General features: G+C 66.0%; 56 protein-coding genes (1 of these 56 cut by a window edge). 27 read left to right on the forward strand and 29 right to left on the reverse strand.

Translation table 11 applies throughout. The features are described from left to right. The 17 genes from H3H37_RS22770 to H3H37_RS22850 form a co-directional block, all read left to right on the forward strand. The coding region (locus tag H3H37_RS22770) for a chemotaxis protein CheA (protein WP_182166814.1) at positions 1-1,392 on the forward strand (1,392 nt) is incomplete at its 5' end. A gap of 238 nt (positions 1,393-1,630) precedes the next feature. Beyond that, positions 1,631-3,034, forward strand: a complete 1,404-nt coding sequence (gene leuC, locus H3H37_RS22775; protein ID WP_182166816.1) for a 3-isopropylmalate dehydratase large subunit — start codon at positions 1,631-1,633, stop codon at positions 3,032-3,034. Between the two features lie 104 nt (positions 3,035-3,138). Further along, a complete protein-coding gene (locus H3H37_RS22780) occupies positions 3,139-3,261 on the forward strand; it encodes an entericidin A/B family lipoprotein (RefSeq protein ID WP_182166818.1) in 123 nt (40 codons plus the stop codon). Positions 3,262-3,314: 53 nt separating this feature from the next. Further along, the gene (gene leuD / locus H3H37_RS22785) at positions 3,315-3,962 is read left to right on the forward strand and encodes a 3-isopropylmalate dehydratase small subunit (protein ID WP_182166820.1); all 648 of its coding nucleotides are present in this window, start codon (positions 3,315-3,317) and stop codon (positions 3,960-3,962) included. A 13-nt stretch (positions 3,963-3,975) separates the two neighbouring features. Continuing rightward, positions 3,976-5,049, forward strand: coding sequence for a 3-isopropylmalate dehydrogenase (gene leuB / locus H3H37_RS22790; RefSeq protein WP_182166822.1), 1,074 nt, complete (start codon positions 3,976-3,978; stop codon positions 5,047-5,049). 44 nt (positions 5,050-5,093) lie between these two features. After that, on the forward strand, positions 5,094-6,221 hold the full coding sequence (asd, locus tag H3H37_RS22795) for an aspartate-semialdehyde dehydrogenase (protein ID WP_182166824.1): 1,128 nt from the start codon (positions 5,094-5,096) through the stop codon (positions 6,219-6,221). A gap of 253 nt (positions 6,222-6,474) precedes the next feature. Next, entirely contained in the window at positions 6,475-9,294 is a 2,820-nt protein-coding gene (locus H3H37_RS22800) for a motility hub landmark protein FimV (RefSeq protein WP_182166826.1), read from the forward strand. A 96-nt stretch (positions 9,295-9,390) separates the two neighbouring features. Next, the gene (gene truA / locus H3H37_RS22805) at positions 9,391-10,191 is read left to right on the forward strand and encodes a tRNA pseudouridine(38-40) synthase TruA (RefSeq protein WP_182166828.1); all 801 of its coding nucleotides are present in this window, start codon (positions 9,391-9,393) and stop codon (positions 10,189-10,191) included. Positions 10,192-10,201: 10 nt separating this feature from the next. Beyond that, positions 10,202-10,894: a phosphoribosylanthranilate isomerase gene (locus H3H37_RS22810; protein ID WP_182166830.1), complete on the forward strand. Its 693-nt coding sequence runs from the start codon at positions 10,202-10,204 to the stop codon at positions 10,892-10,894. Beyond that, complete coding sequence (gene trpB, locus H3H37_RS22815; RefSeq protein ID WP_182166832.1) at positions 10,878-12,125, forward strand: tryptophan synthase subunit beta; 1,248 nt, start codon at positions 10,878-10,880, stop codon at positions 12,123-12,125. The genes H3H37_RS22810 and trpB overlap by 17 nt, the downstream gene beginning before the upstream one ends. A gap of 58 nt (positions 12,126-12,183) precedes the next feature. Further along, positions 12,184-12,981 carry a tryptophan synthase subunit alpha gene (gene trpA / locus H3H37_RS22820; RefSeq protein WP_182166834.1) on the forward strand — a complete coding sequence of 266 codons (798 nt, stop codon included), beginning with the start codon at positions 12,184-12,186 and terminating at the stop codon, positions 12,979-12,981. 225 nt (positions 12,982-13,206) lie between these two features. Continuing rightward, positions 13,207-14,079 carry an acetyl-CoA carboxylase, carboxyltransferase subunit beta gene (gene accD, locus H3H37_RS22825; RefSeq protein WP_182166931.1) on the forward strand — a complete coding sequence of 291 codons (873 nt, stop codon included), beginning with the start codon at positions 13,207-13,209 and terminating at the stop codon, positions 14,077-14,079. A gap of 78 nt (positions 14,080-14,157) precedes the next feature. Continuing rightward, positions 14,158-15,447, forward strand: coding sequence for a bifunctional tetrahydrofolate synthase/dihydrofolate synthase (gene folC / locus H3H37_RS22830; protein WP_182166836.1), 1,290 nt, complete (start codon positions 14,158-14,160; stop codon positions 15,445-15,447). A 31-nt stretch (positions 15,448-15,478) separates the two neighbouring features. Continuing rightward, positions 15,479-16,495: an SPOR domain-containing protein gene (locus H3H37_RS22835; protein WP_182166838.1), complete on the forward strand. Its 1,017-nt coding sequence runs from the start codon at positions 15,479-15,481 to the stop codon at positions 16,493-16,495. Positions 16,496-16,514: 19 nt separating this feature from the next. Continuing rightward, entirely contained in the window at positions 16,515-17,003 is a 489-nt protein-coding gene (locus H3H37_RS22840; RefSeq protein ID WP_182166840.1) for a CvpA family protein, read from the forward strand. Positions 17,004-17,040: 37 nt separating this feature from the next. Continuing rightward, the gene (gene purF / locus H3H37_RS22845) at positions 17,041-18,564 is read left to right on the forward strand and encodes an amidophosphoribosyltransferase (protein ID WP_182166842.1); all 1,524 of its coding nucleotides are present in this window, start codon (positions 17,041-17,043) and stop codon (positions 18,562-18,564) included. Positions 18,565-18,620: 56 nt separating this feature from the next. After that, positions 18,621-19,865, forward strand: a complete 1,245-nt coding sequence (locus H3H37_RS22850) for a cystathionine gamma-synthase family protein (RefSeq protein WP_182166844.1) — start codon at positions 18,621-18,623, stop codon at positions 19,863-19,865. A 47-nt stretch (positions 19,866-19,912) separates the two neighbouring features. Here the strand turns inward: H3H37_RS22850 and lexA are convergent, their stop codons facing one another. Next, on the reverse strand, positions 19,913-20,551 hold the full coding sequence (gene lexA / locus H3H37_RS22855) for a transcriptional repressor LexA (protein WP_182166846.1): 639 nt from the start codon (positions 20,549-20,551) through the stop codon (positions 19,913-19,915). 267 nt (positions 20,552-20,818) lie between these two features. On the opposite strand from lexA, the gene rpsF reads away from it, so the two are divergent. The 9 genes from rpsF to H3H37_RS22900 all read left to right on the forward strand — a co-directional run bounded on the left by rpsF (position 20,819) and on the right by H3H37_RS22900 (position 27,580). Continuing rightward, entirely contained in the window at positions 20,819-21,205 is a 387-nt protein-coding gene (gene rpsF / locus H3H37_RS22860; protein ID WP_182166848.1) for a 30S ribosomal protein S6, read from the forward strand. Positions 21,206-21,223: 18 nt separating this feature from the next. After that, on the forward strand, positions 21,224-21,532 hold the full coding sequence (priB, locus tag H3H37_RS22865) for a primosomal replication protein N (RefSeq protein WP_182166933.1): 309 nt from the start codon (positions 21,224-21,226) through the stop codon (positions 21,530-21,532). Positions 21,533-21,547: 15 nt separating this feature from the next. Further along, entirely contained in the window at positions 21,548-21,838 is a 291-nt protein-coding gene (gene rpsR, locus H3H37_RS22870) for a 30S ribosomal protein S18 (RefSeq protein WP_182152052.1), read from the forward strand. Between the two features lie 33 nt (positions 21,839-21,871). Beyond that, a complete protein-coding gene (gene rplI / locus H3H37_RS22875) occupies positions 21,872-22,324 on the forward strand; it encodes a 50S ribosomal protein L9 (RefSeq protein ID WP_182166850.1) in 453 nt (150 codons plus the stop codon). A gap of 228 nt (positions 22,325-22,552) precedes the next feature. Continuing rightward, positions 22,553-23,938 carry a replicative DNA helicase gene (locus tag H3H37_RS22880; protein WP_182166852.1) on the forward strand — a complete coding sequence of 462 codons (1,386 nt, stop codon included), beginning with the start codon at positions 22,553-22,555 and terminating at the stop codon, positions 23,936-23,938. A 60-nt stretch (positions 23,939-23,998) separates the two neighbouring features. Next, positions 23,999-24,625, forward strand: coding sequence for a DUF47 domain-containing protein (locus H3H37_RS22885; protein WP_182166854.1), 627 nt, complete (start codon positions 23,999-24,001; stop codon positions 24,623-24,625). A 57-nt stretch (positions 24,626-24,682) separates the two neighbouring features. Further along, positions 24,683-25,693 carry an inorganic phosphate transporter gene (locus H3H37_RS22890; RefSeq protein ID WP_182166855.1) on the forward strand — a complete coding sequence of 337 codons (1,011 nt, stop codon included), beginning with the start codon at positions 24,683-24,685 and terminating at the stop codon, positions 25,691-25,693. 288 nt (positions 25,694-25,981) lie between these two features. Continuing rightward, positions 25,982-26,578 (forward strand): YdeI/OmpD-associated family protein, encoded by a 597-nt coding sequence (locus H3H37_RS22895; protein WP_229218989.1) that lies wholly within the window; start codon positions 25,982-25,984, stop codon positions 26,576-26,578. Between the two features lie 417 nt (positions 26,579-26,995). Beyond that, positions 26,996-27,580 carry a DUF6714 family protein gene (locus tag H3H37_RS22900; RefSeq protein ID WP_182166857.1) on the forward strand — a complete coding sequence of 195 codons (585 nt, stop codon included), beginning with the start codon at positions 26,996-26,998 and terminating at the stop codon, positions 27,578-27,580. A gap of 115 nt (positions 27,581-27,695) precedes the next feature. On the opposite strand, the gene H3H37_RS22905 is transcribed toward H3H37_RS22900, so the two are convergent. The 27 genes from H3H37_RS22905 to H3H37_RS26170 all read right to left on the reverse strand — a co-directional run bounded on the left by H3H37_RS22905 (position 27,696) and on the right by H3H37_RS26170 (position 54,444). Further along, positions 27,696-28,295, reverse strand: a complete 600-nt coding sequence (locus tag H3H37_RS22905) for a hypothetical protein (protein WP_182166858.1) — start codon at positions 28,293-28,295, stop codon at positions 27,696-27,698. Positions 28,296-28,506: 211 nt separating this feature from the next. Next, positions 28,507-29,562, reverse strand: a complete 1,056-nt coding sequence (locus H3H37_RS22910; protein ID WP_182166859.1) for a 2-oxoacid:ferredoxin oxidoreductase subunit beta — start codon at positions 29,560-29,562, stop codon at positions 28,507-28,509. Next, positions 29,559-31,403, reverse strand: coding sequence for a 2-oxoacid:acceptor oxidoreductase subunit alpha (locus H3H37_RS22915; RefSeq protein WP_182166860.1), 1,845 nt, complete (start codon positions 31,401-31,403; stop codon positions 29,559-29,561). The genes H3H37_RS22910 and H3H37_RS22915 overlap by 4 nt, the downstream gene beginning before the upstream one ends. An 18-nt stretch (positions 31,404-31,421) precedes the next feature. Then, positions 31,422-33,248 (reverse strand): FAD-dependent oxidoreductase, encoded by a 1,827-nt coding sequence (locus tag H3H37_RS22920; protein WP_182166861.1) that lies wholly within the window; start codon positions 33,246-33,248, stop codon positions 31,422-31,424. Between the two features lie 52 nt (positions 33,249-33,300). Continuing rightward, positions 33,301-33,744, reverse strand: coding sequence for a CBS domain-containing protein (locus H3H37_RS22925; protein WP_182166863.1), 444 nt, complete (start codon positions 33,742-33,744; stop codon positions 33,301-33,303). Between the two features lie 64 nt (positions 33,745-33,808). Further along, positions 33,809-34,072 (reverse strand): heavy-metal-associated domain-containing protein, encoded by a 264-nt coding sequence (locus H3H37_RS22930; RefSeq protein ID WP_182166865.1) that lies wholly within the window; start codon positions 34,070-34,072, stop codon positions 33,809-33,811. A gap of 277 nt (positions 34,073-34,349) precedes the next feature. Continuing rightward, positions 34,350-36,437 carry an Ig-like domain-containing protein gene (locus H3H37_RS22935; RefSeq protein ID WP_182166867.1) on the reverse strand — a complete coding sequence of 696 codons (2,088 nt, stop codon included), beginning with the start codon at positions 36,435-36,437 and terminating at the stop codon, positions 34,350-34,352. A gap of 41 nt (positions 36,438-36,478) precedes the next feature. Then, positions 36,479-37,918: a LytR C-terminal domain-containing protein gene (locus tag H3H37_RS22940; RefSeq protein WP_182166869.1), complete on the reverse strand. Its 1,440-nt coding sequence runs from the start codon at positions 37,916-37,918 to the stop codon at positions 36,479-36,481. Positions 37,919-37,940: 22 nt separating this feature from the next. Further along, positions 37,941-38,894: a type II secretion system F family protein gene (locus H3H37_RS22945; RefSeq protein WP_182166871.1), complete on the reverse strand. Its 954-nt coding sequence runs from the start codon at positions 38,892-38,894 to the stop codon at positions 37,941-37,943. 16 nt (positions 38,895-38,910) lie between these two features. Further along, positions 38,911-39,888, reverse strand: a complete 978-nt coding sequence (locus H3H37_RS22950; RefSeq protein WP_182166873.1) for a type II secretion system F family protein — start codon at positions 39,886-39,888, stop codon at positions 38,911-38,913. Between the two features lie 5 nt (positions 39,889-39,893). Continuing rightward, on the reverse strand, positions 39,894-41,267 hold the full coding sequence (locus tag H3H37_RS22955; RefSeq protein ID WP_182166875.1) for a TadA family conjugal transfer-associated ATPase: 1,374 nt from the start codon (positions 41,265-41,267) through the stop codon (positions 39,894-39,896). A 39-nt stretch (positions 41,268-41,306) separates the two neighbouring features. After that, positions 41,307-42,461, reverse strand: coding sequence for a CpaE/TadZ family protein (locus H3H37_RS22960; protein WP_182166877.1), 1,155 nt, complete (start codon positions 42,459-42,461; stop codon positions 41,307-41,309). Between the two features lie 29 nt (positions 42,462-42,490). Further along, the gene (locus H3H37_RS22965; protein ID WP_182166879.1) at positions 42,491-42,937 is read right to left on the reverse strand and encodes a TadE/TadG family type IV pilus assembly protein; all 447 of its coding nucleotides are present in this window, start codon (positions 42,935-42,937) and stop codon (positions 42,491-42,493) included. Further along, complete coding sequence (locus tag H3H37_RS22970; RefSeq protein WP_182166881.1) at positions 42,934-43,389, reverse strand: TadE/TadG family type IV pilus assembly protein; 456 nt, start codon at positions 43,387-43,389, stop codon at positions 42,934-42,936. Before H3H37_RS22970 ends, H3H37_RS22965 begins: the two co-directional genes overlap by 4 nt. A 10-nt stretch (positions 43,390-43,399) precedes the next feature. Further along, a complete protein-coding gene (locus tag H3H37_RS22975; protein WP_182166883.1) occupies positions 43,400-44,668 on the reverse strand; it encodes a pilus assembly protein TadG-related protein in 1,269 nt (422 codons plus the stop codon). Between the two features lie 20 nt (positions 44,669-44,688). Beyond that, the gene (locus tag H3H37_RS22980) at positions 44,689-44,955 is read right to left on the reverse strand and encodes a pilus assembly protein (RefSeq protein ID WP_182166885.1); all 267 of its coding nucleotides are present in this window, start codon (positions 44,953-44,955) and stop codon (positions 44,689-44,691) included. Positions 44,956-44,965: 10 nt separating this feature from the next. Next, complete coding sequence (locus H3H37_RS22985; protein ID WP_182166887.1) at positions 44,966-46,540, reverse strand: type II and III secretion system protein family protein; 1,575 nt, start codon at positions 46,538-46,540, stop codon at positions 44,966-44,968. A 21-nt stretch (positions 46,541-46,561) separates the two neighbouring features. After that, positions 46,562-47,413, reverse strand: coding sequence for a Flp pilus assembly protein CpaB (gene cpaB, locus H3H37_RS22990; protein ID WP_182166889.1), 852 nt, complete (start codon positions 47,411-47,413; stop codon positions 46,562-46,564). Further along, the gene (locus H3H37_RS22995) at positions 47,410-48,771 is read right to left on the reverse strand and encodes an ATP-binding protein (protein ID WP_220456539.1); all 1,362 of its coding nucleotides are present in this window, start codon (positions 48,769-48,771) and stop codon (positions 47,410-47,412) included. Before H3H37_RS22995 ends, cpaB begins: the two co-directional genes overlap by 4 nt. 17 nt (positions 48,772-48,788) lie before the next feature. Beyond that, complete coding sequence (locus H3H37_RS23000) at positions 48,789-49,421, reverse strand: methyltransferase family protein (protein ID WP_182166891.1); 633 nt, start codon at positions 49,419-49,421, stop codon at positions 48,789-48,791. After that, positions 49,418-50,008: an A24 family peptidase gene (locus tag H3H37_RS23005; protein WP_229218990.1), complete on the reverse strand. Its 591-nt coding sequence runs from the start codon at positions 50,006-50,008 to the stop codon at positions 49,418-49,420. The genes H3H37_RS23000 and H3H37_RS23005 overlap by 4 nt, the downstream gene beginning before the upstream one ends. Continuing rightward, positions 50,005-51,102 carry a phosphatase PAP2 family protein gene (locus tag H3H37_RS23010; RefSeq protein WP_182166893.1) on the reverse strand — a complete coding sequence of 366 codons (1,098 nt, stop codon included), beginning with the start codon at positions 51,100-51,102 and terminating at the stop codon, positions 50,005-50,007. The genes H3H37_RS23005 and H3H37_RS23010 overlap by 4 nt, the downstream gene beginning before the upstream one ends. Then, entirely contained in the window at positions 51,099-51,275 is a 177-nt protein-coding gene (locus H3H37_RS25955) for a Flp family type IVb pilin (RefSeq protein WP_182166895.1), read from the reverse strand. Before H3H37_RS25955 ends, H3H37_RS23010 begins: the two co-directional genes overlap by 4 nt. Positions 51,276-51,378: 103 nt before the next feature. After that, complete coding sequence (locus tag H3H37_RS23020; protein WP_182166897.1) at positions 51,379-51,552, reverse strand: Flp family type IVb pilin; 174 nt, start codon at positions 51,550-51,552, stop codon at positions 51,379-51,381. A 71-nt stretch (positions 51,553-51,623) separates the two neighbouring features. Then, positions 51,624-51,770 carry a Flp family type IVb pilin gene (locus H3H37_RS23025; protein WP_182166899.1) on the reverse strand — a complete coding sequence of 49 codons (147 nt, stop codon included), beginning with the start codon at positions 51,768-51,770 and terminating at the stop codon, positions 51,624-51,626. 308 nt (positions 51,771-52,078) lie between these two features. Further along, positions 52,079-52,783: a response regulator transcription factor gene (locus H3H37_RS23030; protein ID WP_229218991.1), complete on the reverse strand. Its 705-nt coding sequence runs from the start codon at positions 52,781-52,783 to the stop codon at positions 52,079-52,081. After that, on the reverse strand, positions 52,780-54,444 hold the full coding sequence (locus tag H3H37_RS26170; RefSeq protein WP_182166901.1) for a sensor histidine kinase: 1,665 nt from the start codon (positions 54,442-54,444) through the stop codon (positions 52,780-52,782). The genes H3H37_RS23030 and H3H37_RS26170 overlap by 4 nt, the downstream gene beginning before the upstream one ends. 248 nt (positions 54,445-54,692) lie before the next feature. Here H3H37_RS26170 and H3H37_RS23040 point away from each other — a divergent pair, with 248 nt between their 5' ends. Continuing rightward, entirely contained in the window at positions 54,693-55,409 is a 717-nt protein-coding gene (locus tag H3H37_RS23040; RefSeq protein WP_229218992.1) for a class I SAM-dependent methyltransferase, read from the forward strand. An 8-nt stretch (positions 55,410-55,417) separates the two neighbouring features. Here H3H37_RS23040 and H3H37_RS23045 read toward each other — a convergent pair whose 3' ends face one another. Further along, on the reverse strand, positions 55,418-56,497 hold the 3' portion of the coding sequence (locus H3H37_RS23045; protein ID WP_182166903.1) for a hypothetical protein. It continues 357 nt past the right edge of the window; only the last 1,080 of its 1,437 coding nucleotides appear in the window; its start codon lies beyond the right edge, outside the window — the gene reads right to left on this strand; the stop codon is at positions 55,418-55,420.

The following is a 56,497-nucleotide window of genomic DNA, read 5'->3' on the forward strand; positions in this document are numbered from 1 at the left end:
GGCCTGGACTGGGAAGGCATGTATATGTCGGTGGTGCCCGAAGGCACCTACACGCGCAGCGCGCCCGCAGCCGCATCCGCCGCCACGCCGGCCGCCGTGGCCGAAGGCGTGGCCGTGGCGGTCGCCGCGGCATCCGGCGCACCATCCGCCGCGCCGCGCGCGCGGGCCGAGGGCGAGAAGCGCGAAGACCGGCCGCAGGCAGCCCCCGTCAAGGAAGAGAGCATCCGGGTCGACGCCGTCAAGCTCGACGCGCTGCTGGAAGTGGCGGGCGAATCGGTGCAGGCCGCCAACCAGGCCGCCGTGCTGCTGGAACGCCTGCTGCAATTCAAGTTCGAAGGCCAGGCCGCCACGCTGATGGCCACGCTGGCCGAAACGCTGGAGCGCGCCTCGCGCTACTCGACCGAGCTGCAGCGCGCCACGCTGGCGACCCGCATGCAGCCGGTGGGCCGCTTGTTCCAGAAGTTCCCGCGCCTGGTGCGCGAACTGGCCAAGGACCTCGGCAAGGACGTGGAACTGACCATCGAGGGCGCGGAGACGGAAGTGGACCGCGTGGTGGTGGACAGCCTGTACGATCCGCTGGTGCACATGTTGCGCAACGCGCTCGACCACGGCGTCGAGTCGCCCGAGGAACGGGTGGCGGCCGGCAAGTCCACCAAGTCCTACATTTCGCTCAAGGCATGGCAGGAAGCCAACAGCGTGATGATCGTGCTGCAGGATGACGGCAAGGGCATGGACCCGATCAAGCTGCGTCAGAAGGCATTGCAGAAGGGCCTGATCAGCGAATCGGCCCAGCTGACGGCCGACGATTGCTTCCAGCTGGTGTTCCTGCCCGGTTTCTCGACCAAGGAAGTGGCCTCCAGCGTGTCCGGCCGCGGCGTCGGCATGGACGTGGTGAAGACGGCCGTGGAGAAGAACCGCGGCGCCATCCACATCGAATCGGCGCTCGGCTTCGGCACCAAGTTCGCGATCCGCCTGCCGATCGAATTGTCGATCGTGCCGACCATGCTGGTGTCCACCTCGGGCGCGGCGCTGGCGCTGCCGATGGCGGTGGTGCAGCGCGTGGTCGAGCTGCCGGAAGTGTTCATGGAAGTGGGCGGCGCGCCCGTGCTCAAGGACCAGGGCCGGCCATTGCCGGTGCGTTCGCTGGCCGGCGCGCTGGGCTACGAGAATTGCCGCGAGAAGGTGGGCATTGTTGTTGCAGCGCCACAACCGTACATCCTGGCCGTGGAAGCGGTCGATGGCACGGCCGACCTGGTGATCAAGCCGATGACGGCCATCGCCGTGGAAGGCATTACGGGCACGGCCCGCTCCGCCGAGGGCGAGCTGGTGCTGGTGGTGGGCCTATCGTTCCTGATGGACGGGTGCCGCAGCAGTGTCCGAATGGCAGCCTAGCGTTACGCTGGCGACCGACACGAAGCCTGCGAACCCCGCAGGCTTTTTTTTCGCCGTCGCGGCCGTGCTGGCCGGGGCGGCAAAATGATACAAAATAGCAAAGGAGTCATACAAAGTGTATCAAGATGCGCAACCGCATCAGCTCACGAGGCTGAGACCGGCGACGCTTTTGCAATGCACAAATATGGCATAATCAAAGTGGATCACTCACACAGGCGGTAGCAGCACTGCATAAATCATGATGAAGACGCTTTACGACAAACTCTGGGAATCGCACGTGGTCAAGGCCGAGGAAGACGGCACCACGGTCCTGTACATCGACCGGCACCTGGTGCACGAAGTCACCAGCCCGCAAGCATTCGACGGCCTGCGCGCCGCCGGCCGCAAGCCATGGCGCATCTCGGCCAACCTGGCCGTGGCCGACCACAACGTCCCCACCACCGACCGCGCCCACGGCATCGCCGACCCGGTCTCGCGCCTGCAGGTGGAAACGCTGGACAGCAACGCCAAGTCCTACGGCCTGACCTATTTCAATATGAACGACAAGCGCCAGGGCATCGTGCACGTGATCGGCCCTGAGCAGGGCGCGACCCTGCCGGGCATGACGGTCGTGTGCGGCGACTCGCACACCTCGACCCACGGCGCCTTCGGCGCGCTGGCGCACGGCATTGGCACCTCGGAAGTGGAGCACGTGCTGGCCACCCAGACCCTGCTGCAGAAGAAGTCGAAGGCCATGCTGGTGCAGGTGGACGGCGCGCTGCCGGCCGGCGTGACGGCCAAGGACATCGTGCTGGCCGTGATCGGCAAGATCGGCACGGCCGGTGGCACCGGCTATTGCATCGAATTTGGCGGCTCCACCATCCGTGCGCTGTCGATGGAAGGCCGCATGACGGTGTGCAACATGGCGATCGAAGCGGGCGCGCGCGCCGGCATCATCGCGGTGGACGACACCACCATCAACTACGTCAAGGGCCGTCCGTTCTCGCCCGTCGGCCCGCACTGGGACCGCGCCGTCGAGTACTGGCGCACGCTGCATTCGGACGCCGGCGCCAAGTTCGACCTGGTGGTCACGCTCAACGCGGCCGAGATCAAGCCGCAAGTGACCTGGGGCACCTCGCCCGAGATGGTGATCGCGATCGACGGCCGCGTGCCCGATCCCGACCACGAGAAGGACAGCGTCAAGCGCGACGCGATGGAGAAGGCGCTGGTCTACATGGACCTCAAGCCCAACACGGCCATCGAAGACATCCGCATCGACAAGGTGTTTATCGGTTCCTGCACCAACTCGCGCATCGAGGACTTGCGCGCCGCCGCCGAGGTGGTGCGCGGCAAGCAGCGCGCCTCCAACGTCAAGCTGGCGCTGGTGGTGCCCGGTTCCGGCCTGGTCAAGGAACAGGCCGAGCGCGAAGGGCTGGACCGCATCTTCCGCGACGCCGGTTTCGAATGGCGCGAGCCGGGCTGCTCGATGTGCCTGGCCATGAACGCCGACCGGCTGGAGCCGGGCGAGCGCTGCGCCTCGACCTCGAACCGCAACTTCGAAGGCCGTCAGGGCCAGGGCGGACGCACCCACCTGGTGTCGCCGGCCATGGCGGCGGCGGCCGGTATCGCCGGCCACTTCGTCGACGTGCGCGCGCTGCGTTAAGCGGCGGCCAGCTAACCAGGGTCGGGCCCCATCGCCAAGGCGGGGAGCCCGATCCTTCGTCACTTATATTCGCTAAAAATACCAGTCTTAAACGAGAGTCCATCATGAAAAAACTGTTCGCCCTGTCCCTGATCGCCCTGTCGCTGACCGCCTGCAACACCATCCAGGGCATGGGCAAGGATGTCGAGAAGCTGGGCCAGGCGGTCGAAGGCGCTGGTAAAAAATAACCGCGGCGCGGCGGGCCCGGGCGGCCCGCCGCCGCACCAACTGATTGAGTACCATGGATAAATTCACCATCTACGAAGGCCTGGTGGCCCCGCTTGACCGCGCCAACGTCGACACCGACGCCATCATCCCGAAGCAATTCCTGAAGTCCATCCACCGCACCGGCTTCGGCCCCAACCTGTTCGACGAATGGCGCTACCTGGACCACGGCGAACCGGGCCAGGACAACAGCCGCCGTCCGCTGAACCCGGACTTCGTGCTCAACGAGCCGCGCTACCAGGGCGCCTCCATCCTGCTGACCCGCAAGAACTTCGGCTGCGGCTCCTCGCGCGAGCACGCGCCATGGGCGCTGGACCAGTATGGCTTCCGCGCCATCATCGCGCCCTCGTTCGCCGACATCTTCTTCAACAACTGCTACAAGAGCGGCTTGCTGCCCATCGTTTTACCCGAAGCACAGATCGATCATCTGTTCAATGAAGTCAAGGCCTTCCCCGGTTACCGTCTGGTGGTCGACCTTGAGCAGCAGCGTATTTCCACCAGCAATGGCAGCGTCTCCTACCCCTTCGAGATCGACGCCTTCCGCAAATACTGCCTGATGAACGGGCTCGACGATATCGGCCTGACCCTGCGCCACGCCGACGCCATCCGCGGCTTCGAAGAGCGCCATCTGGCAAGCCAGCCCTGGTTGGCCAACGTCATCTAACGATCGAAATCACATGAAAATTGCTATCCTCCCGGGCGACGGTATCGGCCCGGAAATCGTCGACCAGGCCGTCAAGGTCCTGAACGCGCTGGACGAAAAATTCGAGCTCGAAACGGCGCCCGTCGGCGGCGCCGGCTACGCGGCCCATGGCCACCCGCTGCCCGAAGGCACGCTGGCGCTGGCCAAGGCGGCCGACGCCATCCTGTTCGGCGCCGTGGGCGACTTCAAGTACGACACGCTGGAGCGCGCGCTGCGCCCCGAGCAAGCCATCCTGGGCCTGCGCAAGCACCTGGGCCTGTTCGCCAACCTGCGTCCGGCCATCCTGTACCCTGAACTGGCCGGCGCCTCCACGCTCAAGCCGGAAGTGGTGTCGGGCCTGGACATCCTGATCATCCGCGAACTGACGGGCGACATCTACTTCGGCCAGCCGCGCGGCGTGCGCGAGTGCCCGGACGGCGCCTTCAAGGGCCAGCGCGAAGGTTTCGACACCATGCGCTACGCCGAAGGCGAGATCCGCCGCATCGCCCACGTGGCGTTCCAGGCCGCGCAAAAGCGCGACAAGCGCCTGACCAGCGTGGACAAGGCCAACGTGCTGGAGACGTTCCAGTTCTGGCGCGACATCGTCACCGACGTGCACAAGGAATACCCGGACGTGGCGCTGGACCACATGTACGTCGACAACGCCGCCATGCAGTTGGTGCGCGCGCCCAAGCGCTTCGACGTGCTGGTGACCGGCAATATGTTCGGCGACATCCTGTCGGACCAGGCTTCCATGCTGACCGGCTCGATCGGCATGCTGCCTTCGGCTTCGCTGGACGCCAACAACAAGGGCCTGTACGAGCCGTCGCACGGTTCGGCGCCCGACATCGCCGGCAAGGGCGTGGCCAATCCGCTGGCCACCATCCTGTCGGCTGCCATGATGCTGCGCTACTCGCTGGGACGTCCTGAACAGGCCGACCGCATCGAGAACGCCGTCAAGGCCGTGCTCAAGCAGGGCCTGCGCACGCCCGACATCTACGAGGAAGGCACCACCAAGGTGGGCACTTCGCAGATGGGCGACGCGGTGCTCAAGGCGCTGGCGCAATAAGACGGAACGGTTTAAACGATTTACACGATATTGAAGGAATGATGATGAAACTAGTAGGCTTGGTAGGTTGGCGCGGCATGGTCGGTTCGGTCCTGATGCAGCGCATGCGGGAAGAGGGCGATTTCGCCCACATCGAACCGGTGTTTTTCACCACCTCGAATCCGGGCGGCGCTGCGCCGGCCATGGCGAAAAACGAAACCACGCTGAAAAGCGCGACCGACATCGCTGAGCTGAGCAAGTGCGAAATCATCATTTCCTGCCAGGGCGGCGACTACACCAGCGAGGTGTTCCCGAAACTGCGCGCAGCCGGCTGGAACGGCTACTGGATCGACGCCGCGTCGACCCTGCGCATGGAGAAGGATGCCGTGATCGTGCTGGACCCGGTCAATATGCACGTGATCAAGGACGCGCTGGGCAAGGGCGTGAAGAACTTCATCGGCGGTAACTGCACCGTGTCGTGCATGCTGATCGGCCTGGGCGGCCTGTTCCAGCACAACCTGGTGGAGTGGATGACCTCCATGACCTACCAGGCCGCGTCGGGCGGCGGCGCCCAGCACATGCGCGAACTGCTGACCCAGTTCGGCACCATCAACAGCGCCGTCAAGCCGCTGCTGGACGATCCCGCTTCCGCCATCCTGGAAATCGACCGCCAGGTGCTGGCCACCCAGCACGGCCTGACCGCCGAGGAAACCAAGCAGTTCGGCGTGCCGCTGGCCGGCAACCTGATCCCGTGGATCGACAAGGACCTGGGCAACGGCCAGTCGAAGGAAGAGTGGAAGGGCGGCGCCGAGACCAACAAGATCCTGGGCCTGGGCGCGGACTTCGGTTCCAAGGCGATCCCGGTCGACGGCCTGTGCGTGCGCATCGGCGCCATGCGTTGCCACTCGCAGGCACTGACCATCAAGCTGACCAAGGATGTGCCGCTGGACGAGCTGACCGACATCATCGCCTCGTCCAACCAATGGGCCAAGGTGGTGCCGAACACGCGCGAAGCGTCGATGAAGGACCTGTCGCCGGCCGCCGTGACCGGTGGCCTGACCATCCCCGTCGGCCGTCTGCGCAAGATGAGCATGGGTAACGACTACCTGTCCGCCTTCACGGTGGGCGACCAGCTGCTGTGGGGCGCGGCCGAACCGTTGCGCCGCATGCTGCGCATCGTGCTTGATGCATAACGACTGTTGATCGGCAACTATCGCGGCGGGCGCCAGCTCCGCCGCGAACCGACAGCGGCCCCGGTGTCAACCGGCGCCGCTGTTTTTTTATCGGGCGCTTCCCACCGCGGTTTTTTAGGCATACATTAGGCGCCTAGGTGACATATCGGGGCGCACGGCACGCGCAAAGCTTGCACGGGCCAGCCCGTGGTGATATGTTGATACTTCCGGGAAAGTAACATTTTTCCCTCTGACAACTCTATCGCCGCCCACTATGCATTTAACCACTCGCCCCCGCATCGTTTCGTTCGCGTTGAAAACACTGACCAGCGCCGTCGCCTGTGCCGTGCTTTTATCCCCCGCAGCAAACGCCGCCGGGCTCGGCAAGCTGACCGTATTGTCTTCGCTGGGTCAGCCATTGCGGGCGGAGATAGAACTGACGGCCGTCTCGGCCGACGAAGCCAGCGCGCTGGTGGCCAAGCTGGCCCCGGCCGACGCCTTCCGCGCCGCCAACATCGATTTCAATCCCACCCTGCTGTCGCTGCGCTTTGAAGTGCAGCAACGCGATGGCCGCCAGCTGATCCGCATCACGTCCGGCCAGCCGGTCAATGAACCGTTCGTCGACATGCTACTGGAACTGGACTGGAACGGCGGGCGCATGGTGCGCGAATACACCTTCCTGCTCGATCCGGCCGAACTGCGCGCCACCCAGCCGGCCCAGGTGGCCGCGCCGGCCCGGCCCGCGATGACGGCGCTGGCGGCCCAGCCTGCCGCGCCGGCGCCTTCGGCCGCCAGCCAGCCGGCCCCGGTCCCGCGTGCGCCCGCGCCGGAAGGGGAGAAGAGCCGCCAGGCGGCCAGCCAGTACCACGTCAAGGCCGGCGACAACCTGACCCGCATCGCCGGCCAGCTGAAGCCGGTCGACGTGTCGCTGGACCAGATGCTGGTGGCCCTGTACCGCGCCAACCCGGAAGCGTTCGCGGGCAAGAACATGAACCGCCTGAAGGCGGGCCGCATCCTGGCCGTGCCGGACGCCGACAGCGTGCGCGCCACGGCCACGGAAGGCGAGGCGCGCGGCGTGGTGGTGGCCCATGCGGCCGACTTCAACGCCTATCGCAGCAAGCTGGCCGGCCAGGTGGCCACCAGCGCCCCGGCCAAAGAGCCGGAAGCGACCCAGAGCGTGGCCGGCAAGATCACGGCCAAGGTCGAGGAGCGCGCCACCCCCGTCAATGAGGCGCAGGATAAGCTGAAGCTGTCCAAGGCCAACCCCGCCTCGGCCCCGGCCGGCGGCAAGACGGCCATGGCCGTGGAAGACAAGATCGCCAAGGAAAAGCAGGTGGCCGACGCGGCCAGCCGGGTCAAGGAGCTGGAGAAGAACGTCAGCGACCTGGAAAACCTGATGGCCGTGAAGAACAAGGCGCTGGCGGACCAGAAGAAGGCGTCCGCCCCGGCCAGCGCGGCCGCTTCGGCGCCCGTGATCGATTTGAATGCGTCGGCCAAGGCCTCGGCGCCTGGCTCGGCGTCCGCTTCCGCCGCCGCGTCGGCCAGCATGGCCGCCAGCGCGCCGCACAAGCCACGTCGCACGGTGGCGGTGCCGCCGCGCATCGCCGAACCGAGCATCACCGACATCGTGATGGACAACATCACCTACATCGGCGCCGGCCTGGCCGCCTTGCTGGGCGGCGTGGGCTTGCTGGTGGCGCGCCGCCGGCGCCAGGAGCTGGCGGGGGCCGAAGTGCGCACGGAAACGAGCGTGTTGGGCGATTCGCCCACCACGGGCCAGCAACTGATCGCCGAAACGGGCGGCCAGAGCGTGGACACCAACAACAGTGTGTTCAACTCCAACTTCGCGCCGTCGGCCAGCCAGCTCGACACGAATGAAGTCGACCCCGTGGCCGAGGCCGACGTGTACATCGCCTACGGCCGCGATGCCCAGGCCGAGGAAATCCTCAAGGAAGCCTTGCGCATGCATCCGGAGCGCCACGCCGTGCGCCTGAAGCTGCTGGAAATCTACGCCACCCGCAAGGATGTGCGCGCGTTTGAAACCCAGGCCTCGGAACTGTATTCGCAAACGGGCGGCGACGGCGACGACTGGGCCCAGGCCGTGGTGCTGGGCAAGGCCCTCGATCCGAACAATCCGCTGTATGCGTCCGGCAAGCAGCCGGCGGCCGCGCCGGCCCCGGCCGCAGCCGCGCTCAACGATTTCGACCCGTCCATGTTCGCGCCGCCGCCGGCCGAGCCTGCCCATGACCTGGCCAGCAGCTTCGCCGCACCGGCCGCCGCCGGCGGCCTGGACCTGGACCTGAGCCAGGACGCCGCCCCGGCTGTGGCCCCGGCTGCCATGGACTTTGGCACCGACCACGCGCTGGAAACGGCCGTGCCCTCCGACGCGCCCACGCCGGCATCGATGGCCGCCGCCGCGCCGGCCGACCAGTTCCTCGATTTCGACCTCGGCGGCCTGAGTTTCGATGCGCCCGCCGCGCCAGCACCGGCAGCGCCGGCCGAGGCTGCCCCACCCAAGGCCGAGGATGCCGCGTTCGACCTGAGTTTCGACGCCGCGCCGCCACCGGCCCCGGCCGCCGCGCCTGCCGCCGCCCCGGCCGAGGACTTCAGCATGGACTTCGGCCTCGACTTGCCAGCCACGGCCGCGCCTGCACCGGCGGCCGCGCCCGCACCGGCCCCGCTGCCCGTGGTGGACAGCGACCCGCTGGCCGACCTGAACCTGATGGACTTCGATATTCCGGCCGTGCCCGCGCCGGCGCCCGCGGCCGAACTGAGCGCCAGCGATTTCGCGCTGCCCGAGATTCCCGCCGCGGCCCCGGCACCTGTCGCGGCCCCGGCCGAGGTGGCCGCGCCCGAGTTCGACCTGTCGAGCATCGACCTGGACTTGAACAACGCGGCCGTGGAAACCAAGCCAGCCCGCGCCGAGCCGCAGTCGGCCGTCCACATGGAGATGGAAACCAAGCTGGACCTGGCCATCGCCTACCAGGAGATCGGCGACAAGGAAGGCGCGCGCGAACTGCTGGACGAAGTGATCCGTGGCGGCAGCGACGAGCAGGTGGCCAAGGCTACCTCGATGCGCGCGCTGCTGGGCTGATCCCGTCCGCGACGATGGCCGGGGTCGCTGTCCCGGCCATTCCCACGTCGTTTCCCGTTTATAATGCGCTGACCTGAATTTTTGAGCGGACAGCAATTGAAACGGATAGCAATCGGCGTCCAATACGACGGCAGTGCCTGGCACGGCTACCAGAAGCAGCCCAGCGGCCACACGGTGCAGGACCAGCTGGAGCGGGCCCTGGAGCAGTTCGCCACCGTGCCGCTGGCCACCACCTGCGCCGGCCGCACCGATACCGGCGTGCACGCCTTGGAACAGGTGGTGCACTTCGATACCGACCTGGCGCGCGAACCGCACGCCTGGGTGCGCGGCGTGAACGCCTTCCTGCCGCCGTCGATCGGCGTGCGCTGGGTCAAGGAGATCGAGGCCTTCCCCGAAGGCGAGGAATTCCACGCCCGCTTCAGTGCCCGCGCGCGTACCTACCACTATGTGCTGCACAACGCCCCCGTGCGCGCGCCGCTGCTGGCCGGCCGCGCCGGCTTTTGCTGGCGGCCGCTGGACGTGGTCCTGATGCGGGCCGCCGTGCCGGCCCTGCTGGGCTGGCACGATTTCACGGCGTTCCGCGCGGCCCAGTGCCAGGCCAAGTCGCCCGTCAAGCTGATGCATGACATCGCCATCGAACGTCGTGGCGAGCTGGTGATCTTCACCGTCAAGGCCAGCGCCTTCCTGCACCACATGGTGCGCAACCTGGTCGGTTCGCTGGTCTACGTGGGCACAGGCCGCAAGCCGCCCGAATGGCTGGGGCAGGTGCTGGAATCGCGCGACCGCCACCAGGCCGCGCCCACATTCATGCCTGACGGCCTGTACCTGGCCGAAATCGACTACGACCCCAAATGGCAGCTGCCGCTGGAAACGAGCAGCCCGCTGTCCTGGTTTTGAAGGAGTGCCCATGCACCGTACCCGCATCAAGATCTGCGGCCTGACCCGGGAAGAGGACGTGCAAGCCGCCGTGGCGGCCGGCGCCGACGCGCTCGGTTTCGTGTTCTATCCCAAGAGCCCGCGCTATGTGACGCCGGCGCGCGCGGCCGAGCTGATCGCCACCGTGCCGCCGTTCGTCACCTGCACCGGCCTGTTCGTCAACGCCAGCCCGGCCGAGGTGGCCGCCACCACGGCCGTGGCGCCGCTGGCGCTGATCCAGCTGCATGGCGACGAGACCGTGGCCGAGAGCGCCGCCATCGCCGCGGCGTGCGGGCGACAGTTCCTGCGCGTGTTCCGCGTCAAACCTGACACACGGCCGGACGATTTGCTAGAATACGAGCAGCATTGCCGCGCCGCCAGCCCACTGTTTTCCAGCCTGTTGCTCGATACGTTTGTGGAAGCCTACGGCGGCGCAGGAAAGGTATTTGATTGGTCTCTCATCCCAAAAGAGCTCGCGCCTCGGGTCGTTTTAAGTGGTGGCTTGAGCGTACCCAGCGCGACTGACGCCGTGGTGCGTGTACGCCCCTACGCCGTCGACATCAGCAGTGGTGTCGAAGCGGCCAAGGGGATCAAGGACGCCCGCAAGATCGCCGACTTCGTCGCGGCGGTGCGGGCCGCCGATGCCATCATTGAAAGAGACAGCCAACATGAAAGCCTTGCCTGACAGCGGCCTCGCCGCCCCCCTGTTCCACACCACCGATTACCAGCTGCCCGACGCGCGCGGCCATTTCGGCCCCTACGGCGGCTCGTTCGTGGCCGAAACGCTGACCTACGCGTTGGCCGAGCTGAACGAAGCCTATGCGCGCTACAGCAAGGACCCGGCCTTCCTGGAAGAATTCCGCTACGAACTCAAGCATTTCGTCGGCCGTCCGTCGCCGATCTACCACGCCAAGCGCTGGTCCGAGCAGGCCGGCGGCGCGCAGATCTACTTCAAGCGCGAAGACCTGAACCACACGGGCGCCCACAAGATCAACAACGTGATCGGCCAGGCCTTGCTGGCCAAGCGCATGGGCAAGCCGCGCATCATCGCGGAGACGGGCGCCGGCCAGCACGGCGTGGCCACGGCCACCATCTGCGCCCGCTTCGGCCTCGAATGCGTGGTCTACATGGGCAGCGAGGACGTCAAGCGCCAGGCCCAGAACGTCTACCGCATGAAGCTGCTGGGCGCCAAGGTGGTGCCGGTCGAATCCGGCTCCAAGACGCTCAAGGATGCGCTCAACGAAGCCATGCGCGACTGGGTCACCAACATCGAGAACACCTTCTACATCATCGGCACCGTGGCCGGCCCGCATCCGTATCCGATGCTGGTGCGCGACTTCCAGTCCGTGATCGGTGAGGAATGCCGGGTGCAGATGCCGGAAATGACGGGCCGCCAGCCCGACTACGTGGTGGCCTGCATCGGCGGCGGTTCGAACGCGATGGGCATCTTCTATCCCTATATCGATGAGAAGAACGTCAAGCTGGTGGGCGTGGAAGCGGCGGGCGAGGGGCTGGACAGCGGCAAGCATGCCGCCTCGCTGACGGGCGGCATCCCCGGCGTGTTGCACGGCAACCGCACCTATCTGCTGCAGGACGAGAACGGCCAGATCATCGAGACCCATTCCGTGTCGGCCGGCCTCGACTATCCGGGCGTGGGCCCCGAGCACGCCTACCTGAAGGACAGCGGCCGCGCCGAGTACGTGTCGATCACGGACGAGGAAGCGCTGGCGGCATTCCACGATTGCTGCCATATCGAAGGCATCATCCCGGCGCTGGAATCGTCGCACGCGCTGGCCTACGCGGCCAAGCTGGCGGCCACCCTGCCCAAGGATCAGATCGTGCTGGCCAACCTGTCGGGCCGCGGCGACAAGGACATGCATACGGTGGCGGAACGGATGGGGCTCAACTTCGGCTGATGTCAGCCGGATTGCCCGAGACTCCTGTCCGATCACCTGTTAAAGAAAGAATAAAACCATGTCCCGTATCGCTCCAACTTTCGCGGCCCTGAAAGCCGATAAAAAGACCGCCCTCGTCACCTTCATCACGGCCGGCGACCCGGCGCCGGAACTGACCGTGCCCCTGATGCACGCGCTGGTGGCCGGCGGCGCCGACATCCTGGAACTCGGCGTGCCGTTCTCCGACCCCATGGCCGAAGGCCCCGTCATCCAGCGCGCCTGCGAGCGGGCGCTGGCGTTCGGGGTCGGCATCCATGACGTGTTCGGCTATGTGCGCGAATTCCGCAAGACCAACCAGAGCACGCCCGTGGTGCTGATGGGCTACGCCAACCCGATCGAACGCATCGGCGCGGACGCCTTCATCGCCGCGTCGAAAGAGGCGGGCGCCGATGGCGCCATCGTGGTCGATTACCCGCCCGAGGAGTGCGAGGAGTTCGCGGCCGCCATGCGCGCCAACGACCTGGACCTGATCTTCCTGCTGGCGCCCACCTCGACCGAGGCGCGCATCGCCCAGGTGGCCAAGGTCGGCGGCGGCTTCAGCTACTACGTCTCGCTCAAGGGCGTGACGGGCGCCGGCCACATCGACACGGCCGAGGTGGCCGAGCGGCTGACGGCCATCCGCCAGCACGTCAAGCTGCCGATCGGCGTGGGCTTCGGCATCCGCGACGGCGCCACGGCGCGCGCCGTGGCCGAGGTGGCCGACGCGGTCGTGATCGGCAGCCGCATCATCCAGGAAATCGAAAACAACGCCCAGGATGCCGTGGTGCCGGCCGTGCAAGCGTTCGTCTCGCGCATCCGCACCGCGCTCGACGCCTGATCGGGTACCGCCCCGGCCGTCCACCTTGACATAGAGTTAAGCCGTGACTATGTTAAAGGGGGGCGGTTGGGCGTAGTTCGCAGTGGAAGTCGTCAACTGCGCAATAAAATCCGCGAATTGTTGTCATTTTTCTGATTTCGACCGCAATGTTGTCAATTCGGAATGTTCGACAGGCAGACCAGAAACGGCTACACTTCCGCCACCTGTTAGCAGCAAGGAGAAATGATGAGTTGGTTGGAAAAACTTCTGCCCCCGCGTATCCAGCGTTCCGACGCCGCGGCGCGCAAGACCATGCCGGAAGGCCTGTGGGTCAAGTGCCCGTCGTGCGAGGCGGTGTTGTACCGCACCGACCTGGAATCGAACCTGCACGTGTGCCCCAAGTGCGACCACCACATGCGCATCCGCGCCCGCGAGCGCCTCGACGGCCTGCTCGACGCCGGCGGCCGCTATGAAATCGGCCAGGACACGCTGCCTGTCGACAGCCTGAAATTCAAAGACAGCAAGAAATACCCGGACCGCCTGAAACAGGCCATGGAAGCGACCGGCGAGACCGACGCGCTGGTCGTCATGGGCGGCGCCATCATGAGCCTGCCCGTCGTGGTGGCCTGCTTCGAGTTCGAATTCATGGGCGGCTCCATGGGTTCCGTGGTCGGCGAGCGCTTCGTGCGCGGCGCCCAGATCGCGCTGGAACAGAAAGTGCCGTTCGTCTGCATCACCGCCACCGGCGGCGCCCGCATGCAGGAAGGCTTGCTGTCGCTGATGCAGATGGCCAAGACCACCGCCATGCTGACCAAGCTGTCGGAAAAGAAATTGCCTTTCATCAGCGTGCTGACCGATCCCACCATGGGCGGCGTGTCGGCCTCATTCGCCTTCATGGGCGACGTGGTGATCGCTGAACCGAAGGCGCTGATCGGCTTCGCCGGCCCGCGCGTGATCGAGAACACGGTGCGCGAGAAACTGCCGGAAGGCTTCCAGCGCGCCGAATTCCTGGTGCAGAAAGGCGCCGTGGACATGATCGTCGACCGCCGCAAGATGCGCGAGGAAATCGCCCGCCTGCTGGCCTTGTTGCAAAACCAGGCCGTCGAGGTCCTGGCTTAACACGTAGTTGCCTTACCCGCCGGCGCGCAGCAGGACGACCGTCCGCTGCGCGCCGCTCTCATTCAGAAGTCCATTTCCATGTCTACGCTTCCTACCACTTTGCCCGCCTGGCTCGCGCTGCTGGAGTCGCGCCACGCCGAAACCGTCATCAACATGGGCCTGGAGCGTGTGCGCGCCGTCAAGGACCGCATGGCGCTGGCGTTCACTTGCCCCGTCATCATGGTGGCCGGCACCAACGGCAAGGGTTCCACCTGCGCCATGCTGGAGTCGATGCTGCTGCGGGCCGGCTACAACGTGGGGCTGTACATCAAGCCGCATTTCCTGGACTTCAATGAGCGGGCCCGCGTCAACGGCGAGCTGGCCAGCGATGCGCAACTGGTGGCCAGCTTCAATGCCGTCGAGGCCGCCCGTGGCGACACGCCGCTGACCTATTTCGAATTCACCACGCTGGCCATCTGCCACCTGCTGGCCCACGCCGGCATGGATGTGGTGATCCTGGAAGTGGGGCTGGGCGGCCGGCTGGACGCCGTCAACGTGATCGATGCCGACGTGGCCATCGTCACCAGCGTCGATATCGACCACACCGATTACCTGGGCGACACGCGCGAGGCGATCGGTTTCGAGAAAGCCGGCATTTTCCGCGCGGGCAAGACGGCCATTTGCAGTGACCCCGTGCCGCCGCAGTCGCTGATCGATCACGCCAACGCCATCGGCGCCGACCTGTGGCTGATGGGGCGCGATTTCAATTACGCGGGCGACAAGCAGCAGTGGAACTACGGCGGCCGTTCGCAGCGCCGCAACGCGCTCGCTTACCCCAGCCTGCGCGGCGCCAACCAGTTGCTGAACGCGTCGGCCGCGCTGGCCGCGCTGGAAGCGCTGCGCCTCGAACTGCCCGTGGGCGCGCAGGAAGTGCGCACCGGGCTGGTGACGGTGGAACTGCCGGGCCGCTTCCAGGTGTTGCCGGGCCGTCCCAGCGTGATCCTGGACGTGGCGCACAATCCGCACGCGGCCGCCGCGCTGAACCAGAACCTGGGCAACATGGGCTTCCACCCGTACACCTATGCCGTGTTTGGTTCCATGCACGACAAGGACATCGACGGCGTGATCGCGGCCATGTCCGAGCATGTGGACCACTGGTGCCTGACCGGCCTGCCGTCGCCGCGCGCGGCCACGGCGGCCGAACTGGCGGCAAAAGTGCAGATCGTGCAGCCAGAGCGTCCGGAACGGACGATAAATTGTTTCGACGATCCGGCACAGGCGTACGCAAATGCCATGAGCCGTTGCGGCGAGAATGATAGAATTGTGGTCTTTGGATCTTTCCTCACGGTCGCCGGCGTCATGGCGGCACGAAAATCCAGCTCCCATTGACCTCACTGAACGCAATCGACTGAAATCACGCATGGGCTTGTTCTCGAAACTCAGTAAAAACAAGCAAGAGTCTTCCGGCGAAGACAGTGGCCAGTTTTCCCGCGCGGAAGACCAGGCCGCCACCGAACGGGCCCGCTCCAAGCGCGCCTCGTCCGCCGGCGGCAAGGGCCGTTCGCGCGCCGACGCCGAGGCGGCCGATCCGGTGCTGCCGGAGAAGAAGCGCGCGCGCCGCCGCCTGGTGGGCGCGATCGCCCTGGCGCTGGCCGTGGCGGTCGGCTTGCCCATGGTGCTCGATTCCGAGCCCAAACCTTTGTCGTCCGACATCGACATCAAGATTCCGTCCAAGGACAAGAGCGGCGACTTGCCGGCCGCAGCGGCCACGGTAGCGGCCAGCGCCGCTTTGGACAATACTGAAGAAATCGTGACGGAGCCTGCCAAGGCCGCGCCCGCCAAGGCGGCGCCCGCCGTGGCGGCCGTCGAGCCCAAGCCGGTGGCCGAGGCCAAGCCCGCCGCCGAGCCCAAACCGGCAGCCGCAGCCGCGCCCGCCAAGGTCAAGGAAACCCCGCCCGTGGCCGAGTTGCCCAAGGCGGAACTGAAGCCGGCCAAAACGGAGGTGAAGACGGAGGCCAAGGCCGAAGCCAAGCCCGAACACAAGGCGGAGAGCAAGGCCGAAGCCAAGCTGGAAGCGAAGGCCGAAGCGAAACCGGAACACAAGGCCGAAGCCAAGCCCGCCAAGGAAGAAGCCAAGTCCACCGACGACGCGGCGCGCGCCATGGCGATTTTGGAGGGCAAGCCAGCCAAGCCGGCCGAGGCCGCTGGCCAGAAATATGTGCTGCAGGTGGCCGCGCTGGCCGCCCAGGACAAGGTCGATGAATTGCAGGAAAAGCTGCGCGGCGCCGGCATCAAGTCGTTCACGCAGAAGGTGCCGACCCAGTCGGGCGAGCGCACCCGCGTGCGCGTGGGGCCGTTCTCCAGCAAGGAGGAGGCCGAGAAAGTGCGCGCCAAGCTGGCCAAGATGGGTCTGAACGGCAGCCTGGTTCCGGTGTGACGCGACGGATAGTGCGGACGTGACCTTATTCGATTACCTGGTGATCTTCGTGTTGATCACTTCCATCATCATCAGCACCATGCGCGGCCTGGTCAGGGAAATGTTTTCGCTGGCCAGCTGGATCATCGCCTTCATCGCGGCCAATGCTTACAGCGCCACGGTGGCGCGCTGGCTGCCCGAGGTGGTGCCGGGCCAGGTGGTGCGGCTGATGCTGGCGTTTATCGCGCTGTTCATCGGCGTGCGGATTTTGATGGGCCTGCTCACCATGGCGCTCGATGCGCTGGTGCAGGCCGGCGGCCTGAGCCTGGTCGACCGCGGCCTGGGCGGCCTGTTCGGCCTGGGGCGGGGACTGGTGATCGTGTTGACGGTGGTGATCCTGTGCGGCATGACGTCGATCCCGCGCCAGCCGTTCTGGCGCGACGCGCTGCTCAGTCCGCTCGCGGAGACCGGGGCCCGCACCGTCAAGCCTTTCCTGCCTGCTGCGCTGGCGCAGCATGTGAATTTTTGAATTCTTTAAATCAGTAGTACCAGTCTAGGAGCACACCATGTGTGGCATCGTCGGCGTCGTTTCCCATCAACCTGTCAATCAACTGCTGTATGACGCGCTGCTGCTGTTGCAGCACCGCGGCCAGGACGCGGCAGGTATCGCAACCAACCACAGCAGCATGTTCGCCATGCACAAGGCGAACGGCCTGGTGCGCGACGTGTTCCGCACCCGCAACATGCGTACGCTGCAAGGCAATTCCGGTATCGGCCACTGCCGCTACCCGACGGCCGGTTCGTCGAGCGAGGAAGAGGCGCAGCCGTTCTACGTGAACGCGCCCTACGGCATCACGTTGGCCCACAACGGCAACCTGACCAACTGGGAACAGCTGAAGCAGGAGATGTTCAAGAACGACCGCCGCCACATCAACACCGATTCCGACTCGGAAGTGCTGCTGAACGTGCTGGCGCACGAAATCCAGCAAGCCACCACCGGCCTGGTGCTGGACCCGGACGCCATCTTCAAGGCCGTGGCCGTGCTGCACCGCCGGGTGCGCGGCGGCTACGCGGCCGTGGCCCAGATCGCCGACATCGGCCTGCTGGCGTTCCGCGACCCGTTCGGCATCCGTCCGCTGTGCCTGGGCATCAATGAGACCGAGCAGGGCGTGGAATACATGGTCGCCTCCGAGTCCGTGGCGCTGGAAGGCATGGGCTTCCGCTTCGTGCGCGACATCGCGCCGGGCGAGGCCGTGTTCATCGACGCCGACAAGCAGTTGCACGCGCGCCAGTGCGCCGACAACCCGAGCCTGAATCCTTGCGTGTTCGAGTTCGTCTACCTGGCCCGTCCCGATTCCGTGATCGACGGCGCCTCGGTGTACGCCACCCGCCTCAAGATGGGCGAATACCTGGCCGAGAAGATCCGCCGCCAGTTCAAGGAAGGCGAGATCGACGTCGTCATGCCGATCCCCGATTCGTCGCGTCCGGCCGCCATCCAGCTGGCGCTGGCGCTGAACATCGAATACCGCGAAGGCTTCATCAAGAACCGCTACATCGGCCGCACCTTCATCATGCCTGGCCAGGCGGCGCGCAAGAAGTCGGTGCGCCAGAAACTGAACGCCATCGCTTCCGAGTTCAAGGACAAGGTGGTGCTGCTGGTGGACGACTCCATCGTGCGCGGCACCACCAGCCGCGAGATCGTGCAGATGGCCCGTGAAGCCGGCGCCACCAAGGTGATCTTCGCTTCGGCCGCGCCACCGGTGATCTTCCCCAACGTGTACGGCATCGACATGCCCACGCGCGACGAGCTGATCGCCTACGGCCGCTCGAACGAGGAAGTGTGCCGCGAGATCACGGCCGACGCACTGGTGTACCAGGACATCGACGCGCTCAAGCGCGCCATTTCCGACGTCAATCCGGAGCTGAAGAACTTCGAGGCTTCGTGCTTCGACGGCGTGTACGTGACGGGCGACATTTCCAAGGATTACCTGGACAAGCTGGAATACGCGCGCCACAACCCCAAGGCCGCGCCGGTCGAGGATGCGGCCCGCTCCCAGTTGAACCTGAACCTGGCCGCCACGGAAGGCTAAGTTCCTACCCGGCGCCGGCCCCAGGCCGCGCCGGGTTTTTTGTATTCGGACCCGACATGAACGACAAGAAAAACTACGGCTTCACCACCACCATCCTGCACAACGACCGCCAGAAGGGCATCGAGCACGGTTCGCTGCACAAGCCCATCCACACTTCGGTCGCGTTCGGCTATGGCGATGCGCGCCAGCTGGCCTCGGTGTTCCAGGGCAAGGAACCGGGCTTCCGCTACGGCCGCCAGGGCAATCCCACCATCTCGGCGCTGGAAGACAAGGTCACCAAGATGGAGCAGGGCGTGGGCTCGATCTGCTTCGCCACCGGCATGGGCGCGATCGGCGCCGTGTTCCAGGCGCTGCTGCGGGCGGGCGACCACATGGTGTCGTCGTCCTTCTTGTTCGGCAACACCAACAGCCTGTGGCAGACGGCCGCAGGGCAGGGCGTGGACGTGTCCTTCGTGGACGCCACCGACGTGGCCAATGTGGAAGCGGCGCTGACGCCGGCCACCCGCCTGGTGTTCGTGGAAACCATCGCCAACCCGCGCACCCAGGTGGCGGACTTGAAGCGCATCGGCGAACTGTGCAAGGCGCGCGGCATCCTGTACGTGGTCGACAACACGATGACCACGCCTTACCTGTTCCGTCCCAAGGACGTGGGCGCGGGCCTGGTGGTGAATGCGCTGACCAAGTCCATCGGCGGCCACGGCAACGCGCTGGGCGGCAGCCTGACGGACACCGGCGTCTACGACTGGAACCAGTACCCGCACATTTACGAGAACTACAAGAAGGCCGCGCCCGCGCAATGGGGCCTGGCGCAGATCCGCGCCAAGGGCTTGCGCGACTTCGGCGCCTCGCTGGCGCCGGAAGCGGCGCACCACATCGCCGTCGGCGCGGAAACGCTGGCGCTGCGCATGGAGCGCACCAGCTCGAACGCGCTGGCCCTGGCGCGCATGCTGGAGGCCGATGAACGGGTGGCGGCGGTCTACTACCCGGGCCTGGCGTCGCACCCGCAGCATGGGATTTCGGGCGAATTGTTCCGCTCGTATGGTTCGCTGCTGAGCTTTGAGTTGAAGGATGGGATCGACTGCTTCGACTTCCTGAACCGGCTCAAGCTGGCCATCCCGGCCAGCAACCTCGGCGATACGCGCACGCTGATCATTCCGGTGGCGCACACCATCTTCTACGAGATGGGCCCGGCGCGCCGCGCGTCGATGGGCATCGCCGAATCGCTGATCCGGGTCTCGGTCGGCATCGAGGACGAGGCCGACCTGCTGGACGACTTCCGCACCGCGCTGGCCGGCTGCTAAGCGACAAAAAAATGGGGACCGCGGTCCCCATTTTTGTTGGTGCCCGGTTAATGCCAGGTGCGCATCAGGCCCACGGCCAGGCCTTCGAGCGCGAACTCGTCCGCCTCGGGATCGACCTTGATGATCTTGAAGTCGGGATTCTCCGGCAGCAGTTCGATGGTGGCGCCGGTCTTGCGGTAGCGCTTGACCGTGACGTCGTTGCCGATGCGGGCCACGACGATCTGGCCGTTCTTGGCACTGTCCACCTTCTTCACGGCCAGCAGGTCGCCATCCATGATGCCGGCGTCGCGCATCGATTCGCCGCGCACCTTGAGCAGGAAGTCGGGCTTGGCCGAGAACAGGGCCGGGTCCACGCTGTAGCTTGTTTCCAGGTTTTCCTGCGCCAGGATGGGCGAGCCGGCCGCCACGCGGCCGATCAGCGGCAGCGACATCATCACGGTGGCGGCCACTTTATGCGCCGCCGCTTCCGCATGTTCGCCCAGCAGACGGATGCCGCGCGAGGTGCCGGCTGCGATTTCGATGGCGCCCTTGCGCGCCAGCGCCTGCAGGTGTTCCTCGGCCGCGTTGGCCGATTTGAAGCCCAGCTCGCTCGCGATTTCCGCGCGGGTGGGAGGGAAGCCGGTGTTTTCGATGGCATCCTTGATCAGGTTGAGAATTTGTTCTTGCCGTGCGGTGAGCTTAATCATGAGGGCGCCAGGGGCTGTGGATATAGACAGTCTGTATTTTTGTACAGTGCGCCTGTGATTGCAAGAGCAATTCCTTGCTTTGGGCGAAATAATGTGAAAAAAACTGGTGCATGGTTGCTGCACCGGCCCCATCGCGCCCGCGCCTGGGCTAAAAACGATGCCGGTGTTGAACTTTTGGGCGAAAGCTGCTATAGTCGCCGGCTTACCTCTTCCCACACCTGTCTTGACGCCAGGGTGGGCTATTTCACAGTCCTTAAGGGAGTTTGCATGCGTCACTATGAAATTGTCTTTATCGTCCACCCGGACCAGAGCGAGCAAGTGCCCGCCATGATCGAACGCTACAAAGCCAGCGTAACCAGCCGCGGCGGTTCGGTCCACCGTGTTGAAGATTGGGGCCGCCGTCAAATGGCTTACTCGATCCAGAAACTGGCCAAAGCACACTACATCTGCATGAACATCGAATGCGACAACGAGACCCTGGTCGAGCTGGAAACCGCATTCAAATTCAATGATGCCGTGCTGCGTCACCTGACCGTCAAGATGAAGAAAGCGGAAACCGCTCCTTCGCCAATGATGAAGTCGGTACAACGTGAAGATGCAGCGAAATCCCATCGCGCTGAAGCTCCAGCGGCCGCCGCCGCTCCTGCAGCCTAAATTGCGCAGGAATCCGAGCTGAACGAACTCCGGTTCACTGCCCTCATCGCCGAACGGGACGCCATCAGGTTCACCCCGGCCGGCATGCCGATCGTCAATGCTGTACTCCAGCACCGGTCGCAGCAGGTGGAGGCGGGCATCGCCAGGTTGAGCGAGTTTGAAGTGTCCGCCGTTGCCGCGGGCGAGATTTCAACCCGCTTCAGCCAGACCCCGCTGGGGGGCGTGTATCAGTTCACGGGATTTCTGAACAAGAAAAGCCGCAATAGCAAAAGCCTGGTATTTCACATCATTGATTTTCGTGCTGTCGCAGACAGCGCACCTATTTAGATACAGGAGCCTAAAATGGCATTCGGTAAAAAGTTCGACAAAAACAAGCTCAAGCTGAAAGAAAAGCGCAAGCAACAAAACCCACTGTTCAAGCGTAAGAAGTTCTGCCGCTTCACGGCCGCTCACGTGGAACAAGTGGACTACAAAGACGTAGACACGCTCAAGGACTTCGTCCAGGAAAACGGCAAGATCATGCCAGCACGTCTGACCGGTACCAAGGCGCACTACCAGCGTCAAGTTGACACCGCCATCAAGCGCGCTCGCTACCTCGCGCTGCTGCCATACACCGATCTGCACAACGCTTAATCGCGTCGTCTAGATAAGATCCTGGAGAGAACTATGCAAATCATTCTGTTGGAAAAAGTCGTTAACCTGGGCAACCTGGGTGAAGTCGTGAAGGTCAAAGACGGTTACGCACGTAACTTCCTGATCCCGCAAAAAATGGCCCGTCGCGCTACCGCGTCGGCCGTGGCGGAATTCGAAGTCAAGCGCGCTGAACTGGAAAAAGCTGCTGCCGCCAAGCTGGCCGCTGCCCAAGCCCAAGGCGAGAAGCTGAATGGCATGACCGTGACCGTGTCGCAAAAAGCGGGCGTGGACGGCCGTCTGTTCGGTTCCGTGACCAACTTCGACATCGCTGAAGCCCTGACCAAAGCTGGTTTCGCTGTTGAAAAAGCTGCCGTGCGCATGCCTACCGGTCCTCTGAAGGCCGTCGGCGAGCACCCAGTGACCGTTGCTCTGCACACCGACGTGGTGGTGGAAGTGACCGTTGCTGTCGTGGGCGAAGCTGCCTAAGTCACACCGCACTGGCGCGGGCGGTCACGCCCGCCGCCGAGCAAAGAAAAAAGCCGGGTTCGCCCGGCTTTTTCTATGGGCGTCTAACTGGTTGATTTTGCAAGATATTGCCTCATGGCACCGCCTTTCAAGGCGCCCGATGACATTCGCCCTTTTTTGTAGCCAAGCTACGAAATTTTTTCTCGTCAATAATTTTTGGCGGCTGACTATGCAGGTATAATTCGCGCCATGAACGCCCCCCCAGATCCACAAGTCGATTCACTCCGCATCCCACCGCACTCCATCGAAGCAGAACAGTCTGTGATCGGTGGCTTGTTGCGTGACAATGCGGCGTTTGACCGCATCGCCGACTTCATGCATGCGGAAGACTTCTACCGTTATGACCACCGTTTGATCTTTGAACAGATCGTGCGGCTGATCAACGCATCCAAGCCGGCCGACGTGATCACCGTGTTCGAAGCGCTGAGCCAGCTCGGCAAGGCGGACGACGTGGGGGGCTTGAGCTATCTGAACGCGATGGCGCAAAACACGCCATCGGCGGCCAACATCCGCCGTTATGCCGAGATCGTGCGCGATCGTGGCATCCTGCGCCAGCTGATCACGGTGGCCGACGAGATCTCGGGCCAGGCCTTCAGCCCTCAGGGCAAGGAGGTCAAGCAGATGCTGGACGAGGCCGAATCGAAGATCTTCGCCATCGCCGAGCAGGGCGCGCGCGGCGCGGCCGGCTGGACCGCCGTGCAGCCGCTGCTGACCCAGGTGGTCGAGCGTATCGACGAACTGTACAGCCGAGACAACCAGAGTGAAATCACGGGCGTGCCGACCGGTTTCATCGACCTGGACCGCATGACCTCCGGCCTGCAGCCGGGCGACCTGGTGATCGTGGCCGGCCGTCCTTCCATGGGCAAGACGGCATTTTCTGTCAACATCGGCGAGAACGTGGCGATCGAAGCGGGCTTGCCCGTGGCCGTGTTCTCGATGGAGATGGGCGGCGCCCAGCTGGCCATGCGTATGCTGGGCTCGGTGGGCCAGCTCGACCAGCACCGCCTGCGCACGGGCCGCCTGAACGACGAGGACTGGCCGCGCCTGACGCACGCCATCCAGAAGATGAACGACGCCCAGTTGTTCATCGACGAGACCCCGGCCCTGAACCCGATCGAGATGCGCGCGCGCGCCCGGCGCCTGTCGCGCCAGTGCGGCAAGCTGGGCCTGATCATCGTCGACTACCTGCAGCTGATGCAGGGTTCCACCCCGGGCGACAACCGCGCCTCCGAGATCTCGGAAATCTCGCGTAGCCTGAAGGGCCTGGCCAAGGAGCTGCAGTGCCCCGTGATCGCCCTGTCGCAGCTGAACCGCTCGCTGGAACAACGCCCCAACAAACGACCCGTCATGTCCGACTTGCGCGAATCGGGCGCTATCGAGCAGGACGCGGACGTCATCATCTTCCTGTATCGGGACGAGGTCTACAACCCGGACTCGCCCGATAAAGGCACGGCCGAGATCATCATCGGCAAGCAGCGTAACGGCCCGATTGGCGCTGTGCGCCTGACCTGGATAGGCCAATACACCAAGTTTGGCAACTATGTCGGCAACCTGGCGCTTTACCAAGGCGACTAACCCCACGCCGCCCGCTAGCCTGGGCGGCCAAGCAACTCGAAATACTCAACGGAGAATGACATGTTTGGACGTTTGATGCCCACCGAGGGCAAATTTTTTGACCTGTTCAACCAGCACGCGGAACTGTGCGTCAAGGGCGCGCGCGAGATGGTGGCCCTGATGAGCAACTTCGACGACCTGGAAAACCGCGTGCACGCCATTGAGGGCGTCGAGAAGCAAGCCGACAAGATCACCTACGCCACCGTCGATCTGCTGCACAAGACCTTCATCACCCCGCTGGACCGCGACGACATCCACAAGCTGATCACCCGCATGGACGACATCCTGGACCTGCTGGAAGACGCGGCCCAGACCGTTTCGCTGTACGACCTGCACGCCGTCACGCCGGAAGCCAAGCGGCTGGCCGAACTGGTGCTGGCCTGCGCCGAGAAGGTCAAGGAAGCCGTCGGCATGCTGCACAACATGGACAACTCGCGCCAGATCGTGGCCGTGTGCGAAGAGATCGACCGCCTGGAATCGGACGCCGACCACGTGATGCGCGCCGCCATGTCCAAGCTGTTCCGCGACGAGCCGGACGTGCGCCACCTGATCAAGATGAAGGCCATCTACGAGATCCTGGAAACGGTGACCGACCGTTGCGAAGATGTGGCCAACATCATCGAAGGCATCATCGTTGAAAACGCCTGAGCCCCGCTACCCGCGGTGCTGGCGTCCTGAATCAGACAAAATCGAAAAGAACAATTCATGCATACCCTTCAAATGAGCATCTACGTGCTGGGCATCCTGATCGCCCTGGCACTGGTGTTTGACTTCATGAACGGCTTCCACGACGCCGCCAACGCGATCGCGACGGTGGTGTCGACCGGCGTGCTCAAGCCGCAGACGGCGGTGGCCATGGCTGCGCTGTTCAACTTCACCGCCATCTTCGTGGTGGGGCTGGGCGTGGCGGCCACGGTGGGCAAGGGCACCATCGACCCCGGCGTGGTGGACCAGTACGTGATCTTCGGCGCGCTGGTCGGCGCCATCGCCTGGAACCTGTTCACGTGGTACTACGGCATTCCATCCTCGTCCTCGCACGCGCTGATCGGCGGCCTGGTGGGCGCGGCCGTCGCCAAGTCGGGCACCGGCGCGCTGGCCGGCGGCGGCCTGCTCAAGACCGTCGAATGGATCATCCTGTCGCCGCTGCTGGGCTTCATCCTCGGCTCGCTGATCATGCTGATCGTGTCGTGGGTGTTCGTGCGCTCCACGCCGCGCAAGGTGGACCGCTGGTTCCGCCGCCTGCAACTGCTGTCGGCCGCAAGCTACAGCCTGGGCCACGGCGGCAACGACGCGCAAAAGACCATCGGTATCATCTGGATGCTGCTGATCGCGGCCGGCCACGTGGCCGCCACCGACAAGCAGCCGCCGATGTGGGTGATCGTGTCGTGCTACACGGCCATCTCGGCCGGCACGCTGTTCGGCGGCTGGCGCATCGTCAAGACCATGGGCCAGAAGATCACCAAGCTGAAACCGGTGGGCGGCTTCTGCGCCGAAAGCGGCGGCGCGCTCACGCTGCTGATCGCCAGCCACTTCGGCGTGCCCGTGTCGACCACCCACACCATCACCGGCGCCATCGTCGGCGTCGGCTCGGCCCAGAAGATGTCGGCCGTGCGCTGGGGCGTGGCGGGCAACATCGTGTGGGCGTGGATCTTCACCATCCCCGCGTCGGCTTTCGTGGCCGCGTGCGCGTGGTGGCTGGGGCATCACATCATGTAAGACGGCGGCCTGCGGGCAGCCAGCGAAAAAGGGAGCCGATGGCTCCCTTTTTTTTCCTCACACCGATCCCGCAATCCGCGCGATCTGGCCCCGCAGGTTTGCCGCTACATGCGCGCGGGGCAGTACCGGCATCGCAGTGTGGGAATGTGTGGAATTTCAAATTCGTCGAGCTGATATTCTGTTGTATCAGTCCGAGATCGGCCAGGAGCCGGCGGTCAGCTCCGGCAGACACCGAGGCCGGACTCAATACAAGATCGGGGTAATGAAATGACGGCGGATGTTGAGACCATGCTGTTCCCATCCCAAGGAGCGTTTGCGCATTGGTTGGCGGCGCACCACGATGTCTCTGACGGGGTGTGGTTGCAGCACGCGAAGAAAGGGGCTCCGGTCCCCAGCGTCAGCTACCAGGAGGCGCTGGAAGTTGCATTGTGCTTCGGCTGGATCGATGGCCAGAAGCGTGCACTCGACGTCCATCACTATCTGCAGCGCTGGACACCGCGGCGCCCGCGCAGTATTTGGTCCAAGGTCAATTGCGAGAAGGCGCTCAGGTATATTGAGGAGGGTAAAATGCAGCCGAGCGGACTAGCTGAAGTCGAGCGAGCGCGAAAAGATGGCCGATGGGATGCCGCATACGATTCGGCTAGCACGGCCCGCGTGCCGCCCGAACTGCATGCGGCTTTTGCCGATCACCCCGGGGCCGCCGAATTTTTCGCCACGCTCAATTCTCAACACCGTTATGCAGTGTTGTTTCGGTTGCAGACAGCAGTAAAGCCCGAGACCAAAGCACGTAAGGCCCAGGAGTATGCAACCATGCTGGCTCGGCATGAAACGCTTCATCCCGTCATGGCGAAGAAGCGGGGCAAGGTGATCGAGGACACGCCGTAAAGTAATGAAGGCAACGCGTCGCGGTAACTTCCGAAAGCGGCCGGGAGCAGACAGACTCATCTCAATGGCTATAGCATTATGAAACGTTTCAATCAAATTCTTTTGGCAACAGCTTTAACATTCGTCGCGTGCAGTGGGGCTGCTGTCGAAAGGTCCACCTCGTTGCTCCGCAAATTTCATCTAAAGCGAGGACAGGATTATGCAGCCGTAAAGGCCATTTTGCTTAAGCATGGATGGAGTGTTGATACGCAATATGGGGACGGAACCACCCCGTACGGGTTCGCTGAGGTCATCTGTGGCAGCGGCTGGGGTGCGGTCTGTTCTTCTCGGTTTTTTCTGGGCTCCAGAAAGGTTCTAATAACCCTCAAACCCAAGAGGACACTTGTGGTTGAGGGGCTCTGGGATGACAGATGATCCATGCATAAACTTGGTAGAGACAGGCCGGATGCGGTCGGCCATTTCGCATTATGCTGGCATGAAATTATGTCGAAAGTTCAGGAGACTCGAGTAGTGGTGACGATGACAGTGGACGATGCCGCTGCTCTTAAACGTATAAGTGGGGCATTCAACAATTGCTTACGTCCAGTTCATTTCACCGACTTTCAGCACTGCGAGGAGTGCGCAGAGCATGATCGAACTCTCTTGTCGCGTACTCCAGATACGATAGCAATCCAAGATGTTGGCAATCCTGGCTGGGATCCGATCTGTTTCATTTCTCCAGAAGGTTTTCTGTATTACATACCTGGTCTGGCTAGATTGGTCTTTGAGGAGCCTCTTTATGGATATAGTTGGTATGCCGCTCAATTCCTCTGGCATCTAATCTCAGATGGTCCGTCCAACAATCGTTTTAATGCGTGCACGCCCAAACAAAGAGCGGCGATCGCGGCCTTTATTGGTCACCTCATCGACACCCGCGCCGACCAACTAGATGAGGAATGTCTCACTGACGATGCTCTGCGGGCGTGGGAGATATGGAGCCAGATAAAGACTTGTGATCCTTGAATCACCGGAAGTTAACCTGCTCCAAGCGAGGAACGACTGCAGACGAACTTCTGCTAAGGGGCGATTACAGCGTATCGTTCACACCGTGATTGTTCGCTTCAGGGGAAGCTCATTATCAGTCTGCCTTGCAATCATCAATCATAAAATCTTCTTGCCGCCGGTGTTTGGGCAGGCGGCGTTCGACCTGCTCCTGGGCGTGATAACTGGCGTGTTGGACCAGCGTTAGCGCTGTCTTGAGCGTGTCGCTCATGGTGCTGGCGACAGCCCGCATGGCGTCCATGTGCGACGTCGGCGGTCTGTGCGCCTGCTGTTCCAGTTGGCGGCGCAGTTGTGAGGCGGCCGTCCAGTTCTTTTCGCCGGGGCGGCGGATCCACAAATCGCGCCAGGCATTGCGGCCGTCGCCGGCAATTAACATGGTCAGCTGCCGCGGCGAGACGGCGCGCCCATGGTACATGAGCTCATCGCCCACCACTTCGGCGTAGTGCCACGCTTCTCCCACGTGCATGCGCACCCGGCTCTGATCCGGCAGGAACAGGCATTTCCATTGATAGCCTTGCAGCGGGGCGACCGTTTCGTTCTGCACTTCTATCCAGTGTTGAATTGCGCGTGCGACCGCTTCGGTGGTCGTGAGCGTGCTGCCGGACAGGCGCAAATAGTTGCTCAGTTCAGCGTGGGTGGCGGGTGGTACGGCAGTTTCGCTCCTTCCGGCATTCATACTCGTTTCTCCTGCTAGAGTTGTCTGGTTTTGTCTTGTTCTGTCTATTTAGACAAGGAAATTCGCACCGAGTTCAATCCAGACAAAACAAGACAAAACGAGACAGGCAAACGAGACACGTTGCCGGAGGGAGCCGCCAGCGGCTACCACCCCGCGCATGGCGGCCGTTGCTTGGGGGGAAGGCGGAATGGCCCCTGCAACTCTTTGTGGCCTAGCGCAGCGCCGCGTTGATGCGGGCCAGCGCGTCGGCGCCGGGGCACAGCACGGATTCGTCCAGTGTGTTGAGCGGCTGCAGCGACGTGTTCAGGTGGCTGTGCATGTCCTCCGGCGTGGGGTCGATGTGCAGCAGGCCCGTCACCACCTCGCCCTCGGCCTGGCGCTGGTACAGGTAGTTGATGGCGGCGATGCGGTCGTGCACGTCAAATTCCGCTTCCAGCGTGCGCAGGCGCAGGATGCTGCCGTCGTGCTGCAGCACCTCCTGCACCGTGCCCGGCGTGAACTGCCCGGCCAGTTCCTCCCGGCGCGGCACGAAGTCGACACGGTTGACGGCCTCGTTGTGCTCACGCACGTAGTCGTAGCTCTTGGTCGAGCCGGGGTGGTTGTTGAAGGCCACGCACGGTGAGATCACGTCGATGAAGGCCGCTCCCTGGTGCATGAAGGCGCCTTCGATCATCGGCACCAGCTGTTCCTTGTTGCCCGAGAAGCCGCGCGCTACGTAGCTCACGCCCAGTTGCAGGGCCAGCGCCGCGAGGTCAACCGGGGCGTCGCTGTTGACCACGCCGCGCTTGGAGCGCGAACCCTGGTCGGCGGTGGCCGAGAACTGGCCCTTGGTCAGCCCGTACACGCCGTTGTTCATGACGATGTAGACCATGTTCACGGCGCGCCGCATGCTGTGCACGAACTGGCCCAGGCCAATCGAGGCCGAGTCGCCGTCGCCGGACACGCCCAGGTAGATCAGGTCGCGGTTGGCCAGGTTGGCGCCCGTGAGCACGGACGGCATGCGGCCGTGCACCGTGTTGAAGCCGTGCGAGCCGCCCAGGAAGTAGGTGGGCGACTTGGACGAGCAGCCGATGCCCGACAGCTTGGCCACCCGGTGCGGTTCGATCGCCAGGTTGTAGCAGGCCTGGACGATGGCGGCCGAAATCGAGTCGTGTCCGCAGCCAGCGCATAGCGTGGACATGGCGCCCTCGTAGTCGCGTCGCGTGTAGCCGAGCCGGTTGGTCTTCAGTTCCGGGTGGTGCAGCTTGGGTTTGGCCAGATAGCTCATTGCGCCACCTTCTTGATGGGAGTGACCTTGTGGGAGTCGAGCCGGGCGCCGATGGCGTCGGCGATGAAGCGGGCCGTGATCGGCGTGCCGTCGTAGTGCAGCACGGGCAGCAGCTTGGCCGCGTTCAGGTTGCCTTCGAGGATCAGCATGCCGCGCAGTTGCGCGTCTGCGTTTTGCTCGACGACGAACACCTGGTCATGGGTGGCGATGAAGTCCATCACGGCCGCGCAGAACGGATAGGCGCGGATGCGCAGCGCATCCACGTGCTGATCCTCGCGCGCCAGCAGGTCCAGCGCCTCCGTCATGGCCGGGCTGGTGGAGCCGAAGTACAGCACACCGTAGCGCGTGCTCTTGTTGGCGCGCCGTTCGATGGGGGCCGGCACCAGCGTCTTGGCCGTGTCGAATTTCTTGTGCAGCCGCTCCATGTTGGCCACGTAGACGGCGCCTTCCTCGCTGTAGCGCGCGTAGCTGTCCTTGGTGGTGCCGCGCGTGAAATAGGCGCCGCGCTTGGGGTGGGTGCCGGGCAGGGTGCGGTAGGGGATGCCGTCGTCGTCCACGTCCAGATAGCGGCCGAAATCGCGGCCGCTTTCCAGGTCGTCGTAGTGCATCACCTTGCCCCGGTCCATGCGGCGCGCGTCGTCCCACGCCAGCGGCGCACACAGGCGCGTGTTCATGCCGATGTCGAGGTCCGACATGACGAAGATCGGCGTTTGCAGCCGGTCGGCCAGATCGAGCGCGGTGGCGGCGAAGTCGAAGCATTCCTTCGGGTCTTCGGGGAACAGCAGCACGTGTTTGGTGTCGCCGTTGGAGGCGTAGGCGCAGGACAGGATGTCGGCCTGCTGGGTGCGGGTGGGCATGCCGGTGGACGGCCCGCCGCGCTGCACGTTGATGATGGTGGCCGGGATCTCGGCGAAGTAGGCCAGGCCGATGAATTCCGTCATCAGCGAAATGCCGGGGCCGGAGGTGGCCGTGAACGCGCGCGCGCCGTTCCAGCCGGCGCCGATCACCATGCCGATCGAGGCCAGTTCGTCCTCGGCCTGGATGATGGCGTAGTTGTGGCGACCCGTGTCGGCGTCCTCGCGGAACTTGTGGCAGTACTTCTGGAACGCCTCGGCCAGCGACGACGAGGGCGTGATCGGATACCAGGCGCAGACGGTGGCGCCGCCGTACACGCAGCCCAGCGCGGCGGCGCTGTTGCCGTCCATGAAAATGCGGTCGCCCACGTTGTCGGCCCGCTGCACCTTGAGGCCGATAGCGGCGCAATCGATGTGGGCCAGCGCGTAGTCGCGCCCCAGGTGCAGCGCCTTCACGTTGGAGTCGTACAGCTTCTCCTTGCCCTTGTACTGCTCGGAGAACAGCTGTTCCAGCACGGCCGGTTCGATGCCCAGCATGGCCGACAGCGCGCCGACGTAGACGATGTTCTTGAACAGCTGGCGCAGCCGTACGTCGGTGTAGGCTTCGTTGCAGATCATGGTCAGCGGCATGCCGATCGCGTGCACGTCGGGCCGGAACTGGCCGGGCGGGATCGGGCGCGTGTCGTCGTAGAACAGGTAGCCGCCGGGCGTGATCTCCTTGATGTCGGCGGCCCAGGTCTGCGGGTTCATGGCCACCATCAGGTCGCAGCCGCCGCGCCGGCCCAGGTAGCCGGCTTCGCTCACGCGCACCTCGTACCAGGTGGGCATGCCCTGTATGTTGGACGGGAAGATGTTGCGGGGGCTGACCGGCACCCCCATGCGCAGGATGGCGCGCGCGAACAGTTCATTGGCCGAGGCGGAGCCGGAGCCGTTGACGTTGGCGAATTTGACGACGAAATCATTCACAGCTTGCAGGGTGGGCGGCATTCTGGGCTCCTGGTGGTGCTAGCCGACCTGGCGCAGCGGCGCGCTCGGTTGCGGGCGGCAGGCCGGGCCGGCGCGGCCGGGCGAGAAGAAGAATTTCTGCATGTCCCACGCGCCGGTGGGACAGCGTTCGGCGCACAGGCTGCAGTGCAGGCACACGTCCTCGTCCTTGACCATGATGCGGCCCGTTTTCAGGTTGCCCGACACGAACAGCGACTGCGCCAGGTTCAGCGCCGGCGCCTTGAGCCGCTCGCGTAATTCGCCTTCCTCGCCGTTTTCGACGAAGCTGATGCAGTCCATCGGGCAGATGTCGACGCAGGCGTCGCACTCGATGCACAGGCTGTCGGAGAACACGGTCTGCACGTCGCAGTTCAGGCAGCGCCGCGCTTCCTTGAGCGCCAGTTGCTGGTCGTAGCCCAGTTCCACCTCGACCCGGATGTTCTTCAGCGCCGCGCTCACGTCGCGCAGCGGCACCTTGAAGCGGTGGTCGGGGGTGACGGCGTTGTCGTAGCTCCATTCGTGGATGCCCATCTTCTGGCTCAGCAAATGGACCGTGGGCGGTGGCCGCTGGCGCAAGTCCTCGCCGTTGCAGAACTTGTCGATCGAGACGGCCGCCGCGTGGCCGTGGGCCACGGCGGTGATGATGTTCTTGGGGCCGAAGGCGGCGTCGCCGCCGAAGAACACGCGCGCCGCGCTGGACTGGAAGGTGATGGGATCGACCACCGGCATGCCGCGCTCGTCGAAGGCCAGGCCAATGTCGCGCTCTATCCACGGGAAGGCGTTCTCCTGGCCGACGGCGATCAGCACGTCGTCGCACGGCACGAAGCGTTCCGGCTCGCCCGTGGGCGCGAGCGTGCGCCGCCCCGCCGCGTCGGTGGACGCCGCCATCGCTTCGAACTGCATGCCGCACAATTTGCCGTTATCGAGCACGAAGGCTTTTGGCGCCAGGTAGTTGAGGATGGTGACGCCTTCGTGCTGGGCATCCTCCTTCTCCCACGGACTGGCCTTCATCTCGTCGAAACCGGAGCGGACGATCACCGTCACCTGTTCGCCGCCCAGGCGCTTGGCCGAGCGGCAGCAGTCCATGGCCGTGTTGCCGCCGCCGAGCACGATCACGCGCTTGCCGATGGCCGACACGTGGCCGAACGAGACGGACGACAGCCAGTCGATGCCGATGTGGATGTTGGGCGCGGCCTGCTCGCGCCCCGGCAGCGGCAGGTCGCGCCCGCGCGGGGCGCCGCAGCCGACGAACACGGCCTCGTAGCCCTGCGCCAGCAGCGCCTGCAGGCTGTCGATGCGCTGGCCGGCGCGCAGTTCCACGCCCAGGTCGAGGATGTAGCCGGTTTCCTCGTCGATCACCTCCTCGGGCAGGCGGAACTTGGGGATCTGGCTGCGGATGAAGCCGCCGGCCTTGGCCTCGCCGTCAAACACGGTGACCAGGTAGCCCTGCACGGCCAGGTCGCGCGCCACCGTCAGCGAGGCGGGACCGGCGCCCACGCAGGCCACGCGGCGGCCGTTGCGCAGCGTTGGCGGCTGCGGCAGGCGGGCGCGGATGTCGTCCTTGTAATCGGCCGCCACCCGCTTCAGGCGGCAGATGGCCACCGGCTGTTTTCCCGCCTCGTCCTCCACGCGGCTGCGGCGGCAGGCCGGCTCGCACGGACGGTCGCAGGTGCGCCCCAGCACGCCGGGGAAGACGTTCGATTCCCAGTTAACGAGGTAGGCGTCCGAGTAGCGGCCGGCGGCGATCAGGCGGATGTATTCGGGGACGGGCGTGTGGGCGGGGCAGGCCCATTGGCAATCGACCACCTTGTGGAAGTAGTCGGGACTGACGATATCGGTAGGTCGCAAAGTGCTCCTCCTGGCGGCTGTGGGCGCCGCATCCAAGTCAGGTCAAATGAAGTCAACTCAATACGTTGGTGAATTCCTGGTCGATCTCGTCGGCCATGGTTTCCGCCTCGGCCAGTTCGCGCGGCATGGCGTCGCGGATCGAGAACACGCCCAGCAGCTGCGAGGTGGACGACACCACGGGCAGGTGGCGGAAGTTATGCCGCTTCATGATCAGCACCGCGTCCGACACGGTGGTCTGGGGCGCGATGAAGTGCGGGTTGTGGGTCATGATGGCCGACACGGGCGTGGCCTCGGGGTCGCGGCGCTGGGCCACGATCTTGGTCATCAGGTCGCGCTCGGTGAGGATGCCCAGCATGGCGCCGGCGTCGTCGACGATCAGGATGCTGCCGCAATGGGCCTTAGTCATGGCGCAGGCCGCGTGGTAGCTGCTGGCGTCGGGCTTGACGGTCAGCACGTGGCGCTGGCCGATCGATTGCAACACGGTGCGTTCAGTCATCACATCCCCCTCGGTTGCGGTGGGGCGGGGCGCCGGCGGCATGGCCGGTGCGCCGCCCCTGGCCTTATGCGGCGCGGGCCGGTTCGGCCACCGGGCGCTGGCCGGCAGTGGCGCTGGTGGCCACCTGGGCGCCGTAGCCGGCGTCCGTTACCACGGCCGTCAGCGCGGCGGCGCTGGTCTGGGCCGGGTCGAAGGTGATCTCGGCGCGGCCGCCGTCCAGCGTCACGGCGGCCGTCTGCACGCCCGCCACGCCGTACAACATCTTCTCGATACTGGCGGCGCAACCGCCACATGTCATGCCTTCAATTTCCAGGGCCACGGTTTCCATGCTCTGCTCCAGGTGGTTGAGATAGGTGCCGGATGCTGCGCATGTTGTTGTCGGCGGGAAAGCAAAATCGGCCTCCCGCGCCGGCAACGCTGGCCCACGCTGCACTGTAGACCCATGCACATTCCTTAATCTTTGATGAAGCTCAAGTTACTCCAAAACGCGGCGCGGGGCAATCCTCTTGCACGCGCAAAAAATAACCGGGGTCAAGTCATGAACGCGCCAGTTGCGCGGGTTCATGACCTGACCCCGGTTCAGGGGGCCGGCGGTGCCTGGGATATCAGGGCGCCGGGGCGATGGTGAGGCTGGCGGCGGTGGTGATGCCGTTCGGCGTGGTTGCCGTCACGTTGAACACGCCGCTGGAGGTGGCCGTCGGGCAGCTGACGCTCACGTTGTAGGTCGGCGCCACCAGCGGCTGGCCCACGCCGAGCACGACGTTGGGCACCTTGAGGCTGCTCGGCGTGACGACGGGGGGCGTGTCCGACACGCCGAACGTGGCGCTGAACGTCACCTGGGTGCCGGCCGGCAGCAGATTGCCGTTCACGTCCGCCAGTTTGACCGCCACGTTGGCGGCCAGGTTGCTGCCGCAGCTGGCCGTGGTCGGGAAGGTGATGACCGCATTGCTGCCCGAGAACTGTTCCACCAGCTGGCCCGACACCCGCAGCACCTGGGCACTCGGCGTTTGCGGCGAGCGCAGCACGCCGTTGTAGATGCCGTCGCCGGGGGTGCTGCACAGGCCGTTGCTGTTGGGGCCGATGCACGGTTCGCCCGGTGTCCAGCGGGCGTTCTCGTCGTCGTCGCGGTAGATGTCGGGGCTCTTGTCCGCGAAGGCGTCGCCGTTGTCGTATACATTGTTGCCGTTGTAGTCGATCAGCGTTTCTTCGCCAAGCGCGTAGGCCAGCACCGTGACGCGGCCGTTGCTGGGCCGTGGACTGCCAGAACGCAATTCCACCGTGCAGCTGCCCGAGCCGGGGCCGACCGACGAGTTCGTGGTCTGGCCGCCCGGGGTGGCGCCCGGTGGCGGCAGCGAGCCGGTGACGCAGGACGCGCCGATGGTGCCGCCCTCGGCAGTGAAGTTGACGGCGGTGCCATCGGGAACCGGATTGCCGAAATGGTCGCCCATCGTGACGGTGATATACGAGCAGTGCTGATCGAAATCGCGGCCCTCGCAGTTGCCGGTCGCCGACGACAGCGAGAAGTGCGCCTGGTCGGGCACCCCGGTGGAGATGACGAGGATGTTCGACAGCGTGGTGATCATGGGCGAGGCGCCATGCACGGAGGCCACCACCCGCACCGAGGTCGGGATGGTGCCGGCAGTCACCAGCGTGGTGACGGTGCCGTCGGCTGCCGAGGTGGCCGAGGCCGGGTTCAGCATCAGGCCGCCCGTGGTGGTGGTGGTCATCGTATCGGCGAACACGAAGTCGACCTGCTTGCCCGACACGGGGGCGCCGGTGGTGTCGAGCACCTGGAACGTCAGGGTCGACGTTTCAAGGCGGCCAAAGCCGCCCGTGCCCTTGAGCGCGATATTGGTGGTCTGGGCACCGACGAACTTGATCGAGCCGGCCGAGGCGGGCAGCACGGTGAGCGTGCCAGTTTGGGTGGCCGTGGTGCTGCCCAGCGTGACGCTGGCCGTGATCGTGTCGGCCACGCCGCAGCCCTTGTCCGTGTAGCTGGCCACGGCCAGGCCGGCCTGGGTCAGTACGGGGCTGCCGATGCTGGCCTTGCCGGCTGCCACGCAGGGCGAGCTGAAGGTGACGGGCAGCGGCGGCGTGTACGGTACGCCATCGCTGAGCACGGTGACGCTGACGCTGGCGTTGCCACCGGCCGACAGCGTCGACGGCGACAGCGTCAGCGCGCTCAGGCTGAGCGTTTTGAACGAGACGGCGTAGCTCACCGAGCCGGTCACTACGCTGCCCACGGTGGCATTGGCGCTGGCCGTGTAGGCACCGGCCACGCTGCCGGCCGCCAGGCCCACGCTGGCCACGCCGTTGGCGTCCGTCAGTGCGGTGCCGGAGGCGGGCGAGAACACGGCCGTCTTGTCGGTGGTGGTGAAGGTGACGGCCACGTTGGCCTGGGCCACACCCTTGCTGTCCTTGACCTTGGCCTGAAGCATGCCGCTGCGCTCGGGCGTGATGCTGTTGGTGGCTGCGCCGGCCGCGTCCGTCAGCGCCAACGCCAGCGTGGCCTGGCCGGTCGTGGTGCCGCCGCCGCTGGTGCTGCCGCACGAAGGCAGGTTGGGGTCACGCGCGGGGTCCAGGTTGGTGCAGCCGCCGCCGGGGCCGCCGTTCGAGCCGCCGCAGCCGGCCAGCAGCAGGGCCAGCAGGCCGGCGACCAGCGCGGCGGAACTACGTTTCAGTGTGATGAGCATGAGCCACCTCAAGTTGTTTTGAAAAAAGTGTGCGAGCGCGATCAGCGGGGCATCCGGCCAGCCGCGTCGACGGCCGCGAAGCGCGCGCCATCCTGCAGTTGTTCAGCCTGCGCCAGTTGCGCCGGCGCGTCCTTGCCCAGCAGCAGACGCACGTCGGCGCGGGCCAGCGTGTCCGATTGCTGGAGCGCCGTGCGGCCGGGCAGGGCCCGCTGCAAGCTGGCGGCCTGGGCCGCAAAGCCGGGCCGGTACTCGATCACGCTCGCCTGCTGGCGGAACGGGCGCGCGTTGCTCAGGCGCGAGGCGAGGATGCCGACCTTGCCCAGCACCGAGCGGTAGCGTGCGGCCAGGCCGGTGACGCCATTGCCGTTGCTGATTTCGAGCCGGGGCGGGACCGTGGCCGGCACCGCGGCCGGCGCGGGCGCAACCGTCGCCACCGCGACGGGCTTGGCCACCAAGGCCGGCGTGGACGGCTGCGGTGCGGTGGCCGCCTTGGCAGGCGCCGCCGCAGGGGCGGCTGCCAATACCACCGGCTTGGCCAACATGGCCGGCTCAGCAGCGACCGCCGCGACGGCTGGCTTGGCCGCCGGCTCGGCAGCGGTCGCCACCACGGCTGGTTTGGCTACCGGCGCGGGCGCGACGGCAACTGGCGTCGACGTGGCGATCACCGCTTTGGGGGCTGGCGTGGGCGCCACGACCGGCGTGCCAACCACGGGCACGGCGATCCGCACCGGCGGCGCGGCCACCACGACGGGCGCGGCAGCTGGCATGGCGGGCACGGCCGCGATCGACTGGCTGGCGCGCAGTTTCAGTTCCAGCACCTGGGGGGCGACCTGCACCACTTCCATGCGCGATGGGGAGGCGGCGGGGGCGGCGTCGGCGGTGGGCGCGGCTGGTGCTGCCGTGGCGGCTGCCATCGCAGGCGCAGCGGCAGCCGTCGCCGGTGCGGCCGCTGGCGCTGCGACGGGCGCGGCCTGCGCCAGCGCGCTGTCCGGCGCGCCGTTGCGGGCCGCCGTCTGGGCCTGCACCAGGTTGTAGTAGGCGCGTCCGTTCGGCTCCAGTGCCACGGCCCGCTGCAAGGTGGCGATGGCGGCCGGGTAGTCGCCCATCAGGTAGTACACATAACCGAGATTGTTGAGCGGCTGGGCCTCGCCCGGGTAGTCCTCCACCAAACGCTTCAGGGCGTCGCGCGCGTCGGCCAGCCGGCCCTGCTGGGCGTCGATGGTGGCCACGGCGTTGCGGGCGTCGAGCTGGCCCGCGTCCAGCGCCAGCGATTGGGCGTAGGCGCCCAGCGCCAGGCTCAGTTGGCCTTTATCCTGGTGGTACTTGCCCAGCCGGTACCAGCTGGCCGCGCTTTGTTCCGTGTTCTGGCTGACCCGCTGCACGCCCTGCACCTGCAGCGACTGGCGCGTGGCGGGGGCGCTGCAGGCGGCGAGCATGGCGGCGCCGGCAACGGCGACGACGATCGGTTTCAAGTTCGACATGATGTGCTCCTTCCGTGATTGGTTAGCCACCGCTAATGCCAGGCAACAGCACGCGATAGATCTGGATGAACGCCGGTCCCATCAGCACCACCAGCAGCGAGGGGAAGATGAAGAAGATCAGCGGGAACAGCAGTTTCAGGGCAATCTTGGCCGCCATTTCCTCGGCGCGCTGGCGGCGCTTGGTGCGCAGTTGTTCCGACTGGATGCGCAGCGAGTCGGCCACGCTGGTGCCGAAGCGCTCGGCCTGCACCAGCATGGCCACCAGCGCGTCCACATCCTCGACGCCGGTGCGCAAGGCCAGGTTGCGCAGCGCCCGTTCCTTGGTATTGCCGGCCCGCAGTTCCAGCGTGACGAGGTTGAGCTCGTCGGCCAGCAGCGGGCTTTTCAGACCGATCTCGTTGGCCACCCGGCCCAGCGCCGCGTCCATGCCCAGCCCGGCCTCGACGCACACCGTCATCAGGTCCAGCGCGTCGGGGAAGCTGTTGAAGATGTCGCGCTGGCGGCTCTGGATGCGCTGGGTCAGCAGCAGATTGGGCAGGTAGTAGCCGAAGGCGGCCGCCACCAGCAACCACATCAGCAGCACGTTGGCGCTGTAGTGGCTGCGCGAGGCGCTCAGCGCGAAGTAGGTGAAGAACGGCAGGCTGATGGCCAGGCCCGTCTTGGCGCCGAAGAACAGGGTGGGGGCGTTCGGATTGCGCAGGCCGGCCGTCATGAAGCGCGTGCGCAGGGCCGATTTTTCCCAGTCGCCCTCGGGCACGGACAGCTTGGCCAGCGGGCCGGTGAGCTTGATGAAGCGGGTCAGCCACGGCCCCTGTTCGCGGGCCGCCCGTCCCGCCTGGGCGCTTTGCTCGCTGCTTCCCAGTTGCTCGAGCCGCTGCTGGACCGGATCGGAGGCGAAACGGTTCAGCAACAGCAGTGCGGCACCGAACACGACGATGAACAGCAGCAGCAGCAGGCCGATTTGGGCGATGGTCATGGTAGGCTCCTCCTGCTCAGACGCGGATGTGGATGATGCGGCGCATGACGTAGGCACCGAGGGCCATCATCAGGGCGGCGCCGCCCAGCATCTTGCGACCGCCCGGGTCGGTGTACAGCACGGCCAGGAATTGCGGGCTGGTCAGGTGGATGATGGCGGCCGCCGCGAACGGCAGCAGGCCCAGCACCCAGGCCGACATCTTGCCCTCGGCCGACAGCACGCGTACCTGGCCCATCAGTTTCATGCGGGCCCGGATGATGGCGCTGATGTTGTCGAGCAGTTCGGCCAGGTTGCCGCCCGTCTCGCGCTGGATGGTGACGGCGATCACGAAGTAGCGCAGGTCGGTGCTGGGCACGCGGGTGGCCAGGTTGAGCAGCGCATCCTGCATCGAGATGCCGAAATTGACCTCATCGAAGGCGGTGGAGAACTCGCTGGCCAGCGGTTCGCGCATTTCCTCGCCCACCATGGACAGCGCCGTGGGGAAGGCGTGGCCGGCCCGCACGGCGCGCCCGATCAGGTCCAGCGCGTCGGGCAACTGTTCGTCGATGCGGGCCAGCCGCTTCTCCTTGGCGCGCAGCGCCCACAGCAGCGGCAGGCAGGCCGCGCCCACGGCCAGCGGCAGCGCCAGCAGCCAGGGCAGGCCCAGCCACAAGGCCGCGACCAGGCCCACCACGAAGCACAGGGCTTGCACCCCGATCAGCTCGGCCACGCTCCAGGACAGGCCGCTTTGCTCGAGCAGCCGGTCCACCTGGTGCACGCGGGGCAGTTCCAGCAGCATGCGCTGCAGGCCGGGCGAGTCGCTCAGCAGGCGCTGCTTGATCATGGAATTGCTTTGCTGGCCCAGGTGGGCGCCGGCCGACATGGTGCGCAGCCGGCGCGCCACCCGTTCCGCCTCCGGTCCCTTGGTGGCGTTCCAGGCCAGGTACAGCGCTTCGATGCCCAGCACCACGGCCACGAAGATCAGGATGCCGAAGATGTAGTAGAGGGTGTCCATGATGGTCAGGTCAGTTCGCGGTTAGGGTCGAACATGGTGTCGTCCAGCGCCACGCCGAAGTGGCGCAGCCGTTCGCAGAAGCGCGGCCGCACGCCGCTGGCGCGGAAGCTGCCCAGCACGGTGCCGATGGGGTCCAGCCCGGTCTGGCGGAAGGCGAAGATCTCCTGCATGGTGATCATCTCGCCCTCCATGCCCGTGATCTCCGAGATCGAGGTGACCTTGCGCTTGCCGTCCGTCAGGCGCGCCACCTGCACCACCACCCCGATGGCCGAGCTGATCTGCTGGCGCATGGCCTTGGACGGCAGGTTGGAGGCGGCCATGTTGATCATGTTCTCAAGCCGGGTCAGGGCGTCGCGCGGAGTGTTGGCGTGGATGGTGGCCATCGAACCCTCGTGGCCCGTGTTCATCGCTTGCAGCATGTCGAGCGCCTCGCCGCCGCGCACCTCGCCCAGGATGATGCGGTCGGGGCGCATCCGCAGCGCGTTGCGCACCAGCGCCCGCTGCGTGACTTCGCCCTTGCCCTCGATGTTGGGCGGGCGCGTTTCGAGCCGGACGATGTGCGGCTGCTGCAGTTGCAGCTCGGCCGCGTCCTCGACCGTGACGATCCGCTCGCTGTGCGAGATGAAGCCGGAGATCACGTTGAGCAGGGTGGTCTTGCCCGAGCCCGTGCCGCCCGAGATCAGGATGTTGACCTTGGCCTTGCCCAGGCCTTGCAGCAGGGTGCCCATGCTGCCCGTCAGGCTCTTGTACTCGACCAGGTCGGCCAGCCGCAACGGGGTGGCGGAAAAGCGCCGGATCGACATGATGGGGCCGTCGATGGCCAGCGGCGGGATGATGGCGTTCACGCGCGAACCGTCGGGCAGGCGGGCGTCCACCATGGGGCTCGATTCATCGATGCGGCGGCCGACCCGGGCCACGATCTTGTCGATGATCTTCATCAGGTGGGCGTCGTCGGTGAAGGTGGTGTCGGTCAGCTCGAGCCGGCCGTGGCGCTCCACGTACACCTGCTTGTGGGTGTTGACCAGGATGTCGGAGATGCTGGGGTCGGCCAGCAGCGGTTCGAGCGGGCCGAAGCCGAGCACCTCGTACTGGATGTCGCGCGTGAGGCTCTTGCGCTCGGCATCGTTGATGACCATGGTGCCTTCGTCGAGCAGGCGCTCGACGAGGATGCGCAGTTCGTCGCGGATCTCGCCCTGCGACAGGCGCTGCATGCCTTCCAGGTCGACCCGGTCCAGCAGGGCCTGGTGGATGCGGTGCTTGAGGTCCTGGTAGCTGCGGGTGTCGATCGAGCCGGCGCTGGGCAGCACGTAGGGGGCCGGGCCGAGGGCCGTGCCGCCGCTGTTGAGGCGTTCCCGTATGGAGGGGGGCTGGGATGCCATGATGATGCTCCTGGTGAAATGTCGGTGTTACGCGCGCCGTCAGGCACGCTTGAGAATTTTGGACAGCCAGCTGCGCGTCTCCTCGCCCGGCTCGCCGGCCAGCTGGCGGGCCAGCTCTTGCAAGGCCTTGGACACGGGGCTGGCCTTGGCCAGCTGCAGGATGGGCACGCCCTGGTTGACGGAGGCGGCCGCCGCCTCGTAGTGGTTGGGCACGGTCTTGAACATGCGGGTGCCGAACGCGTCCTCGCAGTCCGACAGGCGGATCTCGCCGCCGGGCGCGTAGCGGTTGACGATCAGGTGGATCTTGTCCTTGCGGTAGTCGAGCGAACGGAACACGCCCAGCAGGCGCTTGCCGTCGCGGATGTAGGGCAGGGTCAGTTGCAGGATGGGGAAGATCATGTCGGCCTGGTCGAGCGCGCGCACGGACACGGCGTCCAGGCTGCGGCCGATGTCAAGCAGCACGAAGTCATAGTGCTGGCGCGCCAGTTGCAGCAGCTGGCTGATGTGTTCGGGCTTGACGTCGTTGGCGTGGGCCGGGTCCTCGGGCGCGGCCAGCACGCCGTAGTTGGGCGAGACCTGCACCATGCTGGCGGCCAGGAACGACGGGTCGAGCCGGTGGATCTGCTGGGCCACTTGGGCCAGCGTGGCCGGCGGCTTGTGGTCCGACACGAACAGCGAGGCGTCGCCGAATTGCAGGTTGAGGTCGAACAGGGCCACCTTCTTGTTCTCCTGGGTGGCCAGCGCGTAACCGAGGTTGGTGGCGATGAAGGTGGCGCCGCTGCCGCCCTTGCACGAGATGAAGGCCAGCACCTTGCCCAGCGGGCGCACGCGGTTCTGCAGCTTTTCCTCGATGCGGCGCACGGCCGGCAGCAGCTGCTCGGGGTCGGCCGGGCTGGGCAGCACCTCGCGCACGCCGCTGCGCATGGCCTGCATCAGGAATTCGGGGTCCTGCTGCTGGCAGATGACGATCACGGCCAGCGTGGGGTAGCCGGTGCTCAGGCGCTCGAGCTGGTCCAGGTCGGCCTCGTCGAGCGTGGGCTGGTCCAGCAGCAGCAAATTGCTGTCGACCGGTTCCTGCAGCCGTTGCAGCTTGCCCAGGATGGCGTCGATCTCGTCGGCGCCATTGCGCTCGCGCAGCAGGCGCGACAGTTCCAGCAGTTGCTTCTCGGTTCTGGACACGACGGTGATTTTCACGATGACTCCTGTTCGGTTCAAATAATGGTTCAGTTGCAGATCGGGTTCGCTGTACCGTTGACGGTGCTCAGCATGCTCTCGCGCGGCAGCGTGGTCGACATGGCCGGCAGCGTCAGGTTCAGCGACACGAACGGTATGAAGTTTTGCACCACGGTACCGCTATGGATGGCGACCGTGACGTAGTAGCAATTGTTGACGGTGCAGCCGCTGGGCGTGTAGGTGACGTCGATATCGCCGGTGTTGAGGATGGGCAGCATCGATTGCACCTTGGTCTTGATGGCCGTCGCGTTGACGTCGCACACGGCCGCCACGCGCGCGCCCAGGCGGGTGGCCTCGACGGCGCTGTTCCAGTAAAACAGCATGCGGCCCAGTTCCATCGCCCCGATCAGCAGCAGCAGGAAGGTCGAGCCCACGACGGCGAACTCGACGATGGTGGCGCCCCGCATGCGCCGGCGGGCTGGCAGCGATGGTCTCATAGGATTTGCCGCATGGTGGTGCTGATGTTGTTGAACGTGATGCTGGGCGCGACGAACGGCACCAGCGACGTGAACGGGTAGCCGCTGATGGTCACGGTGACCAGGTTGATCACGCCGCTGCCGGTAGCCTGGTTCAGGTTGGTCGACGGGCAGCTGATGCTGTCGCACACGCTGACCATGTCCGTGGTCAGGTCCGGCACCAGCGGCGTGGTGCTGGTGCAACTGGCGTCGCCATACACGGCCAGGCATTTGGCCGCGCTGATGGTGGTGGCGTTGCCCGGCCCCTGGGCCGACAGGTAGCGGGTGGCGTCGCGGGTGGCCTTGACCAGCGTGTTGTACTGGTAGATGGCGCGGCCGTATTCGCTGACGCCAAAGGCCAGCAGCACCAGCGGGATCAGCAGGAATCCCAGCTCGACGGCGGCGGCGCCTTGTTGTTTGCGCGGGAATCGCATGGCCACTCTCCTATTGCACCAGGGTGGGCACCAGCGGGCCGGAGCTGCCCGGGCCGCCGACGGCGCCGGCCGTGGCGCAGGCGCTGGTGGCTGAGGAAGCGTCGTCGCGGAATTCCAGGTAGACGTTGCCGCCGGAGCCGTCCATCGGATGCAGCATCAGCACGCAGGCGTAGCCGAGCACCGTGGTCTGGTGGCTGACGTTGTTGCGCCAGGCGTCGCAGTCGACCAGCGGCGCGATGACCAGGCGGCGGTCGGCGCCGTACTGGGTGTGCTGGGCGCTGGTGATGCCCTGGTAGCCGTTGCTCATCGACAGGCCCGTCGCCGCATCGCCCTGGTAGGCCAGGTTCTGGGCGCGCGCCGTTTTGAAGTTGGTGGCGCTGCCGGCCGTGCCGCCATAGGCGTCGTGCATCGTCGACCACGAGAGGGGCGTGTAGGCGTAGCCGGTGAAGTCGGGCGCGTTGCTGGTGACGTTATAGCTGCCCTGGTACAGGCCGAAGCGGGTGTTCCAGCCCTTGTTGAGCGAGGTCATGTTGCCGGGCTTGCCGACCTGGATGGGCAGCGTCGGCAGGTTGCAGATGCCGGTGCCCGCCAACTGGTCGGCGATGGCGCTGGCGCCGTTGCCCGTGTTGGGGAAGGAGGCCCAGTCGAAGTTGCCGGTCTCTGAATTGTCCAGCTTGCTGCTCAGCCAGTCGCCCTGGTGCAGCAGCGCGAACGGATTGCTGGCCACCGAGCCGGAAGGCATGCACACACCGAGCGGGATGGCGCAGTTCTCCTGCGCCGGCGACAGCGTGGCCACGGCGTAGGCGTCGACGCTCTGGGTGCTAAAGCCCAGCACTTCCATGAACCACAGCAGGATGCCGCCCTGGTGCGGCCGGCAATAGGCGTAGCGCGAGGTCGGGTCGGCGCCGCCGTTGCGGGTCTTGAAGGCGGTGCCGGCCGAGAACGGGTTGTCGAAGGTGGGGCTGAACTTGATGTCGGCCGCCGTCAGCTGGCTGGCGCCGATGGCCATGCCCTGGAAATCGAAGCGGTTGCGCTGGGCCACGGTCAGGCCGCTGTTCTCCGCCTTGGCCAGGCAGGACGGGTCGCCGGCGCCGCACGGCGTCAGGTCGCGCGCGGCCGCCAGCGCGCAAGCGTCGGCCGCGTTCTGCAGTTCCGTCTTGTGCACATACAAGCGGCCGCCGTCCAGCGCCAGGCCGGCGAAGCCGATCAGGATGGGCAGCGTGATGGCGGCGATGATGGCCACCGAACCGCGCTCGCTGGTGGGAAGGGGGGGGCGCATGATGCCAGCTCCGTCGCCGCTTACTTGCCCGTGCCCAGGCCGATGGTGAACGCCTGGCTTTGCTGCTCGGGCGCACGGTAGCTCTTCTGGTACTGGTCGTAGCCGCTCTTGGCCACCTTGCCGTCCACGCCGGTGCCGGGGTTGCCCGCCAAGCCCTGGGGCGCCATGGTCTGCTGCGCCTGCAGCATGCGGTTGGCGTTGCCGAACTGGCTGTCCAGGTAGGGCGTGTTGGAGGCGCAGCCACCCAGCAGCAGGGCGGCGCCGGCGGCGCACAGGATGGTTTTCATGGTGGTTCTCCTATTTCACTTCAAAGCCGCCAGCGGCGGGCGCGGCTTGCTGGGGGGCCGGGCCGGACTGCGACGGCGGCTGGCCTTCGAGTTTGCCCTGCAGGAAGAATTCGCCGCGGCTGGGCTGGATGTAGCCATCGGTGGGCAGCTTGTAGTCGGCCGGCAGCGGCTGCACCAGGCGCGGCGTGACGATGAACACCAGTTCGCTGCGGTCGGTCTGGAAGTCGCTGGAGCGGAACAGCGCGCCCAGCACGGGGATCTCGCCCAGGCCGGGGAAGGCCTTGATGCTGGTGGTGACGTTGTTCTTGATCAGGCCGCCGATGGCGAAGCTCTGGCCGTCGAATAGCTGGACCGTGGTCATGGCGCGGCGCGTGGTGAACGAGGGCAGGATGGCCGTGGTGTTGATGCCGGTGGCCGTGATGCCCACCCCCTCCTTGTTCAGGTCCGACACTTCCGGCGCCACCTTCAGGTTGATGCGTCCGCCATCGAGCACGGTGGGTGTGAACTTGACGGCCACCCCAAATTCCTTCTCCTCGAGCGTGATGGTCTGGGTGCCGTTGTTATTGCTTTGGGACACAGGAATGAAGATCTTGCCGCCGGCCAGGAAGCTGGCCTCCTGGCCGCTGATGGCCATGATGGTCGGTTCGGCCAGCACCTTGACCAGGCCGTCGCGTTTTTGCGCGTCCAGGGTGGCGAAGTTGCCGTTGCGGTTATTGAACGCGTCCAGCTTGCCGGGATTGGAGCTGAGCAGGTTCGACAGCAGCGTGTACGACCAGCCGCCCACGGTGCGGCTCACGCCCAGGCTGGCGCCGAGCTGGTCGACCAGGGTCTTGGACACTTCAGCCACCTTCACCTCCAGCATCACCTGCTGCGGGGCGGCGATCTTGAGCAGGTTGACCACCCGGGGGCTGCCGGCGCTGTCGCCGCCACCGGCCGCGCCGGCACTGGCGCCGGCGCCGCCGGCCGCGGCACCGGATGCGCCGCCCTGGCCGCCGGCGCGCGCGCCGCGCTGCACGTAAGCGGTGGCCAGCGCCATGGCCTGGTCGGCCTTGACCACGTCCGACACCGTGCCCGACAGGATCAGCGTGTCGGCCGCGGCCGTGATGTGCAAGTCCTTCTCGCCCGGCAGCAACTGGCTGTAGCGCGCCTGCAGCGCGCCCGTGTCCACGCTCACGGCCAAGTCGACGATGGTGGTGTCGCCCTGCTTGTTGCGCACGATCAGGTTGGTGGTGCCGGCGCTCTTGCCCAGCATGTAGACCTCGTCGGGCTTGATCAGGCGCACATCGGCGATGCCGGTGTCGCCCACCGACAGCAGGGTGGCCGGGAAGGGCAGGCGCATCAGCGTCGATTTGCCCTCGGACAGCTGGACCTGGGGCGCCAGTTCGACCGTACCGGCACGGGCCGGGGCCGGGTCGGCCTTGGCGACCTTGTCGGCTTTTTCGGCCTTGGCCGCCTTGGCGGCCTTGCTCGCTTTGGCCGGCTGGGCCGGTTCGGTGGCGGCGTGGCTCCAGGCGGTCAACAGGCCGGCCAGCACGAGGCTCAGGCGCAACGCGTTGCTGGTCTTGATGCAGCGGATAGTGTTCATGCTTAAGCTCCTGGTGTCGGCTTAAAATTGCTGGGTGCTGCGATCCAGCCCCCGAATGATTTCAACCTGGTCCTTGGCCGGCGGGCGCACGACCGCCACGCGCTTGGGCGCCGGCTCGCGCGGCGCCGCCACGGGCGCCGGCTTGGCCTCGGCCACCACGGGCGCCGGCTTGCCCAGCACGGTGGACTTGGTGGCGCCGGCCGTCTGCACCGGCTTGGGATCGATCTGGTTGCGCAGCACCAGCGACAGCGTGCCCACGCTGCGCGCCAGGTCCAGCTTCTCGGCCTGCTCCGGCGTCACTTCCAGCGTGACGGCGTTGACCACCTTGGGCTTGGTGTCGTCGCGGTCGGCTTCCTGGGCGATGGCCAGCACCAGGATGTGTTCGAGCACGATCTTGGAGATGCTGGGGTCCTTGGCGCCGTTGCGCAGGGCCTCGTCCTGGGTGTTGACCAGGATGTCGACGAAGTTGCCGGGCCGCGCGAAGCCGGCCACGCCCACCACGTCGTTTACGCGCACGGTCATGGCGCGCATGCCCTCGGCCACCACGGCCGACAGCCCGCCCTGGGTGCCCGGTGGGGCCAGTTTGCTTTCCATCAGCGGTTCGCCGCGCTGGATGCTGGTGCGCGTGACGCGCGTGTCGAGCAATTTGGGATCATTGAAGGCGCCCGGCGGGATGGCGTTGGCCGGCCAGTCCACCAGCCGCACCATTTCCGCGTTGATGCGGGAGCCGAGCGGAATCTCGACCAGAGCCACGGCGACTTTCTGGGTGTTGGAGGCCGACTGCTTGTTGATCCATTGGGCCGCCACCAGCACCGCGCCAAAGGCGAGGACGATGGCCACCAGCATCATGATCACGGCGCGTGTATTTCTCATTTTTGATCCCCCTGGTTAGTACGGTCGCCGGCATCGTCCGCGGACGTGCCGAAATAGTTTTGCCAGGCCCAGTCGAGTCCGGCCTGATCAAGGCGCGGTTCGCGGCCTTCGTAATGGGCCAGGTCGCATAACTGGCCCAGCAAGTCGTTCGGATAGCAGGCCATCAGGGGCCGGTCTTCGGGCCCGTGGTGGGCGCGCAGCAGGTAGTCGAACATGGCGTCGTCGTAGGCCAGGCCGAGCCGCTCGCACACCTGGCGGAACACGGTGCGGTACAGCGCCTCGGGCAGCGGTCCCACATGGATCTTGTAGCCGAGCCGGCGCAGGAAGGCGCCGTCGGCCAGTTCCTCCGGCTGCAGGTTGGACGAGAACACGACGATCATGTCGAACGGCACGGCGAACTTGTAGCCGTTTTGCAGCGCCAGAAAATCGATGTGGCGGTCCAGCGGCACGATCCAGCGGTTCATCAGTTCCACCGCCGAGCAGCGCTGGCGCCCCAGGTCGTCGATCACCAGGATGCCGCCGTTGGCCTTCAGGTGGGGCGGGGCCTGGTACAGGCGCGCCCCATGGTCGAAGCGTAAGTCCAGCATCTCGATGGTCAGTTCACCGCCGGTGAGCACGGCCGGGCGCTGGCAGCGCACCCAGCGCAGGTCGCGCGTGAGGCGGCGGTCGAACTGGCTGCCGGCGGGCGCCTGCTCGGGCACGGCCGGATGCACCACGGGGTCGTAGATGGGCACCACGGCGCCGTCGATCAGGATCGCGTACGGCACCGGCACCTCGCCTTCAAGCAGGCCGTGCAGCCGCTCGGCCAGGTAGCTCTTGCCGCTGCCGGCCGGGCCGTGCATGAAGATGGCGCGGCCGGAATTGAAGGCCGCACCCAGCTGGTCGAGCAGGGCCGGGCGCACCACCACGCCGTCGTACACGCGCTGCATGTGGGCGCGCGACAGCGGCTGGTGGGTCACGCTGTTGCGCTGGATCTGGGCCACGTAGTCCGCGTAGGCGACGGGTGCGGGGCCGGCGTAGGCGTCGCGCTGGGCTGCCTCCAGGGCCCGCAGGCGGCCCAGTTCGGTCAGGTTGAAGCACAGGTCGGCATCCGTGCCGCTGCCGCCGCGGCGCGCTACTTCGCATAGTTTTTCCGCGCGCATCGGCGCCAGCACGGCGTCGAGCACGCTGATAGGCAGCTTGGTGCTGGCGGCCAGTTCGCTCAGGTGCATCTGGCCATGCTGGGCCAGGATTTTGCACAGCAGGTCGACCAGGAACAGCTGGGGCAGTCCCGTCTCCTCCACCGTGCGCGGAGCGGGCGCGCGCAAGGGGTCGGCGACGGTGGCGCTGGTGGCGGGCAGGGTGGTGGCCAACATCATGCTATCCTCGGTCGGGGTCAGAACAGGCGTGGAATTACGCGGTATTTCACTTGCGCCATGTAGGCCCGGTAGCCCGGGTCGCGCGCCAGGAAGCGTTCTTCGCGCAGCAGGCGCGCCATCATCAGGGCCCCGGCCAGCGCGCTGACGGTGACGTTCAACACGCTCGTGTTGTTCAGAATATAGCCGGTGTACGACAGCAGGTAGCTGGCATAGAGCGGATGGCGTACCACGCCGTACAGGCCATTGGTCTTGAGCGTGCGGTGGGCCGCCACCAGGCCGAAGCTGCGGTTGAGCGAGAGCAGGCCGCCGATCTGGAGCAAGATGCCGGCCACGATCACCAGCCGGGCCGCCGGCAGCACCGCCTCGCTGGTGGGCGAAAACAGGAAAGGCACGAACGTGGCGGCGATGGCCAGGCCCCAGTCGAGCGCGCTGTGCGACACCCGTACCGGCTCCGAGCGGACCAGGAACAGCACGGCCACCAGCGACTCGGACGCGCAAAACAGCAGGTAGCTCCAGTCGCCGCTGCGCTGGAACGCTTGCAGGTGGGCGTAGCAGAACAGGCCCCAGGCCCAGGCCAGCACCGTGCCCAGCACCAGGTTGAGGGGACGCGAACGCAGCAGCATGGTCAGCGGGTGTGGTGTGGTGTTCATAGCAGATTGCTCCAGGCTGGCACGCGCGCCAGCATCAGTTGCAGCGCGGTGCCGGCGGCGATGGCGATGGCATAGGCCAGCTTGCCGGTGGGGGCGGGCGGGGCGTCGAGCCGGGCCGTGCCGCCGGTGCCGGCCCGCACCAGCGCGTGCAGCAGCAACTGGCGCAGATTGGCCAGCACCTGGCCCATGCGGCCGCTGGCCAGCGCCACCGTCAAGGCCAGCACGCCACCGGCCATCAGGGTCAGCAGGGCCGCGCCCAGTACATCGTGCGGGCCGAGGAAGGCGCCGCTCATGGCCATCAGCTTGACGTCGCCGGCGCCCATGGCGCCCAGCATGTACAGGGGTAGCAGCAGCGCCAGCCCCAGGCCCAGGCCGGCCAGGCCGTTGAGCAGGCCGAGCGCGCCGAATGGCGAGGCGAACAGGCCGGCGCCGGCCGGCAGCAGGGTCTGGAAGGCGAGGCCGGCCACGGCGCCGCCGAACACCAGGCGGTTCGGGATGCGGCGCGTGCGCACGTCGTGCCAGACGGCGGCCGCGAGCAGCCCGGCCAGTACGACCGCCGGCGGCAGCATGCGGGGGTCGAACGTCATGTTGCGCTCCCGGCCGGCGCTGGCGCCGGTGCGGCGTTGACGGGGGCCTGCTCGTGCCCTTGCAGCCGGCCCACCAGTGTCCAGATCAGGATGGCGCCGGCCGCGCCGGCGTAGCCGTCCACGGCGTAGTGCCAGCCCAGGTGGATGGAGCCGGCCAGGATCATCACGGCGAACACGGTCAGCGCCACGCCGATGGCCGGGCGCAGCCGCCAGCCCAGCAGGGCCAGCAGCACGGAGCTGGCCACGTGCATGCTGGGCATGGCCGAGATGGTCAGGCCCGACACGCCCACGCCATGGCGGTAGCCTTGCCACAGCATGTCCTGCACTTTGAGCGCCATCACGGGGAAGCGGTGGTCGGCCTGGTGCAGGTAGTGCATGAGCGGCGCATACGGGTCGGGGCCGGTCACCACCAGGTGGTAGTAGCACGGACCGGCCGACGACAGCAGCACGGCCATCACGTTGCCCATCAGGATCCAGGACAGCACGAAGCTGAGCAGGAAGCGCATGCGCAGCAGGGGCCGCACGGTGCTAAATACCAGCCAGTACAGGGTGGCGAACATGATGAAGAACCACAGGTGGTAGGCCAGGTTGAGGACGGCCGTCACCAGCGGATGGCCGGCCAGCAGCTGCAGCCAGACCCAGGGCTGCACGCCGCCGTGCAGCAGCCGGTCGGCGGCGGCCAGGCGCGTGTCCCAGTCGTAGGGATGCAGCAAGGGCACGGCCGCCTTGGTGATGGTGAAGCTCGTTGCGAACAGCGGCAGCAGCAGCAGCGCTGGCAGCGCGTGCAGCAGGCGTTGGCCGGTGACATAGGTGCCGATGCGCCGGCGCAGATAAGCGATTAGCTGACGCGGCCGCTTGCAGACCATCACGTACAGGGTATAGGCGCACAACGTAAACAGGGGGCCCAGCAGCAGCGAGGTGAGGAAGCCTTCCGCCATCGGCCACACATCGTTCTGGTCCGGGAAGCGCACGAGTAGTACCGCGGCCACCAGCGTGTGGACCAGCACGATGAGCAGCAGCCAGCGGTGCTCGCGCCAAGTGGCGCGCAGCTCGTTGCGCAGGCTAGCGGTGGGGAATGTGGGCGCGGTGTTCATTGCATGGCCAGGACGACCTGGTCCTTGACGTGTTCATATAACTGCTGCAGCTGGCTGCCGGCACCAGCCACGGCGCCGACGATGACGACCGCGATCAGGGCGGCCAGCAAGGCATATTCGATCGCGGTCACGGCGGAGCGATCACGATGAAAACCCCATACCCAGTTTTTCACGATGAACTCTCCTGTCCAAATGGATAGACCGCAGGCCGCTCCCCGCGGTCGGTGCGCCCGCTCTGGCGGCAAGGCGCCGCCAGGGAGGTGGCGCCTTGCCAGATCAGCTATTGGCGGTGGTCAGCTTGGAGCCGATTTTGTTGAAGGTGATGTTCAGCTGAGTGCCGACGACGGTGACGGCGGCGATGATGACGACGGCGATCAGGGCCGCGATCAGGCCATATTCGATCGCCGTCACACCGTCTTCTTCGCGCAGAAATTTTTGAATCGCTTTCATGATATTGCTCCTTAAGAGGGATAGGACAGTCGCACCAAACAGACCGGGTTCCAAGGCGCTGGTGCGCCGCCTCAGAAATTCTTGCCGAGCGCCAGCAATACGATGACGCACACGACGGCGATCAGCGAGGCCACCAGCACCGTCTCGTAAAACGTCGCTCCGCTCTCTCCCTGGACAAAACGCTGCCAGGGCGTGGGCGAAGGGTCGATTTCACGCATACAGCGCTCCCGTTTGGATAGGTTGGTTCAGCCTTGCTAGCCTCAGTCGGCACCGAAACCGTACTGATGAGTTCACTATAAAGAAAGCCGTGTTGCGCTACATCAGACAACTGTCCTTTTTTTGCCGGGACAAAACGCCCTTTTTGCAGGAGCAATTTCAGGACATTTGTCACGGGTAAGAAATGTTGTCAAAATAAAATGACAATTGACGTGCGCGCGGCTGGGATGGGGCTGCGGACGGGGGCGGTGGATGCGGCGGGACAGGGAGGCGGGCAGGTTCGGGGCCCGGCAGGGGAGACAGCGGGTGCTTAGCGTTCTTGCGGTTCGGCGCGCTGGGTGGTCATGAAAACGTACAGGTCCAGGCGGTTGGTCACGCCCAGCTTGTGGTAGATCGAGGTCAAGTGGTTGCGCAGCGTGTGGTCGGAAATGAACAGGGTCTGGGCCAGCGCCTTGTTGCCGCCGCCGCCGGCCGCGATCAGGTCGCAGATCTGGCGTTCCTTGGCCGTCAGCGAGGCGATCTTGTCGGCCCCGGCATCGGCCTTGCGGCGCTTGGGCGGGTTGCGCATGTCGTCGAAGATGCGGCCCAGTAGGCCCTGGTCCAGCCACAGCTCGCCCTGGTGCAGCTTGCGGATCGCCTGCAGCACCACGTCGGCCGCCGCGTCCTTGCCGACCACGCCGCGGGCGCCGTGCAGCACGGCCGCGTCGAGCTGGGACGCGTCGCGCGTGCCGCTCAGCACCAGCACGCGCGCGCCGCTGCCCTTGACCAGGTCGGCCAGGATGCCCAGCGAGCTGGTGCCGTCCAGGTCCAGGTCCAGCACGATCACGTCCGGGGACACGGCCCGGGCCTGGGCCAGCGCGCCGGCGCAGTCGGCGGCGCATCCCACCACCTGCATGGTGTTGCCCTCGCTTTCGATCAGCTTGCGCAAACCCCAGATCATGGTTTGATGGTCGTCCACAAGCAGGACGCGGATAGGGGGATCGGTGGACACGTTGTAGCCTTTCTCTCGTTTCAAATGGGAATGGTGATCTGCACCACGGTGCTGTGCGCCGTTCCGGGCAGCACTTGGGCCTGGCCACCCAGGGCCAGCGCCCGCTCCGTGATGGAATGGGGGCGGAAACTGGTCACGGCGTCGGCGGCGCAGTCGTTCTCGATGCGGATGTCCAGCTCGCGCTCGCCGCAGGCCAGCGTGACGGCGCCATTGCGCGCGTCCGTGTGCTTGCAGATGTTGCTGATGCCTTCGCTAACGATCTGGAACACTTCGGCCGCCAGCCGGTCGTTGCCGCGCAACTGGCCCTGGCTGTGGACGGCGATGTCGATGCCATAGAACTGCTTGACCTGGCTGGCGTGGCGCCGCAGCGCCAGCAGCAGTTCCGGTTCGCTCAGGCCCTGGCGTCCGGCCCGGAAGCTGCTGGCGTAGCGGCGCAGGTCGCCGATCACCTTGGTGGTCATCGCTTGCAGGTTGTCCAGTTCCGGCAGCAGCGGGTTGTCGGCCGCGGCCTGCTTGCGGATCGCGCTCAGGCCATGGCTGAGGCCGATGTAGGGCTGCACCGTCGTGTCGTGCAGGTCGCGCGCGATGCGCTCGCGCTCGCGCTGGGAGGCGTCGGAGGCGATGCGGTCGAGCAGCTCGATATTCTCGATCACGGGGAACACCTGGCTGACGATGTGCAGCAGGAACTGGGCATCCTGGCGGTTCAGTTCGTGGCGCTCGGTGACCACGATCAGCCGGCCTTCGCCGGTGCGCAGGGGCACCGGCACGGTCACCAGCGCGCCGGCGTCGAGCAGTTCGGCCAGGTCGCTGGCCGCCTCGGGCGCCATGCGCACCCAGCGCTGGCGGGATGCCAGGTATTCGCGCGACACCGGGCGGCGGCGCAGCAGGCCGTCCAGCGGGCGCGTGTGCAGCACCGTGCGGCCGGTGCTGAACGCCAGCAGCGGGGCGGCCGCCTCGGCGCTCAGGCGGGTGGGCTGGATGCCGCGTGTCGCCTGGTCGCCGCTGGCCGCCCGCAGCGACCAGTGCTCGGCGCCGTTCTCGCGCATCAGCAGGATGCAGCGGCTGGCGCCGTAGAACTGGCGGATTTTTTCCAGCACGGTGGCGATGGTCTGGTTCACGCCGAAGCGCGGATTCGATTGCTGCGTCACTTCGTGCAGCAAGGCCAGGCGCCGTTGCTGCGACACCACCAGACCGCCCCAGTGGGCGACCATGTAGCCGAACGCGAGCAGGAAGGTGGCGCGCAACAGCACGCGCGACAGGGCCGCGTCGGTGTGGGCGCTGACGGCCGTGGTGGCGAACAGGGCGGTCGACACCAGCGTGGTGCGGGCGCCGGCCTCGAAGCCGAACGTGAACGAGGCGGCCAGGATGGAAAAGAAGAAGAACAGGAAAAAGAAGCTGTTGCTGCCGCCCGTGACGAGCACGATCAGGTAGAACCAGCCCACGTCGAGCCAGTAGGCCACGTGCGGTCGCAGGCGCGGCGAGGCGAACACGTTCAACACCAGGCTGTGCAGCAGATAGCCGGCGAACACGAAAATGGTGAAGTCGTTCATCCGGCCCATGCCGGCCGGATCGATGAACAGGGTGAGCAGGCAGGTCATGGCCAATACCAGGCGCATCCGGTTGACCATGGAGGCGTCGGTGGGGTCTTTTGATAGCCTGAGGGTGTGTGTAATGTTGTCGCTCACAGGCGCTCCAGCCCAGTTTTCTTGCTGGTATTGTAACAATTGGTTCAGTCTAACGGCTGATGCGGGCAGCGTCCATATCCATGGATCAAATTTGTTGTATGAATAACGGCGATGCCACACATGGGTGATTTAAAGCACGATCGTACGGTGAAATTTTGCCGGAATCATGCATACTGCGAGCAGGCGGCGGCCGGCGGCGCGCGGCAGCTAACAGTCACCAACCAGGGCGGTCGAGGAGGGGCGCACGGATGAATGATCGCAGTCCCTTGACGGAATCCGAGTTCGACGGCTTCGCCGACGAATACCGTGCCCAGCATGCGGCCAACATCGCGCTGTCGGGTGAATCACCCGATTTTTTCGCCGAGTACAAGGTGGCCGACATCGCGGCCACGCTGGCGGCGCGGGGCCGCTCCGGCGCCGGGCTGCGTATCCTCGATTTCGGCGCCGGCATCGGCAATTCCGTGCCTTACTTCCACAAGCACCTGCCGGGCGCGCGCATTACCTGTCTCGATGTGTCGGGCAAATGCCTGGCGCTGGGGGAGGCGCGGTTTCCAGGCCTGGCGGAATTTGTGCTGTTCGATGGCCGCCAGTTGCCGTTCCCGGACGGGACGTTCGATGTCATTCTGTGCGCGTGCGTGCTGCACCATATCGATCCGGCCGAACACGCGACGGTGCTGGCCGGCTTGCACCGGCTGCTGTCCGAGCGTGGTCAGCTGTTCGTGTTCGAGCACAATCCCTGGAATCCCTTGACGGTGCGGGCCGTCAACACCTGTCCGTTCGATGTCAACGCCCGCTTGATCTCGGCGCCGGCGCTGGCCGCCACCTTGCGCCGGGCCGGTTATGGCGGCGTGGAGCGGCGCTTCCGCATCTTCTTCCCCGGCCTGCTACGCCGGCTGCGGCCGCTGGAACGGTGGTTGCGCTGGTGCCCGGCCGGCGCCCAGTATTGCCTGATGGCGCGGCGCTGAGCGCGCGTTCAGTCTACCCGGACATAGACGGTGGCCACCTGATCGCCATATAGCCGGCGCCAGCCGGGCAGCGTGTCGAGCAGGTACAGCATGGGCGTGCTGTCGGCCGCGACCAGGGCCCAGCGCACGCCGTAGCGCGCGGCCAGGCGTTCGAACGCGGCCCGGTCCGGCGCGAACGGCGCCATATAGTCGCGCATGAAGGCGTCGCCATACATGTCGGAGCGGCCATCGACGAAGGGGCGCACGTGGCGATGGATCAGGTAGCCGCCAAATTCGTAACTGTTGAACACGGGTTGGGACAGCAGGGCCGCCGGCACGTGGCGCAGCGCCGTGGCAGGCGTGGCGTGGTCGTCGGTGCGCGCCACGGGCATGGCCAAGCGCAGCGCCACCGCCAGCCCCGCCAGGGCCAGCGCCACCGCGCCCCAGCGCCGGGCGGCCATGCGCGCGCCGCCGGCCACCTGGCAGCCCAGCGCCTGGCCCAGCGGGGCCGCCAGCACCAGCGTCCCCACGACCCCGGCCACCACCTGGTGGCGGCTGTGCTTGAGCGCCATGGTCAGCAGGGCCAGTACGATGAACAGGCGCGACAGGGGCACTGTCACTGGACGGGTCAGCGCCACGTACAACAGGACGAGCAGGGCCAGCGTCAGCGGTTGTGGATGGTTGAAGTTGGGCGGCTGCCATTCCGCGATGTAGGCGATCAGGTCCAGCCGCATCAGTTGCAGCGGATACAGCAGGCCGTGCCAGCCGTAGGGCGTGAGCATGGTCGCGGCGGTGGCGGCCGCCAGGAATACGGCCCAGCGCGCTGCCTCGGGCAGGCGTCGGCCCGGCGCGGCGGCGACCGCTTCCAGCGCCAGCACGCCGGCCAGCGCCAGGCCGAGCACGAAACTGCCGTGCAGGTTGGCCCACAGCGTCATCAGCGGCAGCAGCGGCCAGGCGGGCACGCGCTCCAGCTCACGGGCCCGTAGCAGCGCGACGCACCACGCCACCAGCGGCACCAGCGCGATCAGGTGCGGCCGCGCCAGCAGGCTGGGCACGATGGCGAAGCAGGCTACCACCGCGCTCACCAGTGCGGCCGGCTGGTCCAGCCA

This window comes from Rugamonas brunnea, from assembly GCF_014042345.1.
Lineage (GTDB): Bacteria > Pseudomonadota > Gammaproteobacteria > Burkholderiales > Burkholderiaceae_D > Rugamonas > Rugamonas brunnea.

What these genes read in the sequence shown, in the direction of transcription:
- leuC (WP_182166816.1), top strand. Translation starts at nt 1,631, where the DNA reads ATGATGAAGACGCTTTACGACAAACTCTGGGAATCGCACGTGGTCAAG.
- H3H37_RS22780 (WP_182166818.1), top strand. Translation starts at nt 3,139, where the DNA reads ATGAAAAAACTGTTCGCCCTGTCCCTGATCGCCCTGTCGCTGACCGCC.
- leuD (WP_182166820.1), top strand. Translation starts at nt 3,315, where the DNA reads ATGGATAAATTCACCATCTACGAAGGCCTGGTGGCCCCGCTTGACCGC.
- leuB (WP_182166822.1), top strand. Translation starts at nt 3,976, where the DNA reads ATGAAAATTGCTATCCTCCCGGGCGACGGTATCGGCCCGGAAATCGTC.
- asd (WP_182166824.1), top strand. Translation starts at nt 5,094, where the DNA reads ATGAAACTAGTAGGCTTGGTAGGTTGGCGCGGCATGGTCGGTTCGGTC.
- H3H37_RS22800 (WP_182166826.1), top strand. Translation starts at nt 6,475, where the DNA reads ATGCATTTAACCACTCGCCCCCGCATCGTTTCGTTCGCGTTGAAAACA.
- H3H37_RS22810 (WP_182166830.1), top strand. Translation starts at nt 10,202, where the DNA reads ATGCACCGTACCCGCATCAAGATCTGCGGCCTGACCCGGGAAGAGGAC.
- trpB (WP_182166832.1), top strand. Translation starts at nt 10,878, where the DNA reads ATGAAAGCCTTGCCTGACAGCGGCCTCGCCGCCCCCCTGTTCCACACC.
- trpA (WP_182166834.1), top strand. Translation starts at nt 12,184, where the DNA reads ATGTCCCGTATCGCTCCAACTTTCGCGGCCCTGAAAGCCGATAAAAAG.
- accD (WP_182166931.1), top strand. Translation starts at nt 13,207, where the DNA reads ATGAGTTGGTTGGAAAAACTTCTGCCCCCGCGTATCCAGCGTTCCGAC.
- folC (WP_182166836.1), top strand. Translation starts at nt 14,158, where the DNA reads ATGTCTACGCTTCCTACCACTTTGCCCGCCTGGCTCGCGCTGCTGGAG.
- H3H37_RS22835 (WP_182166838.1), top strand. Translation starts at nt 15,479, where the DNA reads ATGGGCTTGTTCTCGAAACTCAGTAAAAACAAGCAAGAGTCTTCCGGC.
- purF (WP_182166842.1), top strand. Translation starts at nt 17,041, where the DNA reads ATGTGTGGCATCGTCGGCGTCGTTTCCCATCAACCTGTCAATCAACTG.
- H3H37_RS22850 (WP_182166844.1), top strand. Translation starts at nt 18,621, where the DNA reads ATGAACGACAAGAAAAACTACGGCTTCACCACCACCATCCTGCACAAC.
- lexA (WP_182166846.1), bottom strand. Translation starts at nt 20,551, where the DNA reads ATGATTAAGCTCACCGCACGGCAAGAACAAATTCTCAACCTGATCAAG.
- rpsF (WP_182166848.1), top strand. Translation starts at nt 20,819, where the DNA reads ATGCGTCACTATGAAATTGTCTTTATCGTCCACCCGGACCAGAGCGAG.
- rpsR (WP_182152052.1), top strand. Translation starts at nt 21,548, where the DNA reads ATGGCATTCGGTAAAAAGTTCGACAAAAACAAGCTCAAGCTGAAAGAA.
- rplI (WP_182166850.1), top strand. Translation starts at nt 21,872, where the DNA reads ATGCAAATCATTCTGTTGGAAAAAGTCGTTAACCTGGGCAACCTGGGT.
- H3H37_RS22880 (WP_182166852.1), top strand. Translation starts at nt 22,553, where the DNA reads ATGAACGCCCCCCCAGATCCACAAGTCGATTCACTCCGCATCCCACCG.
- H3H37_RS22885 (WP_182166854.1), top strand. Translation starts at nt 23,999, where the DNA reads ATGTTTGGACGTTTGATGCCCACCGAGGGCAAATTTTTTGACCTGTTC.
- H3H37_RS22890 (WP_182166855.1), top strand. Translation starts at nt 24,683, where the DNA reads ATGCATACCCTTCAAATGAGCATCTACGTGCTGGGCATCCTGATCGCC.
- H3H37_RS22895 (WP_229218989.1), top strand. Translation starts at nt 25,982, where the DNA reads ATGCTGTTCCCATCCCAAGGAGCGTTTGCGCATTGGTTGGCGGCGCAC.
- H3H37_RS22900 (WP_182166857.1), top strand. Translation starts at nt 26,996, where the DNA reads ATGCATAAACTTGGTAGAGACAGGCCGGATGCGGTCGGCCATTTCGCA.
- H3H37_RS22905 (WP_182166858.1), bottom strand. Translation starts at nt 28,295, where the DNA reads ATGAATGCCGGAAGGAGCGAAACTGCCGTACCACCCGCCACCCACGCT.
- H3H37_RS22910 (WP_182166859.1), bottom strand. Translation starts at nt 29,562, where the DNA reads ATGAGCTATCTGGCCAAACCCAAGCTGCACCACCCGGAACTGAAGACC.
- H3H37_RS22915 (WP_182166860.1), bottom strand. Translation starts at nt 31,403, where the DNA reads ATGCCGCCCACCCTGCAAGCTGTGAATGATTTCGTCGTCAAATTCGCC.
- H3H37_RS22925 (WP_182166863.1), bottom strand. Translation starts at nt 33,744, where the DNA reads ATGACTGAACGCACCGTGTTGCAATCGATCGGCCAGCGCCACGTGCTG.
- H3H37_RS22930 (WP_182166865.1), bottom strand. Translation starts at nt 34,072, where the DNA reads ATGGAAACCGTGGCCCTGGAAATTGAAGGCATGACATGTGGCGGTTGC.
- H3H37_RS22935 (WP_182166867.1), bottom strand. Translation starts at nt 36,437, where the DNA reads ATGCTCATCACACTGAAACGTAGTTCCGCCGCGCTGGTCGCCGGCCTG.
- H3H37_RS22940 (WP_182166869.1), bottom strand. Translation starts at nt 37,918, where the DNA reads ATGTCGAACTTGAAACCGATCGTCGTCGCCGTTGCCGGCGCCGCCATG.
- H3H37_RS22945 (WP_182166871.1), bottom strand. Translation starts at nt 38,894, where the DNA reads ATGACCATCGCCCAAATCGGCCTGCTGCTGCTGCTGTTCATCGTCGTG.
- H3H37_RS22950 (WP_182166873.1), bottom strand. Translation starts at nt 39,888, where the DNA reads ATGGACACCCTCTACTACATCTTCGGCATCCTGATCTTCGTGGCCGTG.
- H3H37_RS22955 (WP_182166875.1), bottom strand. Translation starts at nt 41,267, where the DNA reads ATGGCATCCCAGCCCCCCTCCATACGGGAACGCCTCAACAGCGGCGGC.
- H3H37_RS22965 (WP_182166879.1), bottom strand. Translation starts at nt 42,937, where the DNA reads ATGAGACCATCGCTGCCAGCCCGCCGGCGCATGCGGGGCGCCACCATC.
- H3H37_RS22970 (WP_182166881.1), bottom strand. Translation starts at nt 43,389, where the DNA reads ATGCGATTCCCGCGCAAACAACAAGGCGCCGCCGCCGTCGAGCTGGGA.
- H3H37_RS22975 (WP_182166883.1), bottom strand. Translation starts at nt 44,668, where the DNA reads ATGCGCCCCCCCCTTCCCACCAGCGAGCGCGGTTCGGTGGCCATCATC.
- H3H37_RS22980 (WP_182166885.1), bottom strand. Translation starts at nt 44,955, where the DNA reads ATGAAAACCATCCTGTGCGCCGCCGGCGCCGCCCTGCTGCTGGGTGGC.
- H3H37_RS22985 (WP_182166887.1), bottom strand. Translation starts at nt 46,540, where the DNA reads ATGAACACTATCCGCTGCATCAAGACCAGCAACGCGTTGCGCCTGAGC.
- cpaB (WP_182166889.1), bottom strand. Translation starts at nt 47,413, where the DNA reads ATGAGAAATACACGCGCCGTGATCATGATGCTGGTGGCCATCGTCCTC.
- H3H37_RS22995 (WP_220456539.1), bottom strand. Translation starts at nt 48,771, where the DNA reads ATGATGTTGGCCACCACCCTGCCCGCCACCAGCGCCACCGTCGCCGAC.
- H3H37_RS23000 (WP_182166891.1), bottom strand. Translation starts at nt 49,421, where the DNA reads ATGAACACCACACCACACCCGCTGACCATGCTGCTGCGTTCGCGTCCC.
- H3H37_RS23005 (WP_229218990.1), bottom strand. Translation starts at nt 50,008, where the DNA reads ATGACGTTCGACCCCCGCATGCTGCCGCCGGCGGTCGTACTGGCCGGG.
- H3H37_RS23010 (WP_182166893.1), bottom strand. Translation starts at nt 51,102, where the DNA reads ATGAACACCGCGCCCACATTCCCCACCGCTAGCCTGCGCAACGAGCTG.
- H3H37_RS23020 (WP_182166897.1), bottom strand. Translation starts at nt 51,552, where the DNA reads ATGAAAGCGATTCAAAAATTTCTGCGCGAAGAAGACGGTGTGACGGCG.
- H3H37_RS23025 (WP_182166899.1), bottom strand. Translation starts at nt 51,770, where the DNA reads ATGCGTGAAATCGACCCTTCGCCCACGCCCTGGCAGCGTTTTGTCCAG.
- H3H37_RS23040 (WP_229218992.1), top strand. Translation starts at nt 54,693, where the DNA reads ATGAATGATCGCAGTCCCTTGACGGAATCCGAGTTCGACGGCTTCGCC.